A 46,849-nucleotide genomic window follows, 5' to 3' on the forward strand; every position below is an offset into this window, starting at 1 on the left:
GCGGCACCTGTACCTGCAAGCTCCACGGGCGCGCGCCGTCGATGGGCGTGAACGGTGTGGCGACCTGCGCCTGCGGCTGCACGTCGCTGCCCGGCACCTTGGCCACGGCCAGGCCCGTGGCCGAGGTCAGGCTGACCGTCGCCTGCCCGTCATACAATTGGCGTTGCAGCTCACCGGTCAGGGTCTGCAAGGTGCTCATGCGGATATCGACGCCGATCACGCCAATCACCTTGCCATTTTTCATCATGGGTACGGCAACGCTGCTCATCAGGGTGTTCTGACCCTCGACCTCGACGGCATAGGGTTCGATGACACAGGCCTTGCCGCTGCTGGCCGGGCACAGGTACCAGTTGTTTTCCGGTTCGGTGCCGGGCGGGGCGTTGTTGAGCAGGATGTTGTCTTCGGTCAGTGCCGTCTGTTGCGGCTGGCCGGCCTGGGCCTGGGACCAGTACAGGGCAAAACGTCCTGCACGGTTGCTGGCCAGAGGCGTCTGCTCGATGAAGGCGTCGTCCTGGCCGTCCAGCGCGTTGCGCTCGAACACCACGTACAGCCCCAGCACCTGCGGACGGCGGGCGAGGGCGGCGGCCGTGGTGGCGACCAGTTGCCGGCGCAGCGCCTCGGCCCCCAGCAGGCCGCTGTCATGCTGGGCCTGCAGTTGCAGGAGCTGTTCGGCAACGCCTTCGACATACAGGCGGCTGTCATCGAACAGCCGTTGCATGCGTCCGGCCTGGGCACGCGCGCTGTCGTCCAGGCGGGCGGTGGCGAGCTGACTGAACTGTTGCGTGCTCTGCTGTTTCAGCGCCTCGGAAATACGTTGGCTCTGCCACAACGTGGCGCACAGGATCGACACGACCACCGCCAGCAGGCACAGCCCGCTGAGCAAGGTGATGCGCCATTTCAGGCTCAGGGCGGGTATGGGCATGGGCGGCTCCTGGATCGACGCGGGCGCAAGCCTCGGCGGGGTGCGACGGGCTGCACATTATTGTTGTGTGGTCGGGCCAGCCTGCGTTGGCCGAGGGCCCGGTACCTGATCATGGGCGGCCTTGCACCGCAGCCGATATCCCGAATCGGCAGCACCTGCACGATCGGTGAGCCGAGACGGTGCGTCATCGGTTGCCGAATCGGGATACCGGCCTGGCCCGACAGCACCCTATCCTGCGCCTCGTGGCTGGGCAGCGCGGTACGGGGTCATCGCACTTGCCTGGCTGCTCCACACTCACCTGCCTCACGACGCCTGTCTTGGTCGGCCGGCCGCACCAATGGTGCGGCCGGGTTTTCTTCACCGATCGTGCAGCGCTGCGGGTGGGCTGGTGATCAGGCAAGGGCCTGCACACGCAGCCAGTCCGCCATCGTGGCCGCACATGCCTGAAGCGGAGCGGCGCTGGCGTACGGCGCGCGCTTGCACAGGGCAGGGTCCGCTGCGCCGGCCGACCACGACCACCGATCTGCCTGCTGCCCGCCAGGCGCCTCAGGACATCCCGATGAACACACCGCCTCCCTCCCGCACGATCTGGCTGTTGGCCGCCCTGGCCGCCAGCGTGCCCCTGGCCGTCGATACCTACCTGCCAAGCCTGCCGCAGATCGCTGCGGACCTGCAGGCCGATCCTGCCAGCGTGCAGCGCACCGTGGGCGTGTTTCTGCTCGGGCTGTGCAGCGGCATGCTGATCTACGGGCCGTTGTCCGATCGCTATGGCCGGCGCGGGTTGCTGTTGTCGAGCCTGTCGCTGTACATCGCCGCAAGCCTGGGCTGTGTCTGGGTCAGCGACGTGCAGCAGTTGCAGGTCCTGCGTTTCGTCCAGGCGCTCGGCGGCGCCGGTGCCATGGTGCTGGCGCGCACCACCGCGCGCGACCTGTTCCCGCTCAGCGAAGCGGCGCGGGTGCTGTCGCTGATGCACCTGATGGCCATGCTCGCCACGCTGGTGGCGCCGCTGCTGGGCACCTGGCTGGTACTGCTCGGGGGCTGGCGTGCGATCTTCGTGGCCTTGGCCGGGATCGGCCTGGTGTGCCTGCTGCTGACTGCGCTGCGCCTGCCGGAAAGCCTGCCGCGCGTGGCGCGCATCGCCTCGCTGGGCGAAGCCTTCGGCCATTACCTGAGCGTGGCCCGGCATCCGCTGGGGCTGTGCTACATCCTGGCCATGGGCCTGTCGGTGGGGGGAATGTTCTGCTTCATCACGGCATCGGCGTTCGTGTTCATCGAGCACTTCGGGCTTTCGCCGCGCGGCTACAGCCTGATCTTCGCCGTCAACCTGCTGGCCATCGTCATCGCCACACTGCTCAACGCCCGCTGGTTGCCCAGGCACGGGCCGCAGGTATTGCTGGGGTGGGGCAGCGCCGTGTGTGCAGGGGCCGGCGTGATCCTGCTGCTGTTGGGCTGGGGCAACTGGCCGGTGCCCGGTGTGCTGATCGTCACGGTGGCCGTCTTCATGGGGTGCAGTGGCATGATCGGGGCCAATTGCATCGCGCAACTGATGGCGCTGTTCGAGCGCAATGCCGGCGCGGCGGTGGGCCTGGCGGTGTCCTTGCAGTTTGCCTGCGGCGCCCTGGTCAGCGCGCTGGTGAGCCTGTTGCTGGACGGCTCGCCGCGCATGATGTGCTGGTTGATGGGCGCCTGCGGCATTGGCGGATGGCTGTGCTACCGCCTGATCGCCCGGCTGGAACAGGCGCGGCGCGCCGCAGCGATGCTGACGAACTAACGGCTGACTGGTGGGTCAGGTTATTCACTGCCCACGCACTCTGGAGTGACCCCGATGCCTGTCTATACCCTCAGCTATCACCTCAACGGCCACCCGCAAAGCCACCAACTGCAACTGCAGCAACCCGAGCTTGCCCAGCATGATGCGGCGATGCACTTGATCCTGCTGCACTTTGGCGACAGCGAAAACAGCCTGCTGCTGCCCGACGCCCAGGCCACGCCCGAGGTGATCGTGCAACAGGCCGAACTGCTCGGTTTGAGCCACATCAAGGTCGACTCGGCACCTGACTGAGCCACCCCTTGGCCGCCTTCAGGCAGATGCCGCCCCGCGCCGCATGGCCCAGGCCGTCCGCATCCTGACAGGCCGGGTCGAGCGCCTCAGGTCGAGCCGAGGCGAAACCGATCAAACTTTACCGACCTGCTGCAGGTCAGCCTTAAGTAGCCATTGCTCACCAAGGGCTGGCAGCTTGAAACAGGGAGAATGACATGAGCTTGTTCCGTTCCATTCTGGAAAAACTCGGCATGGGTTCGCACGCTGCACCTTCTGCAGACGCAGCGCCTGCACCCACGCCTTCATCCCCACCCACCAGCGCCGATGCTGCGCCGAATTCACCGCAGGGCAGCGCGCCTACGTCGATGAATCAGGTGGATGTCGCTCAGCACCTGGAAACATTGGCCAAGCAGCATTCCGAGCAGCTGAACTGGCGTAGCTCGATCGTCGACCTGCTCAAGGTGCTCGGTCTGGACAGCAGCCTTGCTTCACGTAAAGAGCTGGCCCATGACCTGGGTTATACCGGTTCTACCGATGATTCGGCCGCGATGAACACCTGGCTGCATAGCCAAGTCATGAAAAAAGTGGCCGAGAACGGCGGCAAGGTGCCGGCTGATCTGTTGCACTGATTGAATCGCTGTACGCACGGCGAAGCGTTCCGACACTGGAACCTCGCCGGGCGTGATCAACCTCGACCTCCAGCACTGCTCCCTCTCTTGCCCGCATGGGCACCCCGCATCAGCCTGGCTATCGCCGCCGTGTAGATTGGCGTGCTAGCAGAGCACTAATCCGTCATTGCGAAGTCACTGACACGTCAATCGCGTGTCGTACGCGACTGTGCCCGTTTACTGGAGGGGCAGGTTTTTCATTCGATCAAGGACGTCGACATGCGAATCATCAAGGAGACAACCCTCGCGCTGGCTTTGACACTGTCAGGCTGTGCGAGCTTCACCCAAGACCAGGTGGCTCCGGTCGACCTGTCAGCGCTGGCCGCTCACGTGCAGCAAAAGAATGTCTATGTGCGTTTCGAGTTCGGGGTTGGCCCCCTTGCATTGATCCCCAAGCGGGTCCCGCAGGGCAATGATCGATTCCAGGCGCAGATCAAGCGAACGCTGGAGGCCTCTGGGCTGTTCGGGCGGGTCAGCTTCGATCAGGCCGATTACAAACCGGGCGATTACTTCTTGGCGATTACCGCCACCATGCTCTCACCTGAAAGCAGCAGCGAGATATGGATGACCCTGCTCAGTGCGCTGACCTACACGCTTATTCCTGCCAAGACAACCGACCGCTACCGCATGGAGCTGGTTGTTGTGGACCCACGCGGGGAGAACCTGAGCTCGCGCAGTAACGAGGACGGCGTTGATACCTGGATGGGCATCTGGTTTCTGCCAATGGTCGGTAACACTGACAACAAGGCTGTCCAAGACACCTTCGACCGTCAACTTCAGGACCTGCTCAGGCAGTCAGTCTCTGTATTGCCGGCGAAGTAAGCGAGGGTCGACGGGGAGTTTCGGTTGCCGGCCCACCGGGGTAACAGGCGACATCTCACTGCCGACCACGGGCCTCTACGCCAGGCGCTGCAAAGACCTCAGCCGAGCGTAGCGAACTGGCTACTGTCACGCGCCCACATACCGTTCGACCCCACAGACCCTGAAACTCCCTTGTACACAGAACTTTTCCTGTACAAGTCGCGTCCGAGCACTGATGTCAATTGAACATCGAACCGCCATTACTCCTCGCCGTGTCTAGCGCCGGTGGAGGCGATCAGCCTGTGCTCCGGGAGCCGTACCCCATGTTTTCCAATCTCAGCCTCGCGAAGAAGCTCTATGCCAGCTTCGGCCTTATCCTGTTGATCATCGTGCTGTTGGTGTTGGGCGCCTTGCGCGGCTTCGATCAGGTCAGTTCGTCGGTCAAGCGCAATATTCACACCTATGAAGTGCTGAACCAGTCTGGCGGCGTGCTGCGCAGCCTGATCGACATCGAAACCGGGATGCGCGGGTATGCATTGACCGGGCGCGAAAGCTTCCTGGCGCCGATGCAGGCGGGTGAAAAGACCTTCAGCGATGACTTGCAGCGGATCAAGACCGCCACCAGCGACAACCCGCAGCAGCAGGCACGTCTGGCTCAGTTGCAGGAGCTCTACCAGCAGTGGCTGCGTGACGACATCCAGGCCAACGTGGCCCTGCGCGAGCAGGTCAATGGCGGTACGCAACCCTTCTCCGTGCTCAGCGAGCAGATCAGTGCGGGGCGCGACAAGGTCAAGATGGATGCCATGCGCGTGCTCATCGGCCAGATACGCGACAGCGAAACCTCATTGCTCGATGAGCGCAGCACCCTGATGAACGAGGCCAAGAGCAACGCCGTGATCATCCTGGTGGTCGGTGGCCTGGCTGCAGCCGTGCTGGCGATGCTGATCGCCTGGTCGCTGTCGAAGAACCTGGTGGGCCGCTTGCAGCAGGCCCTGGAGGTGGCGCAGCGGATTGCCGAAGGGCGTCTGGATAGCCGTATCGATACCCATGGCCGTGATGAAGTGGGCATCCTGTTGCAGGCCTTTGCCGCCATGCAGGCACGCTTGCGCAGCATGATCGGCGAGATCAAGCAGGGCGCCGAGCAACTGGTCAGCGCTTCGGAGAGCATCTCCAGTGCCTCGCTGCAGCTCTCGGCTTCGGCCCAGGAGCAGTCGCACTCGGCCTCATCCATGGCCGCCACCGTCGAAGAGCTGACCGTGAGCATCAATCACGTGGCCGACAACGCGGGTGACGCGCATGCGCTGTCCAGCGAATCGGGTCGCCAGTCCACCGAGGGTGGCAGCGTGATTCAGGAAACCCTTGAGCGCATGCGCCTGATCGCCGATACGGTGCAGGCCTCGGCCGGGCAGATCAGCGAGCTGGATCAGCATGCCGAACAGATCTCCAGCATTGTCGGGGTCATCAGGGGCATTGCCGAGCAGACCAACCTGCTGGCCCTGAACGCCGCCATCGAAGCGGCGCGCGCCGGCGAGCAAGGCCGCGGTTTTGCCGTGGTGGCGGATGAAGTGCGGCTGCTGGCCCAGCGCACCGCCAACTCGACCCAGGAGATCACCGACATGGTCAAGAAGATCCAGCTCGGCACCCGCGACGCCGTCACGCAGATGGACGTTGGCGTGGAGCAGGTCAAGGGCGGCGTCGAGCTGGCGCAACAGGCCGGTGAGGCCATCGTGCACATCCGCCAGTCGTCTGGCGACGTGGTACGGGTGGTCGACCAGATTTCCCTGGCCCTGCGCGAGCAGACCGCCGCCAGCCAGGACGTGGCGCGCAATGTGGAACGCATCGCACAGATGTCGCAGCAGAACAGCCAGGCGGTGGAACAGACCAGCCACACCGCGGGCGAGCTGCAGCAGCTGGCCCAAGGGCTGGAGCGGCAAGTGAACGTGTTCGTGGTGTAACGGGTATTGCCCGCGCCGCTTGAAGCGCCGCGGCCAGTACCCGGATCAGCAGCAAGTCAGTGCAAACGTCGATTACCGACGGCAAGTGGAAACGGAGAGTTCACGCATGAACAAGCTTTACGATGCCCTGCGCGGGCTGCTCGGCCAACAGCCGGAGGCCACGGCCGAGCCAGCCTCGACGCTCGCCGACCCCAACGCGATGCTCTTTTCCTTGCCGACCCTGGCCCACGACGCGCCCCCGATCGAGCCACTGACCGACGCGCCGCCGTGCCACGGGCTGGTGCTGCACGAGGATGACTGGCGCCAGCTCGAATTCCTGCCTCACGGGCAGTTGGCCGACGTGCAGCGGCTGCTGACCGAGTTCAAACCCTTCGAGGCCGCCCAGCGCGAGGCCTCGGGCTGGCAACAGACCTACCTGCGCGTCCTGGCAGCGAGCACCGTCATCGCTGGCCCCGGTGCCGAGGCTGAGCTGGCCGAGGCCCTGGGCGCCACCCTGCAACCGGCGCCGCTGATCTGCACCAGCCAGACCGTGCTGGGGTGCGTCACTGCGGGGTTCGGTGTGGCCTTGGGCGAGCAAGTGACGCTGTACGGCCACACCGATGCCGACGGCATCAGCGTGCTGGGCGTTTCGCTCGGCGAGCAGGCCGACCACCAGCGCCTGGTGCAAGCGTTCCACACGCTCAATACCCGCTACGGGCTGGTGCTGGTGGATTGGTGTCAGCAGCGGGTGGTGACCGGACAGAGTGAGGAGGGCGGGCTGGAACTGTGGCAGGCGTGAAGCCTGGTGACGGCCGGTACTGGCGCCGCCAGATGGTATGCGCAAGGGCTGGCCGGCTGCCGACCCTGGGTCATGCTGTTCAGTTGAGCCTAGCTATCACCGGCCAGGGCCGCCTTGCAGCCCATCGCGGCTGACCGGAGCGCCGCACCGGCCGCTGTAACGGGGTCACGCATACCGCCAGGGTTGCAGTGCTGCTCAGCGAAGCCTGGCTGTCACGGATCAGGGCTGCCTTGCAGCTCATTGCGGGTAACCGGAGCGCCGGACCGGCCGCTGCAACGGGTTGACGCATATCCCGTGGCAGCGGCGGGTGCCGGGCCGCGATCAGCGGCGGATCATCCAGGCATCACCCGCCGCGGCAGTGCCGTGGTCATAGGGTCTGGCAATCCACATGTAGAGCAGGCCCATGCCGATGACGACCGCGGTACTCAGGACCATGGCGTAGTTGATATACCAGGGTGCATCCGGCGTGCGCGGCCAGGCCATGTTGACGATGGCACTTACCCCATAGACCAAAGCACCCAGGTTCACCGGTAAGCCCCAGGCGCCCAGGGTAAACCTGCCGCTGGGTTTCCAGCCGCGGGCGCGGGCATAGAGCGCGGCGAGCACGATCATCTGGAACGCCAGGTAAATGCCGATGGCCGCGAAGCTGACGATGGTCGCCACGGCGTCCTGCAGGAAGAACCCCAACGCAATGATCAACACCGAAGATCAAGCACACCAGCAGCTGGCCGCAGCCGACCAGCAGGTAGGCCCAGAACATCGGCGGGCCGCCGGCGGCCAGGCACAGCCCGAACAGGGTATAGACGCCCACCACGGGTGACAGGTAAGTGAAGCCCAGGGCAAAGTTCTCCCAGAGGCTCATGCTGCGATTGAAGCTTGAGGTATAGCCCAGTTGGCGCAACTGCTCGGCATCGCTGTCGGCAAGCACTGGACGGCCATCGGGTGAGGTGCTCATGGGGTATCAACTCCGGACAATCGGCAGATTTCGGATGCCCGACGCCCGCGCCGCGCCCTGATGGCCCGGCGGGTGTCGGTGTTGTTGTGGGTGTGTTTCGACTAACGCTGCGCGCCACGCGCCTAGTGCTTGAACATCACATGGCGCACGGTGGTGTAGTCCTCCAGCCCGTACATGGACATGTCCTTGCCATAGCCCGACAGCCGCTGTCCGCCATGGGGCATTTCGCTCACCAGCATGAAGTGCGTGTTCACCCAGGTGCAGCCGTACTGCAGGCGCGCGGCGAGGCGGCTGGCGCGCCCCACATCGGCCGTCCACACCGAGGACGCCAGGCCGTATTCCGACTCGTTGGCCCAGGCCAGCACCTGCGCTTCGTCGCTGAAGCGGGTCACTGAGACCACCGGCCCGAACACCTCGCGCCGCACGATCTCGTCATCCTGTTGCGCATCGGCCAGTACGGTCGGCTCGAAGAAGAAGCCATCGCCTGGCACCGCCTTGCCGCCGGTGACCAGGCGGATGTGTGGCTGGGCCACGGCGCGCTCGACGAACCCGGCCACGGCATCGCGATGGTGGGCCGTGATCAGCGGCCCGAGTTCGGTGGTCGGGTCGTCCTGGAGACCGTGCTTGATGCTGGCGACGGCGGCACCGAGCTTCTCGACGAACGCCTCGTAGATGTCAGCCTGGGCGTAGATGCGGCAGGCGGCGGTGCAGTCTTGGCCGGCGTTGTAGAAACCGAAGGTACGGATGCCCTCGACGGCGGCGTCGATGTCCGCGTCATCGAAGATGATCACCGGCGCCTTGCCGCCCAGCTCCATGTGCATGCGCTTCACGCTGTCGGCCGTGCTGGCGATGATGTTGGCGCCGGTGGCAATCGAGCCGGTGAGCGAGACCATGCGCACCTTCGGATGGTTGACCAGTGGGCTGCCCACGGTTTTCCCGCGGCCGAACACCAGGTTGAGCACGCCAGCCGGGAAAATCGCCGCCGCCAGCTCGGCCAGGCGCAATGCGGTCAGCGGGGTCTGTTCCGACGGCTTGAGCACCACGGTGTTACCGGCGGCCAGGGCCGGGGCGATTTTCCAGGCGACCATCATCAGTGGGTAGTTCCACGGCGCAATGGACGCCACCACGCCTACCGGATCGCGGCGGATCATCGAGGTGTGGCCCGGCAGGTATTCACCCGCCGCCGAGCCGCTCATGCAGCGGTTGGCGCCGGCAAAGAAGCGGAACACATCGGCGATCGCCGGAATCTCGTCGTTCAATGCGGCACTGTAGGGCTTGCCGCAGTTGTCCGACTCCAGCCGGGCCAGGGCCTGGCCGTGCGCCTCGATGGCATCTGCCAGTTTCAGCAGCAGCAGCGAACGCTCCTTCGGCGCCGTTTGCGACCAGTCCGTGAATGCCGCATCGGCGGCGCGCACGGCGGCGTCGACCTGGGCTTCGCTGGCTTCGTTGATGGCCACCAGTACCTGGCCTGACGCAGGGTTGAAAACGTCCAGGGCCGGGCCCTGGCCATCGACCAGCTGGCCATTGATCAGCAGTTTGGTTTGCATGTCCGTGTCCTCATCGCGCAGTTATTTACCGCCACTACCGGCCACGCTTTCACCGCCGCGTGTCAGGTAGTAGGCACCAAGAATCGGCAACATCGTGACCAGCATCACCAGCATGGCGACCACGTTGGTCACCGGCACATCGCGTGGTCGGCTGAGCTGATTGAGCAGCCACAGCGGCAAGGTGCGCTCGTGGCCAGCGGTGAAGGTGGTGACGATGATTTCGTCGAACGACAGCGCAAAGGCGAGCATGCCGCCGGCCAGTAGCGCAGAGCCCAGGTTGGGCAGGATGATGTAGCGAAAGGTCTGCCAGCCGTCGGCGCCCAGGTCCATCGACGCCTCGATCAGGGTGTGGGAGGTACGCCGCAAACGGGCAATGACGTTGTTGTAGACGATCACCACGCAGAACGTGGCATGCCCGACCACGATGGTGAGCAGCCCGGGCTCGATGCCCAGTGACTTGAACGTCGCCAGCAGCGCGATACCGGTGATGATCCCTGGCAGCGCGATGGGCAGAATGAGAATCAACGACACGCCTTGCTTGCCGAAGAACGCCCGGCGGTACAGCGCCGCCGACGCGAGGGTACCCAGCAGCATCGCGATTAGCGTGGCGATGGCGGCTATTTTCAGCGACAGGGCAATGGCGTCCAGCACATCCGGCCGGGCGAAGGCCACGCTGAACCACTTCAGGGTAAAGCCCTGGGGCGGAAAGCTGAACGCAGCGGTCTCGGTGTTGAAGGCGTACAGGAAGATGATCAGGATCGGGAAGTGCAGAAACACCAACCCGCCCCAGGCGGCGAGCTTGAGCGCCAGTGGCGCTCGAGCATGAGATGAAGGGTCAGAGCGCATCGAAGGCCCCCAGGCGTTTGACGATGGACAGGTACACCGCGATCAGCACGATGGGCACCAGGGTGAACGCCGCCGCCATGGGCATATTGCCGATGGCCCCTTGCTGGGCGTACACCATGCTGCCAATGAAGTACCCCGGCGGGCCGACCAGTTGCGGCACGATGAAATCGCCCAGGGTCAACGAAAAGGTGAAGATCGAGCCGGCGGCAATCCCCGGCACCGACAGCGGCAGCACCACCTGCAGGAAGGTCTGGCGCGGTGTGGCGCCCAGGTCGGCCGAGGCGTGCAGCAACGACGGCGGCAGGCGCTCCAGCGAAGCCTGGATGGGCAGGATCATGAAGGGCAGCCAGATGTAGACGAACACCAGGAACCGACCCAGGTGCGACGTGCTCAGGGTGCTACCGCCCACACCCGGCAGGCCCAGCAGCCATTGCAGGGCGGGCTCCAGCCCCAGGTGCTGGATGAACCACTGCGCCACGCCGCCCTTGGCCAGCAGCAGGGTCCAGGCGTACGCCTTGACGATGTAGCTCGCCCACATCGGCGTCATCACGGCAATGTAGAAAAAGGCCTTGGTCTTGCCCGTGGTGTAGCGCGCCATGTAATAGGCAATCGGGAAGGCCAGGATGGCGCTGGCGGCCGACACCACGATGGCCATGCTCAAGGTGCGCAGGATGATGTCGAGGTTCGAGGCTTGCATCAGCGCGGCAAGGTTGGCCAGGGTCAGGTCTGGCGTGACCGCCATGGTGAAGTCATCGAAGGTGTAGAACCCTTGCCAGAGCAGGGTCAGGAGCGAGCCGAGATAGACCACGCCGAACCACATCAGCGGCGGGATCAGCAACATCGCCAGGTACAGGTTGGGCTTGCGGTAGAGCAGGTTCGACAGCCTGCGCAGCGGTGGCTGGTCTGGGGTGCGTGGCATGTCACACCTCGCCCGCAGGGTGGGCCAGTGGGGTCATGGCTTCCCTGGCCCAGCACAGGGTCACGGGCTGCCCGATCTGATGGGCGCTGCCGACATCCAGCCATTGGCTGTTGGCCTGGCTGAGGTTCAGGGTCTGGCCGTTGTCCAGTTTCACTTCGAAACGCGTGGCGCTGCCCTGGTACTGGATGTCCTGCAGCAGGCCGCTCACCTGCACCTCACCACTGCCCAGCAGGCCCTGGGCAAAGCGCACATGTTCCGGGCGAATCGAGAACGACTGCGCAGTGCCGCCGAGGCGCTGCGCCAGCTCGCCGCGAATCACGTTGGAGGTGCCGACGAACTCGGCCACGAACTCGGTGGCCGGCTTCATGTACAGGTTGCGCGGGGTGTCGACCTGTTCGATGCGACCCTTGTTGAACACGGCCACACGGTCAGACATCGACAGCGCCTCGGTCTGGTCGTGGGTCACGAAGATGAACGTGATGCCCAGTTGGTGTTGCAGCTTTTTCAGCTCGCTCTGCATCTGCTCGCGCAGCTTCAGGTCCAGGGCGCCCAACGGCTCATCGAGCAGCAGCACGCGGGGGCGGTTGACCAGCGCGCGGGCCAGGGCCACGCGTTGGCGCTGACCGCCGGAGAGCTGCACCGGCTTACGTTCGCCAAAGCCGCTCAGGGCGACCATGGCCAGGGCTTCTTCGGCGCGGTTCATGCGTTCGGCCTTGGCCACGCCCTTGACCTTGAGCCCGTAGGCCACGTTGTCGCGCACGTTCATGTGGGGGAACAGGGCGTAGTCCTGAAACACGGTATTCACGTCGCGCTGGTACGGCGGCAAGCCTGCGGCTTCCTCGCCGTGAATGCGGATCGAACCCGCGCTCGGCTGCTCGAAGCCGGCGATCAGGCGCAGGCAGGTGGTCTTGCCCGAGCCGGAAGGGCCGAGCATGGAAAAGAATTCGCCGTCCTGAATGTCGATGGAAACCCGGTCCACCGCTTTCACCTCGCCGAACTGACGGGAAACGTGGGTGAATTGGACTGCAAGCGTCATGGTGCGGTGCTCCAGAAAAGGCACAGGGCGTCGCAGCGGCCCGGCGTGGGCGGCTGAACAATCAAGTCAATTGCGGATGAGGGCACGGTGGGCGTCGGGTAAGCCTCTCCACCGTGCTCCAGCGGTCGGGCAGGGGGTTACCTGCCGCCCATGATCGCGATGTAATCTTGGGTCCAGCGGCTGTAGGGCACGAATTTGCCGCCCTCGGCCTGCGGGGTTTTCCAGAACGAGATCTTCTCGAACAGATCGAAGCCGTTGGCCTTGCAGCCCTCGGCGCCCAGCAGGTCGCTTGCCGTACACGCCGCAGGCACCGCTGGCAGCGAGCCGAACCAGGCGGCGACGTCGCCCTGGACCTTGGGCTGCAACGACCAGTCCATCCACTTGTAGGCGCAGTTGGGGTGCTTGGCATCGCTTTGCAGCATCGTGGTGTCGGCCCAGCCGGTGGCGCCTTCCTTGGAAATGGTCGAGGCGATCGGCTGTTTCTCATTGATCAGGCCATTGACCTGATACGGCCAGGCACTCGAGGCCACCACGCCTTCGTTCTTGAAGTCGCTCATCTGCACGGTGGTGTCATGCCAGTAGCGGTGGATCAGTGGCTGCTGGGCGCGCAACAGGTCCAGCACCGCCTTGTACTGGGTTTCGGTCAGCTCATAGGGGTTCTGGATGTCCAGTTCCGGCTGCGCGGTCTTGAGGTACAGCGCGGCGTCGGCGATGTAGATCGGGCCGTCGTAGGCCTGCACGCGGCCTTTGTTCGGTTTGCCATCGGGCAGGTTCTGCGGCTTGAACAGCACATCCCAGCTGGTGGGGGCGGCCTTGAACACGCTGGTGTTGTACATCAGCACGTTCGGGCCCCATTGGTAGGGCGTGCCGTAGGTCTGCTCAGCCACCACGTACCACGGCGCATTCTTGAGGCGCGGGTCGAGGTTTTTCCAGTTGGGAATCAGCGCGGTATTGATCGGTTGCACACGCTTGCCGACGATCAGGCGCAGCGAGGCGTCGCCAGAGGCGGTGACCAGGTCATAGCCACCCTTGGCCATCAGGCTGACCATTTCATCGGACGTACCGGCGGTTTTCACATTGACCTTGCAGCCGGTTTCCTTCTCGAACCCGCTGACCCAGTCATAGGCCTTGTCACTTTCACCGCGTTCGATGTAACCGGGCCAGGCAACGATATCCAGCTGGCCTTCACCGGCGCCGAGTGCCTGCAGCGGTTCGGCGGCCTGCAGGCTGGCGCTGGCCAGCAACGCCGTGGTCAGGGCACTGAGCAAAGCGATCTTGTGGGCGGACATGGCGGTTCCCTCTTCTTTAATTATGGTCGGGGCAGTGTGTGCAATCGGTGAAGCCTGCGTCTGAGTGCTGTTTTTGTCGCTGTCATGCCGGTGCTTCAAAGGTGCTGACCGTGACGCGCCATGATGTGCCGCACCACGCTGTAGTCCTGCAGCGAGTCACTGGACAGGTCCTTGCCATACCCCGAGCGTTTCAAACCGCCATGGGGCATTTCGCTGACCAGCACGAAATGGCTGTTGATCCAGGTACAGCCGTATTGCAGCCGCGCCGCCACCTGCATGGCTTTGTCCAGGTTCTGGGTCCAGATCGACGAGGCCAGGCCATATTCGGTGTCGTTGGCCCAGTCCACGGCCTGCTCGAGCTCGTTGAAGCGGGTCACGGTGACGACCGGGCCGAACACTTCGCGCTGGACGATTTCATCGCTCTGCCGGCAGCCCGCCAGCACGGTCGGCTGGTAATAGAAGCCTGGCCCGGAATGCACGGCGGCGCCCGTGATGCGTTCGATATGGGGCTGGCCGAGGGCACGTTCGACAAAGCTGGCTACCCGGTCGCGCTGGCGTGTGCTGATCAACGGGCCGAGTTCATTGTCGGCATCGCGCTTGCCGGCGAAGCGCAAGCTGCTGACCGCTGCGCCGAGGTCGGCAACCAGTTTGTCGTGGATGCCCGCCTGAGCGTAGATGCGGCACGCGGCAGTGCAGTCTTGCCCGGCGTTGTAGTAACCGTAGGCGCGCACGCCCTCGACCACCGCTTGCAGGTCCGCGTCATTGCAGACGATGACCGGTGCTTTGCCGCCCAGCTCCAGGTGCGTGCGCTTGAGGGTCCTGGCCGCTGCCTGGAGGATCTTCTGCCCGGTGACGATATCCCCGGTCAGTGACACCATGCGCACCTTCGGGTGGCTGACCAGGTGGCCGCCTACACCCTCACCGCCGCCACAGACAATGTTGATCACGCCCCGTGGCACGATCTCCCTGAGCATCGGTGCCAGGGCCAGGATCGACAGCGGGGTATGTTCCGAGGGCTTGAACACCAGGGTATTGCCCGCCGCCAGCGCCGGTGCAATCTTCCATGCCGCCATCATCAGCGGGTAGTTCCAGGGTGCGATGGAGGCCACCACCCCGAGCGGGTCGCGCCGCACCATGCTGGTGTAGCCGGGCAGGTATTCACCGCTCAGCTGCCCCGTCTGGCAGCGCACGGCACCGGCAAAGAAACGGAACACGTCGACACTGGCGCTGAGGTCATCCTGCAGCGCCAGATGCAAGGGTTTCCCGCAGTTCAGCGATTCCAGGCGGGCCAGGGGCTCAGCGTGCTTCTCGATGGCGTTGGCGATGTCCAGCAGAACCCGCGAGCGTTGCTGCGGGGTGGTCCGCGACCAGTCGGCAAAGGCGCGGTGAGCGGCGAGCAGGGCAGCTTCGACTTGCTCGGTGCTGGCCTCGGCAATCTGGGTCAGCACCTCACCGGTGGCAGGATTGAGAATCGGCTCGGCAAACCCCTGGCCCTCGACCAGTTCACCGTCTATCAGCAACGCAGCGCGCAGCGAGGTGGGCACACCGGACATTCTTCGCGATCTCTTTTCTTGTGTGGTCATGGCGTTCTCTGGAAGAGGCCTGACCGTCTCTGATGGATAGGCAGAGACTAGAACTCAGGCGTGCAGGCGACAAATACCAAATACTGAATGCGGCATTCGATTAAATAGATGGCTTGCGTGAGTGCGGCTGTTCGCGTGCCACCGTCAGGAACGGGTCGACCAGCGCAGGTCGCGCGGTGCCCCGGCGCCACGCCAGGCCGACATCGAGGGTCTGGGTGAGGTCGGCCAGCGGCCGGGCTTCGATGATGTCGCCTTCCAGCGACCACGGGCGGTAGGTCATGTCGGGCTGGATCGACACGCCCAGGCCCGCCGCCACCAGGCTGCGCACGGCTTCGGTCGAGGCGGTGCGCAAGGTGATTCGCGGTTGCAGACCGACGCTGGTCCACAGGCGCTGGGCGTTGTGGCCCATTTCATCGACGTTGAGCTGGATCAGCGGCTCACGGGCGACATCCGCCAGGCTGATGCTGTCGTGTTCCAGCAGCGGGTGCTGCGCCGGCAGCCACAACCGGTGGGGCGAGTGAGTCAGCACTTCGGTCTGCAGGGCATGACGGTCTTCCAGGTTGGACAGGATCAACACGCCCACGTCGATCTCGCCGCTGACCAGCAAGTGTTCGATGTAGGGGCGCTCGTCTTCCATCACGCGGATCTCGACGTTGGGATAAGCGCGTTGAAAGCGGGTGAGCAGGTCTGCCAGGTAATAGCCCGCTACCAGGCTGGTCACGCCAATGATCAACTGGCCTGCGACCGTGTCGGTGCTTTGCTGCAAGCTGCGTTTGGCGTTGTCGACGGTGGCGAGAATCAGGTGCGCCTGGCGCAGGAACTGATGGCCCTGATGGGTCAGGGTCATCCCCTTGGCGTGGCGGTTGAACAGGTTGACGCCGATTTCCTGTTCCAGTTGCTGGATCGCCAGGGTCAGGGTCGACTGGGAAATGAAGGCGGTCTGGGCGGCTGCGGAGATCGAGCCGGTTTCTGCCACTGCAATGAAGTGCCGGATTTGCCGCAAGGTCATCATGCTGGAGTGCTCAGTCTGCGCAGTGCTCAAGCATAGGCCGCAATCCCCCTGTTTTTGGAAGGCGCGGTAGAATTTGCCCACACGGGGTACCTGGCACCTCGGCTGAACACTGGCGTGGCAGCCTCGGATCCGCCTCAGACCTGCTGCAAACCGAGCGGCTACAGCTACCTTTGCGCCCACGCGTGGGCCTACCCACTGCCTTGTGAGACCCATGACCCACACGCTGTTCATCGCCCTCGACGGCCCCAAGGGAGTCGGCAAAACCACTTTGCTCGAGGCTGTCGCCCACGCGCTGCGGCGCAACGGCCACACCGTGGTGCGCTTGAGCGAGCGCAACAATGACCCCGACCGGGCGCAGACCATGGCGCTGGTCAATGCGTACGCCAGGCATCCCCAGGTGGAGCTGGAACGGCGCATCTGCGCGCGCCTGGCCGACAGCCGCGCGTGGATCACCATGCAGGTGTTGCCCAGGCAGCCTGCCGGCAGCCTGATCCTGATGGACCGCTGGTACGCCTCGGACGCCGCGTTTCGCCGTGGCGTGCCGTTCGAGGAGGTGCTGCGCCTGAACCGTGAGCGCGAGGTGCGCATGCCCGACCTGCAGGTCGGCGTGGTGACCGCGCCGGAGGTGTCCTGGGCGCGGGCGGCGGCCCGACGCAGTGGCCTGCGCAGCACGGTGCTGCAGACGTTCGACGACCATGTGGCGTGCACCGAGGCCTTCGAGCGGGCGATGATCGATCAGGGTTGGGTGGTCTGCCGCAACGACGGCACGTTGGCCGATGCCACGACCCAGGTGGTCGCAGCGATCGAGCAGGTGGTGCATTGCCGCCGGCGCCCAGCCGATGGCCGATGTGGTGTTTCTTGAGCAACGCTCATGGTTCTCGGTCGAGCGTCGTGGCTGCACGGCCAACGCTTGCAAACGTGGCCACATGGCGTGGATGCCCAAGCCACGGGCTAAGCCCGCTTGCGCCTAGGGCGTCATCAGAGGACGCGCCAGCGTATGCAGGCGCGCTTTTTCTTCCTCCAGGGTCAGCGCCTTGTCAGCCCGCTTGAGCAACAACGCCGCATGCCACCGGCACTGTTCGGCAAACAGCCCGGGGTCGATCTCGGCCAGGCTGATCAGTGCCTTGAGCATACGAATGTCGATCTCCAGCAACCCCGCGCCATCGCGGGCGATCAGGGTGAAGAAGTCATCGAACAGGTCGTGCACCTCGATGCAGCGAATGTGCACGCGCAGGCAGTCGGGATCGAGGTCATCGGTTTCAGGCAGCTCGGTCGACCATGTAGTGAAGCAGCGTACGCCGCGGCCAATCACATCGATCACCGTTCCGGAATCGTTGGTGGCCGGGGACAGCGCGCGCGAGGCGATCTCGGCCAGCACCGACAGGCCGAAGCGCGGGTCCTGATCGAAGGTGCGGCGCACGCCCAGGGTTATTGCGTCGAGCACCTGGCTTTCCAGGCGCGTGTCCAGCTCATCCTCCACCGCCTGGGCGCCGTCGGCGCGAACCAGTCGGGCGATGGGCGCGCCGAGGTGCACGAAGCTGCCCGGTAGCACCTCGAGGTAGATCTCGAGGGCATGCTGCCTGGCCAGCGCCGCCAGCGCGCTGACGTCGATGTGCTGGATATAGCCGGTGCCGGTGCTGACCACGGTGCTGGCTTCAAGCGGCGGCGTGTAACCCGACGGGTAGGGCGCGCCGCCCAGAAACGGCCAGCGGGCGCGGCGCTCGAGGGCGGTGAGGGTGGCGCTCTCGACCCGATCGATGGTCTCGCCAACCCGGCCGAGCTTGGACAGGTGGTCGATCCAGCGCAGCAGGGTGTAGACGATCAGCAGGATCATCAGCAGCGTGACCGCAAACAGCACCACACGGCCTTGCGCGCCGTACGCACCGGTACTCAGCGCAATGATGCCGACCAGGCTGAAGAGGAACGAGCCGATGAAGGTAGCCAGCGCGTTCTGCGTGGTCGAGTCTTCCATGACCAGGCTGGTGGCGCGCGGGGTCACGCCACTGCTGGCGGCGCTGTAGGCCGAGACCATGGTGCTCAGCGAGAACGTGGTGACCGCGAGCATGCTGGACGCGATGATGCCGAGAATCTTGTCGACCGAGTCGGCACCGATCTTGGCTGGCAGCGACGGCGGCACGAAGTCTCGGAAGACGATGGCGAGCAGGGCGGTGATCACCCCGATCAGCGAAAACAGCGTGGCGCGAAACCACAGCCGTTTGGTCATTTGGCCCAAGGCCCAGCGCCAGCGAGCGATCATCGGAATTACCTGCAGTGAACGGAGGGGGACGCTCGGCACATTCGCCCGAGCAGTGCCCGATTGAGTGGCATTGCGGTCGGAAAGTTTAATCGGCCAAGCGGCCGGGGACCGTGGAGGCTGCAGCGGAGTCGCGGTGTGCTTAGGGGTTGCCTGATTCGGGGCGTTGCAGACGCCGTCACGGCCTTCGCCATCGCGCCCAGCCAAGCAGTTGCGTCACGCCTGAGCTCTGTCGCGCGCATTGAGCTCAACGGAACCTGCTGATTTGCCGGGCGCTGCGCAGGCGACTTCAGTCTTGAGAGGCTGCCATGGCGTCTCACAGGGTAGGCGCTTGAACCAGTGCGGCTTGGCCGCCCATCGCGTTTGACGCCGCGCCTACTCAGGTCGATGCATCAGCAGTCGCGCAGCAGGCGCGTCAGCGCTGTCGACCCGCTGGCTCATGAGCGCTTGGAGGGGGAGCGCGGTGGGCGTTTGCTGCGCACCCACGCGCCCAGGTGACAGACCACGCCGAACGCAATGATCGCCGCACAGATGAGGTAGCCGGTGAGGGGCTTGTCCATGTGCGGGCCTCAGTGCGCCGCCAGGGAAAAATGCCCCGGCAGATCACGCAGGCTCAGCGCAGTCAGCAGGCAGACCACCAGTGCGCTCACGGCCAGCATCGCGGTCCAGGCCACCGGGCCGTACTGCAACGCCAGGGCTGCCAGCGGCGAGGCGCTGGAAGACACCGACAACTGGATAGCGCCGAGCAGGGCGGCGGTCGAGCCCAGGGACTTTGCCTGCGACGACATCACCAGCGACATCAGCGTCGACTCGGCAATCCCCAGCCCGAACAGGGCAAACGCCATGCCCCCGGCCACGCCGGGCAAGCCCAGGCCTGCACTGGCGCTGGCCAGAGTGATGAGGCCACCGACTGCCATGCACAGCACGCCAAGCCGGCTCAGTGTGCTCAGCCCCAGGCGGCTGACCAGGCGGCTGGCCAGCAAGGCGCCGACCATGACCGAGACCCCGGTGGCGCCAAACAGCAGGCCGAACGCCTGCGCGCTCAGGCCGTAGTGCTGCTGGTACACCAGCGTTGCACCGCCGATGTAGGCGAACAGAAAGAAGAACACTGCCGCCACGGCCAGCGTCGGGCGCAGGAAGCGCGGGTCGGCGAGGATCGTCCGGTAGGTGCGCAGGGCGCGACCCAGGCGCAGCGGTTCACGCTGCTCGGCGGGCAAGGTTTCCGGCAGGTTGACCAAGCTGTTGAGCAGCACCAGCAGGCCCATGCCGCCCAGCGCCAGCATCACCGCGCGCCAGCCGAAGTGCGCGTCGATCACCCCGCCCAGTGCCGGTGCCAGGATCGGCGCGACCCCTTCGATGGTCATCAACAAGGCAAACAGCTTGGTTGCAGCCACGCCCTGGCTGACGTCGCGCACCATGCTCATGATAACCACCAGGGTCAGCGCGCTGCCCAGGCCCTGGAAGAAGCGCAGGACGATCAGGGCGTCAAGGCTGGGTGCCATGGCCGCGCCGAACGAACACAGGATGAACAGCAGCAGGCCGGCCATCAACGGCTTGCGTCGACCGTAGGCATCGACGATGGGGCCGAAGATCAATTGCCCGGCGCCCATGGCCAGGAGGAAGAAGGTCAAGGTCAGTTGCACGCGGGTGAAGCTGGCCTGGTAGTGGTTGGCGATGTGCGGAAGGCTCGACAGGTACATGTCGACCGCTGAAGGGCCAAGCGCGCCGATCAGGCCAAGGCCCAGGGCGAGCTTGAAGGGCACGGAAGAAGGTGTGTTGTCTTGCATGGTCGTCTCTGTACGATGGATTACCTACCGGTCGGTAGGTTGGTGAATCGTATGCGGGTTGCTCGAGAAGGTCAAACGCTGCAGTGCGCTCAATCAACGGGGTGCAGTCCGGAACAAAGGGGATGGCAGGCTCAGGCAAGCTGACCGGGTAGCCCGCTGCGGCGGTGCTGTTGGCTGCCTAGTCAGGTTGGTTTGCCCAGGGGACGTTGCTCAGGGCCCTGGCCGGGCCGGTTCAGCCCTGGCTCAGCAACGCTGCGACCTGTGCGGCGGCAGCCTTGGCACACAACGTGTCGATGGCCTCGCTGGCCCCCGACACGCCCACGGCGCCGATCACCTGCCCGGCATGCTGCAGCGGCTCGCCGCCGCCAAACAGGGCCATGTCCGGTTGCAGCGGCAAGCCGGTGCGCACCGCGTCGGAGCACTGCGCCAGGCGTTCGCTCCAGTCGCCGGTGGGCATGCCGAAGCCGGCCGCGGTCAAGGCTTTGCGCAGCGCGATGGCCTGTGCAGGCCGCGGTGCGCCGTCCATGTGCGCAGTGTGCAGTGGCAGGCCGCTGGCATCGACGACCACCAGGCTGACCTTGACCTGTTGCTGCGCGGCGGCGTCCAGTGCCGCCTGCAGTGCGCGCATGGCCAAGGGCAGGCTGAGCGTGAGCTGCTCGCGCAGCCAGTGGCTCATGGGGCGATCCTCAGTAGCGAATCATCACGGATTTGAGCTCGGTGAAGTCATCGATGAACGCCGAGCCGAACTCGCGGCCGATGCCTGAGGCCTTGATCCCGCCAAATGGCACGGCGGGGTCCAGCAAGGTGTGCATGTTGACCCACAGCGTGCCTGCCTGGATCTCGGGAATCATGCGCAAGGCCTTGCCCAGGTCGTTGGTCCACAGGCTGGCGCTCAGGCCATAGGGCGAGGCGTTCATCAGGTGCAGCAGCTCGTCTTCGCTGTCATAGGGCAGGAAGGTGGCGACCGGGCCGAAGGTTTCCTGATTGAGCAGGGTGTCATCGACCGAGTTGGCCAGGATGACCGTGGGTTCGACGAAACAGCCCGGGCCGTCGCCCAGGTGGCCGCCGTGAATGATCTGGCTGCCTTCAGCCCGCGCGGTGGCGAACAGTTCACCCAGTTTCTGCTGGTGCACCTTGTTGGCGACCGGGCCGAACTGCGTGGTCTCGTCCATGGGCGAGCCGAATTTCAGCTGCCCCAGGCGCTGTGACAGGGCCTCGAGCAAGGGGTCGATACGCGAGCGGTGCACGTAGAAACGCTCGCCGGCAGCGCAGATCTGCCCCGAGTGCAGGAAACCCGCTTCGATGATGCCGGCAACCGCTTTGTCGACAGCGACATCCGGGAGGAACGCCACGGCATTCTTGCCGCCCAGTTCCAGCGTTGCGCGTGTCAGCTTGGCGCCCATGGCCGCCTGGCCAACGGCAATGCCGGTGGGCACGGAGCCGGTGAACGATACCTTGTCGGTGCCGGGGTGCTCGATCAGTGCCTTGCCCACCGCGCCAGCGCCGGTCAGCACGTTCAGTGCGCCGGCCGGCAAGCCTGCCTCAGCGGCCAGTTCGGCGATGCGCAGCAGGGTCAGCGGGGTGAATTCGCTAGGTTTGATGATGATGCTGCAGCCGGTGGTCAGCGCCGAGGCCAGCTTCCAGATGGCGATCATGGTGGCGAAGTTCCACGGCACGATGCCCACCACCACGCCGATCGGCTCGCGCAGGGTGTAGGCGGTGTAACGTTCGCCAGCGAACGAGGGCAGCGACGGGGTGATGGTCTGCCCGGTGATCTTGGTGGCCCAGCCGGCGTAATAGCGCAGGAAATGCGCCGCCTGACCGACCTCGAAGGCCCGCGATATCCCGATCAACTTGCCTGACTGCAGGGTTTCCAGCTGGGCCAGCTCCTCGCCATGGGCCTCGATCAGGTCGGCCAGCTTGAACAGCACCGCGGCGCGCCCGGCCGGGCTGGTCCGCGACCATGTCACGAATCCTTGGCGAGCCGAAGCCACGGCTTGGTCGACATCGGCCTGATTGGCGTCGGCGATGTGCGCGAGGGTTTCGCCATTGGCCGGGTTGGCCACGGCGATCTTGGCGCTGCTCTGGCTGGCCACCGCCTGGCCATGAATGAACAGGCCATGCTCGCGGTTCAGGAAGGCGCTGACGGACGGAAGAAGGGCAATCTCGCTCATGGCAACTCCAAGGCTGGTAAGCACCGGCCACTGGCCGATAAAGCCTTGGAGCATAAGACGCCAGGCAGCGCCGATCTTGTGCGCGCGTGACAGCTGCATGATTCTCCCTGCCAATCCGTACCGATCGCGGACGTTGCGCTGGCAGGCAGCAACAAGGCCGGCGGCAGCCATGGGCAAGACGCCAGCAAGGCGTCAGCGCAGAGTCGCAGTGCAGGCAGGCGACTCGCCGTGCGTGAACGATCACTTGCCGCGTTCAATGCCATAACAACAAGCCAGGGCATAACGATGTCACTCAATCTGAAACTCACTCAGCACCTCAACCAGGGTCGCGTCGGCTTCCCGACCGCGCTGGCCAGTACCGTGGGCCTGATCATGGCCAGCCCGGTGATCCTCACGGCGACCATGGGCTTTGGCATCGGCGGGGGAGCGTTCGCCATCGCCATGGTCCTGGCTGCGCTGATGATGCTGGCGCAGTCGACCACCTTTGCCGAAGCCGCGTCGATCCTGCCGACCACGGGCTCGGTGTACGACTACATCAACTGTGGCATGGGCCGTTTTTTCGCCATTACCGGCACGCTATCGGCGTACCTGATCGTCCACGTGTTCGCCGGCACCGCTGAAACGATCCTGTCCGGGGTCATGGCACTGGTGAACTTCGAACACCTCAACACCTTGGCTGAATCTGCCGGCGGCTCGTGGTTGCTGGGGGTGTGCTTCGTGCTCGGCTTTGCCGTGCTCAACGCGTTTGGCGTCAGCGCCTTCAGCCGCGCCGAGGTGATACTGACCTTCGGCATGTGGACCACGCTGATGATCTTCGGCGTGCTGGGGCTGATCGCCGCGCCTGCGGTAGAGCTGGAAGGGCCGTTCGGCGTGTCGTTGGTGGGCACCGACCTGATGACCATCCTCTCGCTGATCGGCATGGCCATGTTCATGTTCGTTGGCTGCGAGTTCGTCACGCCGCTGGCCCCTGAGCTGCGCCGTTGCCACTGGGTGCTGCCGCGGGCCATGGCGCTGGGGCTGTTTGGCGTAGCCAGTTGCATGTTCATCTATGGCGCGGCCATGAAACGCCAGGTCGAGAACGTGTTGATCGATGCCGCCAGCGGCGTCCACCTGCTTGACACACCGATGGCCATCCCGCGCTTCGCTGAACAGGTGATGGGCGACATTGGCCCGATCTGGCTGGGCATCGGCTTTCTGTTCGCGGGCGCTGCGACCATCAACACGCTGATGGCCGGGGTGCCGCGCATCCTCTACGGCATGGCCGTGGACGGCGCGCTGCCCAAGGTGTTCGCCTACCTGCACCCGCGCTTCAAGACGCCGCTGGTGTGCATCGTCGTCGTGGCGCTGATCCCATGCCTGCACGCCTGGTACCTGGGCGGCAACCCGGACAACATCCTGCACCTGGTGCTGGCCGCAGTGTGCGCCTGGAGCACGGCCTACCTGCTGGTCACGCTCTCGGTGGTCATTCTGCGTATCCGCCGGCCCGACCTGCCGCGCGCCTACCGCTCGCCGTGGTTCCCGCTGCCGCAGATCGTCTCCAGTGCCGGCATCATCATCGGTATGGCATTCATTACCCCGCCCGGCATGAACCCGGCCGATATCTACGTGCCGTTCGCGATCATGCTGGGGGGTACGGCCAGCTACGCGCTGTTCTGGACGCTGTGCGTGCAGAAGGTCAATCCGTTCAAGCCGGCACGGGTCGAGGAGGTACTCGAGAAAGAATTCGCCAACGAGCCGGGTCACAGCCTGGAGCATACGCAGCATGCTCAACGTCTTGCGTGAACGCTGGCTGGCGCCGCGTGCGCCGGCAGGCTACCGGCCGGGGGTGACTCTCGGCCACCTGCTGCGCAACCTTGGGCCATTGCAGGTCCAGGCGCTGGGGGCGTCTGCTGCCGCCCTGCACGATCCGGTAGGCGGTTGGCACGCCGAGCTGCGCGAATGCGTGCAGGCGCACCTGTTGATGCACCTGGTGAGCTGTGAATGGCAGATGAGCGTACCGGCGCTGCAAGCCTGCGACCTGCGCCTGGAACTGCGCCATACCGGTGCAGTACGCCGCACTGGTGTCACCGTGGTGTACCGAGGTGGCGACAAGGCGCGCTTCGTCCAGGTGCGTGATCAACTGCTGGGCAACGCGGCCCTGCTGGCCACGTTGATGCCACTGGACTTCAAGCGCCTGACCCTGGCCTGCCTGGACGGTCAGTGGCGGCTGGTGCTGGAGCACACGGGGGGGAGCGAGGTGGTCAACCGCATGCCCGCGTTCCGGCGCTACATCCAGGTCAGCCCGCCGCAACGTGCGCATCTGCTTGCGTGCCTGGGCTGCTTCAACGAGGCGCTGCGCACGCTCTGACCATGCGCTGAGTGCGCCTTGACGCCAGCGCTGGCACATCCTTTGCCTGTGTCTTCGATACGCTGTGACCGTTGTACGGCCATTGTTAACATGTTATCAATGTCGCAAAACAACAATCCAGATGTCGAGGGCGGCCATGCATACCCATCTCTCCAATCATCAGGCGCTGCAACGCTGGACCTTGGCCATGCAGCAGTCGTGTGGCCGCTTCGAGACAGCGCTCGCCGCCAGCCCCGCACTGTTCATCGGCGAAGTGTCTGCCGGTTCGCGCGCGGGTCTGCCGCTGGCCAACCTGCGTACCAATGCCGGGCGCATCTGCCGCCTGGGCCAGAACCCGGCGCTGGATGACGACCAGCACTGCTTTCTGGTCAGCCAGCGCGCAGGGCATTCGACCGTGATGCAAGGGGGTGAGCACGTGACCCTGGCCCCAGGCGACCTGCTGCTGATGGACTCGGTGGGCGAGTGCGAAATCACCCCCAAAGGCCTGATCGAACATGTGTCTCTGGCGCTGCCGCGTGAGCAGGTGCGCAGCCAGGTGCAGGGCCACGGCCCTTTGTTTGGCAAGATTTCCGCGTCCAACGCCTGTGGGCGCATGCTCCACGTGCTGATGGATCAGCTGTGCAGAGAAGCTCAGGATCCCCAGGACGACGCCCAGGGCGAGGCGTTGCGTAGCGCCTTCATCGCCTTGCTCGATCCCGGGCTCGAGCGCAGTAGTGCGGGCGGGTGCAACGCCAGCGTGCTGAGCGGCACCCAACTGCGCGGGTATGTGCAGCAGGTGATCGACGAATCGCTGCCTCAGCCTGGATTGACCCCAGCCAACCTGGCAAGCCGGCTGAAGATCTCGGTGCGCCACCTGTACCGGCTGTTCGAGGAGGAGGGAGACAGCGTGTGCCGATACATCCAGCGCGCACGCCTCACGCGCAGCGCCGAAGACCTGGCCAATCCGTTTCACCGCAGCGAGTCGATCACCTCGATTGCCTACAAGTGGGGGTTCACCGATTCGGCGCACTTCAGCCGCTCGTTCAAAAAGCAGTTCGAACGGTCGCCCAAGGACTATCGGGCGCAGGCGTTGGGCTGAAAGGCGTTCAGCGAGGCATCCGCGTCAGCGTTGACCGGTCATCGCGAGCACACCGGATCAGCCCATGGCACACTTGCGGCCCTGTGCTGGTGGCACGCCCCGCGCACTGGCGTCATTTGGCGCCAGCGTCCAAGCGTGCATCCCGCCGTCTGTTTCCTGACCTTCGAGTACCCTTCGCATGCCCAATGCCAATCCCAGACGCTGGTTGATCCTGATCGCCGTCATGCTGGCGTTCCTGCCGATCGTCATCGACATGACCATCCTCCACATCGCCGTGCCCTCGTTGACCCAGGCGTTGGCAGCCTCCAGCACCGAGGTGCTGTGGATCATCGACATCTACCCGTTATTGATGGCCGGGCTGCTGGTGCCGATGGGCACCTTGGCCGACCGCGTCGGCAACCGGCGTATTCTGCTCTGTGGCCTCGCGGTATTCGGTGTGGCCTCGATGCTGGCAGCCTTCGCCACCTCAGCGCCCTGGTTGATCGCTGCACGCATGGTCCTGGCGCTGGGCGGGGCGATGATCATGCCGTGCGTGCTGGGCATCATCCGCCGTACTTTCGATGACGAGCGCGAGCGCGCCCTGGCCCTGGGCATGTGGGGCACGGTCGGCGCGGCGGGCGCCGCTGTGGGGCCGTTGATCGGCGGCGCGTTGCTGGAGCACTTCTGGTGGGGCTCGGTGTTTCTGATCAACGTCCCGCTCATGGCGCTGGTGCTCCCGGTGGCGTGGCTGTTGCTGTCACGCACCGAAGCCACCACGCCCGGCCACTGGGCCATCGGCCAGGCGCTGACCTTGATCGCCGGCATCATTGCGCTGGTGTATGGCCTCAAGGCCGGCATGGCCGGCACTCAACCGCTGCCGCTGGCGCTGGGCGTGCTCGGCGCTGGGCTGGTATTGCTCGCCGTGTTCGCCCGCCAGCAATTGCGCACGGCCACGCCCATGCTGGACTTGTCGCTGTTCAGCCACCCGGTACTGGTGGCGGGGCTGGTCATGGCGTTGATGACCATCGGCGCGCTGGCAGGCGTCGAGTTGACCTTGGCGATGGAGCTGCAATACGTACTCGACAAAACGCCGCTGCAGGCCGGGGTGTTCATGATTCCGATCATGGCCGCCGCAGCGGTGGGCGGCCCGGTCGCGGGTTATCTGTCGAATCGCTTCGGCGTGCGCGCGGTGTCGAGCCTGTCGCTGGCCATTTCTGCGGCGGCGCTGGGCTACCTGGCGTTTGCTGACTTCGATGCGCCAGGGCTTGCGGTGCCCGCGGTGCTGGCAGTGCTGGGGCTGGCGCTGAGCATCGGCCTGACGGCATCGTCGATTGCCATCATGAGCGCCGTGGAGGCCAGCAAGGGCGGTGCGGCCGGGTCGCTGGAAGCCACTGCCTACGAGCTGGGCACCGGCCTGGGTATTACCTTTTTTGGCGTGTTCATGTCGCGGGTGTATGGGCACAGGCTCATAACCCCGGCAGACCTGCCTCCGCCGCTGGCGCAGCGCGCCGCGCAGTCGATAGGCGACAGCTATGTGGTGGCAGGCGAGTTGACGCAAGGCCAGGGCAGGGCGCTGATCGATGCCGGCAAGGCGGCGTTCTCGACCACCCACTCGGTGCTGCTCAGCACGTGTGCAGTCATGCTTGGCCTGCTGGCGCTGGTGATTTTCGTGTTGATGGGGCGCCAGGTGCCGGTCGGCAACAGCGCAAGGTCGGACTAGGCATTTCATACAGCGCCCAGGTCGCTGCCCTTGAGCCTTGAACCGCCAGGGCCAACGCTCAGCCGCACACTCTGCAGCTGAATGGGGCGGTAGCGCCGGCTCTATCGGGTGGGGTGCAACAGGGGTGTAACGAAGGTCTGGCGCCGTTTCGCTGCAGCGCCGAGGCCGTAGCGCTGTCCCGTCTTGAGCGATCCACGCGCTGCCAGGCGCCAAGAGCCTGCAAGACGGCGCAGGCTTCAGGCGCCGTCTTGCGTCAGGCCTCAGGCCACGGCCAGGTAATGCTTGACGAACGATTCGCTGAGCACTTCCCACAGCACTGGCGTGCCCTTGGTCACGAACCACGCATCGCCCGCCTTGAAGCGGCTGACCTGGCCGGTGGATTCGTCGGTCAGCTGGATTTCCCCGGTGACGATCACGGCCTGCTCATCGAACGGGTAGACCATGCGGAACTTGCCCTTGGTGGTGCCGAAATAGGCGCTGCTGACGGCATCGGTCGGGGCGCCATGGGTCATCTTGCCGAAGGCTTTGACATCGCCTTCGAGGATGTCCGAACCCATGTCGGCGACCGAGCCCCAGGCGTCGAGGTCGGACAGTTGAATGCCTTGTCTGGCGGCAGTAAGGGTCATTGCGGTGCTCCTGTGGGTATGAAAAGTGAGGCTCAACGACGGCCGTTGAAATAGCCCGACAGCTGGTGCGCGGCCTTGCCGCCAGTGAGCAGCAGCGGGCGCAGGTAATCCTTGCCGATGATGCGTGAGTGCTTGACCGAGCTGAGCAGGTCGTACCGCGCCGATCCTTCGCGCATGCCTTCAGCAAGAATCTTGCAGACGATGTGGCTGGGCGTGACCCCGAAGCCCGAGTAACCCTGCACGTAAAAGGCGTTGGGCCGGTGGCTCAAGGTGCCGATCTGCGGGAACAGGTTGGCACTGGTGGCCATTGGACCGCCCCAGGCCAGGTCGATGCGCACGTCCTTGAGGTAGGGGAAGATCTTCAGCATCAGCGCGCGGTTCCAGGCTTTGAGGTCCAGCGGAATCCGCTCTACCACCGACGTGGCAGCGCCGAACAGCAGGCGGTTTTCACGGGTGACACGGAAGTAGTCGATGACCGGGCGGATATCGCTGTAGGCCCCGCGGATCGGGCTGATGCGCTCGATCAGCTCATCCGGTAGCGGTTCGGTAACCAGTTGGAAGGCGTAAGTGTTCAGGGTGCGCGCGTGAAGCTCTGGCTCCAATTTGTCGAGGAAGCTGTCACAGGCCCACAGCAGCTTGCTGGCGCGCACAGAACCACGCCCGGTGCGTACGGTGATGCGCTCGCCGTAGGTGACCTGCAAGGCCGGGCTGTTTTCGAAAATCCGCGCACCATGGCCTGCCAGGGCCTGAGCCTCGCCCAGCAGCAGGTTCAAGGAATGCACGTGTCCCCCGCCCATGTGCAGCAATGCGCTGCTGTAGGCGTCGCTGCCAATGATCTGCTTGACCTCCGAGCCGCCGAGAAAACGGATCTCGTCACGATCGTTGATGGCTTGGAAGTCCTTTTCCCAGGCACGCAAGGTCTTTTCCTGGCGCTTGTTGAAGCCCATGTAGCCATAGCCGTGGCAGAAATCGGCATCGATGTCGTAGCGCGCAATACGCTGCTTGATGATGCCGGCACCCAGTTCGCTGAGCGCGAAGATCTCCCTGACGCCCTGGTCGCCCACACTGCTTTTGATCTTTTCCAGGTCATGGCCAATACCGGCCATGATCTGCCCGCCGTTGCGCCCGGTGCCGCCAAAACCCAAATGGCGGGCCTCGAGCACCACCACATTGGTGATACCGTTTTCTGCCAGCTCCAGGGCCGTGTTGATGCCGGAGAAGCCGCCGCCAATGACCACCACATCGGCATCGATGTCACTTTCCAGGGTCGGAAAGCTCAGGTTGTACTTGCGGGTCGCGGAATAATAGGTAGGGGTCTCGATGTTGATCATGACGCAGCCTGTTGAATTGGAATTGTGAGAGGGCCATCGCCTGGGCGCTTGCACGTGAGAGGATTAAGCACCTAACGGTCGGTAGGTGTCTTGCCTGAGGCTGCCATGCGTTTGGCTGAGCCTGCCACGCAAAGGCTGCAGTCTGCCCTGGAGAATTGGCGCCGGATTGCCCATCACGTGGTCCATGAATATGTTAAGAAATGACCTGCGTGATCGTTGCAACCTCGCCTTTCGATGAAGCGGTGATTGCTGCGTCCACTAGCGCTAGCGCCCCATCAACGGCGCTCGACGCTCCACTACTTGGTTAATGTATTAATGAGCGCGGGCTGGCATACTCGCCGGCCCGCTTTCATCCACACTGTTCCAGGACCGCATGACCACACCCAGACCCTCCCTGACGCTGACCTTGCTGCAAGCCCGCGAAGCGACCATGGCCTTCTTTCGTCCGGCGCTCAACGCCCACGACCTGACCGAGCAGCAATGGCGGGTGATCCGTATCCTGCGTCAGCAGGGCGAGCTTGAAAGTCATCGTCTGGCTGAGCTGGCGTGCATTCTCAAACCCAGCATGAGTGGCGTGCTCAAGCGTCTGGAGCGCGATGGCATCGTGGCGCGGCGCAAGTCTGCCGAGGATCAGCGCCGGGTATTCATCAACCTGACGGTCAAAGGCCAGCAGGTGTTCCTTGCCATGAGTGAGGAGATGGGGCGCAATTACGCGAACATCCAGCAGCAGTTCGGTGACGACAAACTGCAGCACCTGATGCAGTTGCTCGATGAGATGAAGAAGATCAGACCCTGACAGCGCTCGGGCGCTTTCCAAAAAGTCTTGAGACAGCGCCCACCAAGGTCGACACAGCCCCTAGCGATTCAGCGACAGCGAATCATCGAGAATCTTCAGTAACGAAGCCGCACGCCGCGCGTAGATGGCGGGGTCGGCGTACATCAGTTCGACATGCAGGCTGTCGATGATCCCCAGGTACGCATCGGCGTAGATCTCTACGCGGGTGCTGTCGCGCTGGGCCCAGTCGAAACGGCTGCGCAATGCCTGGCTGAAACCCTCGCGTATTTCTTCAAGATGGCGTTCGAAACTGGCGGTGACCGACGCTTTGACGTCAGTGGGCGGCAGGAACGCCGTGCGCAGGATCAGGCGCAGGTTGTCCGAGGTCTGGTAGCGCTCGGGCAGGTTCAGGACCAGCCAGTGGCCAGGCGCGACCTGAGCGGCGGCTTCTTCACGGTACGCGCTTTCGACGAACAGCGCTTCAGCCGCCAGCGCGCTTTCGAACGCCGCGACGAACAACGCATCCTTGTTGACAAAATGTGCATACAGCGACGCCTTGCGCATGCCCGCCAGCTGGGCGATCTCATTGAGTGAGGAGGCGTCGTAGCCGTAGGTGGCGAAATGGCCGATGGCCGCCTCGCAGACCCGTGCTGCGGAAGGGGAAAGCGCTTTCAATGCAGTGACTCCGTCAGGGGCGCGGGCAGGCCGCGCGCGGTTCGCCAGCGATTGTGGTGGGCGCTGGGGCAGGGGTCAATCATTAGCGGGTGGGCGGGGGCGGCAGGCCATGGAAAGTACAATGTTCCCGTCGTAACGTGCATTTCTCGACCTCTTTTGCCGCCACATACTGAGCGCGTCATCGAGACCCTGCGGCTGCCGGACGTTGTCGCCGGCCAGCTTGCGGGTCATCCAATAATAAAGAGACCGTTCATGAAAAAGCCCAATCCCTTGCTGGAAGACCTCAAGGCCATTCTGCCGGCCATCGCCGCCAATGCCGTCACGGCCGAGCACGCGCGCAGCGTGCCTGCAGACAATATCGCGCTGCTGAAAAGCATCGGTATGCACCGCGCGTTTCTGCCCAAGCTGTACGGCGGCCTGGAAATCTCGATGCCGCAGTTCGCCGAGTGCATCGCAGTGCTGGCCGGTGCCTGCGCCAGCACAGCCTGGGCGATGAGCTTGCTGTGTACGCACAGTCATCAGATGGCCATGTTCCCGGCCAAACTGCAGCAGGAGGTGTGGGGCGATGACCCGGATGCGACGGCCAGCAGCAGCATTGCGCCGTTTGGCCGTACTGTGGAAACCGAGGGCGGTGTGACGTTCAGCGGCGAAATGGGCTGGAGTTCGGGCTGTGACCACGCCGAATGGGCGATCCTCGGCTTCCGCCGGCCCAATGCCGAAGGCGCCCAGGACTACTGCTTCGCTGTGCTGCCGCGCAGCGACTACGAGATCCGTGACGACTGGTATGCCGTGGGCATGCGTGGCAGCGGCAGCAAGACCCTGATCGTGCGTGATGCGTTCGTACCTGAACACCGCATCCAGAAAGCCAAGGAGATGATGGAAGGCAAGTCGGCAGGTTTTGGCCTCTACCCCGACAGCAAGATTTTCTATTCGCCGTACCGGCCGTACTTCGCCAGCGGCTTCTCCACCGTGAGCCTGGGCATCGCCGAGCGTATGCTCGAGGTGTTCCGCGAGAAGACCCGCCACCGCGTACGCGCCTACACCGGCGCCGCCGTTGGCGCTGCCTCCCCGGCGCTGATGCGTCTGGCCGAGTCCACGCACCAGGTGGCCGCCGCCCGCGCTCTGCTGGAAAAGAGCTGGAACGAGATCGCCGAGTACAGCGAGCGCCACGAATATCCCTCGCGCGGCACGCTGGCGTTCTGGCGCACCAACCAGGGCTATGCGGTGAAAATGTGCATCCAGGCCGTCGACCGCCTGATGGCAGCTGCCGGCGGCGGCGCCTGGTTCGAGTCCAATGAACTGCAGCGGCTGCTGCGCGACTCGCACATGACCGGCGCACATGCCTACACCGACTACGACGTCTGCGCACAGATCCTTGGCCGTGAGCTGATGGGCCTGGAGCCGGACCCCTCGATGGTCTGAGCCGCGCGTCCTGTTTCCCGCACAAGCACAATAACGAATATGGCAGGCCGCTCGGCCTGCCTGGGAGTCTTGCATGTCCGATTCAAACCCAACCGCTGATTTCGACACCCGCGCGTTCCGTCGTGCGCTGGGCAACTTCGCCACCGGCGTGACGGTGGTCACCGCCGCTGGCCCGAGCGGGCGCAAGGTGGGCGTCACCGCCAACAGCTTCAACTCGGTGTCGCTGGACCCGGCGCTGATCCTCTGGAGCATCGACAAGCGTTCCAGCAGCCATGGGGTGTTCGAGGAAGCCTCGCACTTTGCCGTGAACATTCTTGCGGCTGACCAGATCGACCTGTCGAATACCTTTGCCCGGCCGAAGGAAGATCGCTTCGCCGACATCGACGTTGAACAAGGGGCAGGCGGTGCGCCGCTGTTGCTCGACTGTGCGGCGCGCTTTCAGTGCGAGAAATTCCAGCAAGTGGACGGTGGTGATCACTGGATTCTGATCGGCAAGGTGGTGGCCTTCGACGATTTCGGTCGCTCGCCACTGCTGTACCACCAAGGCGCCTATTCGATGGTCCTGCCGCACACCCGCATGACCCAGTCTGCCGAGGGTCAGGCGCCGAGCAGCCACTTCCAGGGCCGCCTGCAGCACAACCTCTATTACCTGATGACCCAGGCCCTGCGCGCCTACCAGGCCGACTATCAGCCACGCCAGCTGAGCACCGGCCTGCGCACCAGCGAAGCGCGCATGCTGATGGTGCTGGAGAACGACGCCGGATTGAGCCTGAACGAGCTGCAGCGCGAAGTGGCCATGCCCGTGCGTGAGATCGAGGAAGCCGTCGCCAACCTCAAGCGTAAAGGGCTGATCGCCGACGACGACGGTCGCGTGCGCCTGTCCGGTAAAGGCGTGGACGAAACCGAAGCGCTCTGGAGCATCGCCCGCGAGCAGCAAGACAAAGTGTTCGGGCAGTTCAGCAGTGAGCAACTGGACACGTTCAAGACCGTGCTCAAGGCATTGATCGAGGTCTGATCGTCAGCCACACCTGAAAACGGCGCCCTTGCGGCGCCGTTTTCATTTCCAATGGTGCAGCCGACTCAGTAGACGCTGCCGCTCGCTGTACTCACCGCCGACGTTCCTTTGAACGCGCCCGCCAGGTCGCTCAGCCCGCGCATCAGCACGCTGGTGTCCACGCCTACCGCCACGAAGGCAGCGCCCAGTTCGATGTAGCGCCGCGCCAGTTTCTGATCCGCGCTGAGAATCCCTGCCGCTTTGCCCGCCGCCACGATGCGCACGATGGCGTCCTCGATGGCGGCCTGGACTTCAGGGTGCCCAGGGTTGCCGCGGTGGCCCATGGCAGCGCTGAGGTCAGCCGGGCCGATGAACACGCCATCGACGCCTTCGACCGCGAGGATCGCATCCAGATTGGCCAGGCCTTCCAGGTTCTCGATCTGCACCAGCAGGCACATCTGTGCGTCGGCGTGGTCAAGGTAGCCGGGGATGCTGTTCCAGCGCGAAGCGCGAGCCAGGGCGCTGCCCACGCCGCGCACACCGGTTGGCGGATAGTGCACGGCCTTGACCATCTGCCGCGCCTGCTCGGCGCTTTCGACCATCGGCACCAGCAAGGTCTGCGCGCCGATGTCGAGCACTTGCTTGATCAGCGCCGTGTCACCGATCACCGGGCGAATCACGGCCTGGCTGGCGTAGGGCGCCACCGCCTGGAGCTGCGCGAGCATGCCGCGCAGGTCGTTGGGTGCGTGTTCGCCGTCGATCAGCAGCCAGTCGAAGCCGGCATTGGCAGCCAGTTCCGCGCAGTAGGCGTCAGCCAGGCCCAGCCACAGGCCAATCTGCGCCTCACCGCTGCGCAGGCGCTGTTTGAAAGGGTTGATGGGCATGTCCATGGTCAGCTCCTCAAACGAAACGGCAGGCGATCGAACCGAGCATGTCGTAGTCGACATGGAACGTGTCGCCAGGGCGGGCGGCCACAGGGCGGGTGAACGAGCCGCCGAGAATGATCTGCCCCGGCTGCAGGGTTACATCATAGGCGGCCAGCTTGTTGGCCAGCCAGGCGACGCCCTTGGCCGGGTGGTTGAGCACCGCGGCGCTGACCCCGGACTCCTCGATCACGCCATTGCGGTACAGCACGGCCGGCACCTTGCGCAGGTCGATCTCGGTCGGGCGCACGGCACGCCCACCCATCACCACGCCTGCGTTGGCGGCGTTGTCGGAGATGGTGTCGAACACTTTGCGGGTCACCTGCGTTTGCGGATCGACCTGCTGGATACGCGCATCGATGATCTCCAGTGCCGGAATCACCCACTCGGTGGCGTCCAGTACGTCGAATACGGTCACGTCAGGGCCTTTGAGCGGTTTGCCCAGAATGAAGGCCAGCTCGACTTCGACCCGCGGGACGATGAAGCGCTCGAACGGGATGTCAGTGCCTTCGTCGAACAGCATGTCGTCGAGCAGGGCGCCGTAGTCAGGCTCGGCGATGTTCGACGACACCTGCATGGCGCGCGAGGTCAGGCCGATCTTGTGGCCGACCAGCTTGCGCCCGCTGGCGATTTTCTTCGCCACCCAGGCGCGCTGAATGGCGTAGGCGTCTTCGATGGTGATGGTCGGATGGTCGAGGGAGAACTGGCGCATTTGCTCACGCGAGCGTTCAGCGTTATCCAGGCGCTCGGCGGCCTGTTGGATCAGCGTGTTGTCAAGCATGGTCAAGGTCTCTGCGTTCAAGGATTGACGAGGGCGGCCCGGGTGCGCAGCACCAGCAGGCCACCGAGGGCGATGAAGACGGCGAGGGCGTACAGCGCCAGGCTGGCGCTGTGGGTGGTGTCGCGCACCCAGCCGATGAAATAGGGCGCCGCGAACGAGGCAATGCTGCCCAGTGAGCTGATCAGGGCGATGCCTGCTGCCTGGGTGCGCGTGTTGAGAAATGCTGGCGGCAGTTGCCAGAACATCGGCAGTGCAGCGCTGGCGCCCATGCCGGCGAGCACCAGCCCGGCCAGCACGGGCCACGGTTGTTCGGGGGCAATGCCGGTGATGGCAATTCCGCTGGCCGCCATCAGCAGCGGTACGCAGAGGTGCCAACGGCGTTCGCGCTGGCGGTCACTGGAGCGCCCGCAGGCCAGCATGAACACGCAGCCTGCCAGGTACGGCACGGCGCTGAGCAAGCCGACGCTGGCGTCACTGCCGATGCCAGCGGTGTGGATCAGGCTGGGCATCCAGAAAGCCAGTGTGTTCACCGCCAGCATCACCGCGCAGTACACCGCCACCAGCAGCCAGATCGCTGGGCTTGCAACGATGCCGCGCAGCGAGGTGACGGTCTTGCGCTGCTCCTCAGTACCGAACTGGGCGTGCAGGACCGCTTTCTGCTGATCACTCAGCCAGCGCACCTGCTCGAAACGCTCCGGCAGCACGGCCAGCACCACCAGGCCCAGCAGCACCACAGGCGCGCCCTCGAGCAGGAACATCCACTGCCAGCCGCGCAGCCCGCCCGCGTCGTGCAGGAAGGCCAGAATCGCCCCTGACACTGGCCCGCCGACCACGCCCGCCAGCGGCACGGCAATGGCGAACAGCGCGGTGACCTGGGCGCGGCGCCCGGCCGGGTACCAGCGGTTGAGGTAAACCAGAATGCCGGGGAAGAAGCCGGCCTCGGCAGCGCCCAGGGCAAAGCGCAGCAGGTAGAACGACTGGCTGGTTTCGATCAGCAGCATGCTGGTGGACAACAACCCCCACACCACCATCAGGCAGGCAATCCAGCGCCGCGGCCCGACGCGGTCGAGCATCAGATTGCTGGGCACACCGAACAGGGCATAGGCGATGAAGAACAGCCCGGCGCCCAGGCCATACACCGTGTCGGACAGGTGCAGGTCCTGGTTCATCTGCATCTTGGCAAAACCAATGTTGATGCGGTCGAGGTGGGCGAACAGGTAGCAGATCAGCAGCAGCGGCATCAGCCGCCAGGTCACCGTACGGTGGGTGCTGGCAGCGAGTTCGGCGTGGCTGCGGGGCAGCGAGGCAGCGTCGAGTGTGCTCATGATGTTTGTACTTATTGTTGTGTTGTAGGGTGGGGCGGGCGGTGTAGCGGCGCTTATACCGGGCGGTTGAACAGCGGGTGCAGCGTGCTGTGCTTGGCGTCATAGACCTGCTGGGCGCTTTCGTCGATCTGCAGGGTGATACCGATCGGGCGCTGTTGCAGCAACGGGTCGAGGCGCTGCTTGAGCAACTGCAGCAGGCTGTCGCCGACGGTTTTGTGCACGCTGGGGCTACGACCGCCGCCCATGCGCAGGTTGGCGTAGAGGAAGCCGTAGTCACCGTTGCCGTCAGCCACCGCGCAGTGCGCGGCCGGGTAGGCCAGTACGCGGGTGCCGCCGGTGGGGAACACCGCTTTGCCGGCCTCGTCGCGTTGTTCAAGCATGCAGTCGGCGAGGGCGCGGCACAGGCCGGGGACATCCGCCTCGGCTTCCAGGTCAGGGGTGTAGAGCAGAACCAGGTGTGGCATGGAAGACCTCCGTGGGGCGCGGGCGCCAGGCCGCCAGACGCGGCCCGGCCTGGATATCAGAGGCGGCTGGTGGACGCCACGCCGGCCAGGTTGGTCGCCTGAGCGGGCGGAATCGCGGAGCCGTCCTGCGGGGTGACCGGGAAGATCGCGTTGATCTGGCCGGTGCCGGAGGAGCCGAAGTAGGGCGTCACCACCTCAGCCTTGCCGTCGTACGCCGCCCAGCCCAGCGCGCCGAGCAGCATCGCGGTGTCATGCATGAAGCCTTCGCCATGACCCTTGGCGGCATATTCGGGCAGCATTCCGCAGAATTCGGCCCACTCGGCGTTTTCCCACATCTTCACCACGCGGTGGTCGAGGGTTTCCAGGAACGGGCTCCAGACCTTGGTGGCAAAATCCGGTGCCTGGCCGTTCTGGGCGAAACGGTGTGACAGCGAGCCGCTGGCCAGAAACGCCACGGTGCCGTCGTAGTGATCTTCCACGGCTTTGCGCATGGCCCAGCCGAGGCGGGCGCTGTCGGCCAGGTAGTGCGAGGTGCACAGCGCCGAGACCGAAATCACCTTGAAGTGCTGGTCTTCGTTCATGTAGCGCATCGGCACCAGGGTGCCGTATTCCGGACCGAGGGTGGTGGCGTGGTGGGCCATGGTGTCTACACCGAACTGATTGCAGGTTTCGGCCAGCAGCAGGCCAAGCGCGGTGTTGCCGGGGAAGGCGTACGGCATGTTGCTGATGAAGTGCGGCAGTTCGTTGCTGGTGTACACACCTTCGAAATGCGGGCCACACAGCACGTGGTAGTTGGCATTGACCAGCCAGTGGGTGTCGAACACCACGATGGTGTCCACGCCCAGGTCACGGCAGCGGCGGCTGATCTCGTAATGCCCGTCGATGGCCGCCTGGCGAAAGCCGTGGCGCGGGCCAGGCAGTTCGGACAGGTACATGGACGGTACATGGGTGATCTTGGCAGCCAGAGCGACGTTGCCCATGGGAATCTCCGGTTAGAGGATGTTGTTCTAAAAAGCTGACGAGGTGCTTGTGGGGGGCTGCGTTCCGGCATTTCGGCGCTCCGGTTCAGTCGCGAAGGGCGGCAAAGCCGTACTCACTCAAGCGCCGCCTGCCGCCCGATAAAGCGCGATTGCGGTGATTGCTCGGCAAAACGGCTTCACACCCCCCAGCGCGGGATGTGATGGCTGCCCATGGAAATGCACACGTTCTTGATCTCGGCGAACACTTCAAAGCTGTACTGACCGCCTTCACGGCCGGTGCCCGAACCTTTCACGCCGCCGAACGGCTGGCGCAGGTCACGGACGTTCTGGCTATTGATGAAGACCATCCCTGCCTCTATGCCACGCGCCAGGCGATGAGCCTTGCCTATGTCCTGGGTCCAGATGTAGGAGGCCAGGCCGTACTCGGTGTCGTTGGCCAGTTGCAGCGCCTCGGCCTCGTCCTTGAACGGGATCAGGCACACCACCGGCCCGAAGATCTCTTCCTGGGCGATGCGCATCTGGTTGTTCACATCGGCGAACACCGTCGGCTGGATGAACTGACCTTTGGCCAGGTGCGCCGGCAGGCCGGCAGGACGCTCCAGGCCACCTGCCACCAGGCGTGCACCTTCTTCCATGCCGATCTTGATGTAGCCGGTGACCTTGTCGTAGTGCGCCTGGGTAATCATCGAGCCGACCTGAGTCTTCGGGTCGGTCGGGTCACCGACGATCAGGCGCTTGGCCCGTGCCGCAAACTCGGCCACGAACTGCGGGTAAACGCTTTCCTGAATGAACACGCGGCTGCCAGCGGTGCAGCGCTCGCCGTTCAACGAGAAGATGGTGAACAGCGCCGCATCCAGGGCACGGTCGAGGTCGGCGTCTTCGAAGATCAACACCGGAGACTTGCCGCCCAGCTCCATCGAGTACTTCTTCAAACCAGCGGTCTGCATGATCTTACGACCGGTGGCGGTGCCGCCGGTGAAGGAGATCGCACGCACGTCCGGGTGGCGCACCAGCGCATCACCCGCGGTCGCGCCATAGCCCTGGATCACGTTCAGTACGCCGCTGGGAATCCCGGCCTCGACCGCCAGGCGGCCCAGCTCGTTGGCGGTCAGCGGCGACAGCTCGCTCATCTTCAGTACCGCCGTGTTGCCCAGCGCCAGGCAGGGCGCGGTCTTCCACGTGGCGGTCATGAACGGCACGTTCCACGGCGATACCAGCCCACACACGCCAACCGGCTGGTACAGGGTGTAGTTGAGCATCTGGTCATCGACCGGGTAGCTGTGGCCGTCCATGCGCGTGCAGACTTCGGCGAAGAAGTCGAAGTTGTGCGAGGCACGTGGGATCAGTACGTTCCGGGTCTGGTGGATCGGCAGGCCGGTGTCGAGGGTTTCCAGTTCGGCCAGGTTCGGCACATTCTGCTCGATCAGTTCACCGAGCTTGCGCATCAGGCGCGCGCGCTCCTTGGCTGGGGTGTTGGCCCACTTCGGGAACGCGTCCTTGGCGGCCGCTACAGCCTGGGCCACTTCGTCGGCACCGCCGCTGGCGACTTCACCGATGGCCTCGCCGGTGGCGGGGTTGTAATTGATGAAGGTGTCTTTGCTCTCGACCTCACGGCCGTTGATCCAGTGCTTGATCATGCTGCTTACGCCTTGTTGTTCTTGAAGAAGTCAGCTTCGCTGACGATGCGGTTGACCAGGCGGCCCACGCCCTCGACTTCCACCACCACTTCATCGCCGGGGACCACGTCGGCCAGGCCCTCCGGGGTGCCGGTGGCGATCATGTCGCCCGGTTGCAGGGTCATGAAGCTGGAGAAGTATTCGATCAGGTGCGGGATGTCGAAGATCATGTCCGCTGTGGTGCCTTCCTGTTTCAGCTCGCCGTTGATCCAGGTGCGCAGGGTCAGGTCGCTGACATCCGGTACGTCGCTGGCATCGACGATCCACGGGCCGACCGGGGTGGTGGCGTCGCGGTTCTTCACCCGCAGGTTGGGCCGGTAGTAGTTTTCCAGGTAGTCGCGGATGGCGTAGTCGTTGCACACGGTGTAGCCGGCCACGTAGTCCAGTGCATCTTCGCGCTTGACGTTCTTCGCCGGTTTGCCGATCACCGCCACCAGTTCGCACTCGTAGTGCATGTAGGCGATGCCGTCCGGGCGCCAGGTGGTTTGCTGGTGCCCGGTGTAGGTGCCTGGCGACTTGATGAATGCCAGTGGCTCGGTCGGCGGGGCGAAGGCCAGCTCGCGGGCGTGGTCGGCGTAGTTCAAGCCCAGGGCGAACATGCTGCCATTGGCCGGTGGCAGCCACTGGACCTGATCTTCGGCCAGCAGGTGGCCATCGGCCAGGCGTACGGCGTTGTCGGCTTCGACGGTGACGCTGTGGACAACGCCCTCGTGGCGGATGCGTGCGTGTCTCATGCCTGTTCCTCCGCTTCGGCGACGATGGTATTGGCCAGTCGGCCAAGCCCGCTGATCTCGACTTCCACCAGGTCACCCGGCTTGACGTCGACGCGGCCTTCAGGGGTGCCGGTGATCAGCACATCGCCGGCGTGCAGGGTCATGAACTCGCTGAGTTCAGCGATCAGTTGCGGGATGCTGCGCACCAGGTTGGCCGTGGTGTTTTCTTGCACGACGGCGCCGTTGACAGACAGCGTGAGGGTCAATTGGTGAGGGTCGGCAATCGCCGCCACCGGCACCAGATCAGGACCGATGGTGCAGAAGCCGTCACGGCACTTGGCCTTGACCGCCGGGCGGTAGTAGCTGTCTTCCGGCAGGCTGAATTCGTTGACGATGGTGTAGCCGGCCACGTGGGCCAGTGCCTGTTCAGCGCTGATACGGGTCGCATCCTTGCCGATCACCACACCCAATGCCGGGCCCGGTTGCAGGCGCTCGCCGCTTGGCTGAATGACCTTGCCGCCGTGGGCGTTGCGGGTGTTGGGGGTCTTGATGAACAGCACCGGCTTGATCGGCGCCTGCTTGTAGGGCGGCTGCTCGAATTCGGCCAGAAGCTGCTGCAGCAGACCGGTGTAGTTCAGCGCGACGCCGAACACGGTGCCGTGGGCAGCGTCATGCAACGCATGGCTCATGGTTTTCTCCTATTGGGCGGGCAAAGCGCAGTGAGTCCGCCGGATTCATTAATGTGTTAATGTTATAGTTAATATGTTAACGATGGTCAAGGCTTGTGGTGTGCTGCCCACGTTGTGGACGCTCCAGCGGCATGGCACATTGGCTCACGTACCCGATGGACACGCAGCAATGAGCAACCGGCATCCCATTCCGAACATCAACATCGGCCAGGTCTACGACCAGCGCTACAGCGACAGCGAGGTGCACTACGACCGACTCGGCAACCTGGCCGGTTTTTTCGGTCGCAACATGCCGGTGCATCGCCATGACCGCTTCTTTCAGGTGCACTACGTCAAATCCGGTACGGTGCGGGTGTACCTGGATGACCAGCAGTTCATTGAGTCGGGACCGATGTTTTTCCTCACGCCGCCCACCGTGACCCATTCGTTCGTGACCGAGCCGGAGAGCGACGGGCATGTGCTGACGGTGCGCCAGCAGCTGGTGTGGCAGTTGATCGAGTCGGACCCAAGCCTGGTACCGGCGGGCCTGCAGGTGCCGCCGGCCTGCGTGGTGCTGGCCAAGCTGCCAGCGGCCGATCAGGCCGAAGGGGCGCGGCTGGCGCGCTGGCTGGAGGCGCTCAGCGAGGAGTTCTCCAGCCCCTTTCCAGGGCGGGAGGCGGCGCTGCAGTCGCTGACCCGACTGATCATGATCAGCCTGCTGCGGCTGAGCCCGAACGCGCGCGAGGCGACCCCGGCGCGGCATGAAGACCTGAAGATCTTCCACCGCTTCAACGCCCTGATCGAGGATCACTACCTTGAGCACTGGCCGCTGGCGCATTACGCCGCGCAAATGGGCGTGACCGAGGCGCGGCTCAACGACATCTGCCGACGCATCGCCGATTTGCCGTCCAAGCGTCTGGTGCTGGAGCGGCTGATGCAGGAAGCCAAGCGCTTGCTGCTGTTCTCGGCCAGCTCTGTGAACGAGATCTGCTACCAGCTCGGGTTCAAGGACCCGGCCTATTTCAGTCGCTTCTTTCACCGCTATGCCGCGCTCACCCCGGGTGAGTATCGGCAGCGACAGACAGCATTGCAGTAAGAGGGCCACGTGGCGGTACCTGTGGGCATTGTCATTGTTTGTCGACGATGCTCGCAGCTTGCCGGCAGCCCTTGAAGGGGTTTTCCGTGGAACAGATTGTACTTTCCATGGGTTAAAACGGTTGTCGGCTGTGCCCCACGCCCCTAATCTTCGCTGTTCGGACTCAACGGCAGGCTTTTCCCATGACCCAGACCCATCCCTCGCTCACCCTGAGCCTGTTGCAGGCCCGTGAGGCGGCAATGGCCTTCTTCAGGCCGCTGCTCAATGAACACGGCCTGACCGAGCAACAGTGGCGGGTGATTCGTATCCTGCATCAGCAAGGAGAGCTGGAAAGCCATCAACTGGCGCACCTGGCCTGCATCCTCAAGCCGAGCATGACCGGCGTGCTGGGGCGGCTGGAACGTGATGGGCTGGTGAGCCGACGCAAGGGAGTCGAAGATCAGCGGCGGATGTTCGTCACCCTCACTGCGGCGGGCCAGGCCTGCTTCGAGGCCATGCGCGGTGACATGGAAGCCAACTACGCCAAGATCCAGGCGCAGTTCGGGGCCGACAAGCTTGAGCAACTGATGGCCCTGTTGAATGCGCTCAAGCGGGTCGAACCGTGAGCTACGATGCGCGCCAGGTGGGGTGCTGAAGGGCCGTGCAATCGGGCTGATGCGCTAGGCCCTAGGCATGACCTGCGAGGAACACGCCCTGGGCCGTTTGACCAAAACTGCCAGCGCCAGCGCCGCTGGGCCTGCATTCAACGCCCAAGGTCGCGGCCTGGCCGGGAACATCATCGCCTTCGGGCAGCAGGCGCGGTGCGCCCAGCGCATGGCTGCTCAAGCCATTGCCACCAGGTGCCCGGCCGATGCCCAGATCGATGCGCTCCGGAAACAGCCCGCCGAGCAGGGCAAAGGTTTCGGCCACCTTGTAGGGCTGGTCTGTAATAAGCACGCTTACTTCAACCATTTGCTGTTTCTCGAAACAGATCTCAGCCAACAGCTGACACTGAACGCCGGCGGCGCCATGCGAGCGCGTTGCGCCGGCCATCGTGGTGGGTGTGGATGTTCTGCAGACTCTCGAGGATGCGTGAAATGCCAGTGGCCCAGCGCTGGGGGTAAATCACTTCCAGCAGGTCAGGGCACGGGGGCCGAGCCCCTCAGCGCGGCCACCTGGGTCGCACCCTTCGAGTGCTGCGCTCGATGGAGCGTCGGATGATCTGGCTCGACGGCGCCTAGAACTGGTCTTCCGACAGCGCCTTGATCGTCGCGTTGCCGTTCACGACTTTGTAGAGGGTCACTGTGACCACACTGTACTCAGTCCCGCGCGAGGTGGTGGTCTGGTGCAGCTGAATAGGCCCCGCGCGCGACAGCTCGCCGCTATCGAGGGCTCGATAGCGGATGTCGTAGGCGCCTGGCGGCAGCTTCCTGACCACGAACTGGCGGTGGGCCGGCACGAACACCTGCCTGACGGGTGTGGCGGCAGCGCCTTGTAACGCCACCACTTTCAAGAACACGTCGGCGCTGTTCTTGGAGTTATCGATGGTGACTTCCGAGAGCCCGTTGTCGAGGCTCTGCGGCTCACCCAGCAGATACCCGGCAGTCGCCGGCCAGGGCTGCCCATTGGGTGCTGTTTCAGGCCTCACATATGCAGGCTGTGCAGGTGCGCTGGCCGCGAACCGCTGTTCGGCATGGGGCACCAGAATCTGCGGTGCGGCGTCACGCCAGAACGCTGTGTGGATCACTGCCACCGCAAGACCCGCCACCACAGCGGCAATGGCGGCCAGCTGCACGAAGAACCTGGGATGAACCAAGCCCCAGCTGTTTTTCAGTTGCTTGGGCCGGCTTTTAGGTCCCGACTCGCGCATGAACTGCTCAAGGTTACCGATCAGCGTGGCTTTCTCGATCCGCGTGGTGTCACGGCGGCTCAGCGGGCTGGGAATCTTGCGCGCGAACTCCAGCGCGCGCAGGGCCAGTGATTGCGCCAGGTCGGGGCGGCCGGAGACGTAGAAATACGACGACTGATGGGCCAGCATCCGCGCGTTTTCCAGGGGTGGCTGGGTGCCGCCGAACAGGTTGATCAGCAACGCTTGCAGGGTGTAGATCGGGCCCCAGGGCACGCTCCACCACCCCAGTAGCCAGGTGCTCATCGACGCCTGCAGCGCTTGCTTCTGCGCGCAGTCACTGCAATACACGCCCGTGATGGTGCGGCGATAGCTCACCAGCACCAGGCTTTTCACCGCGCGAAAAATCACTACCCTGGGCTGCGCCGACACTTTGCCGCAGAGCATGCACGTGACTGGCGCGGGGATCGAAGGGGGCGTGGCGTAGGGTGCTGGGTCTGGCGACGCCCTGCGCTGCGTGGTCTGGTCATAGCGAGCGCGCCGCGCCGGCGTCGAGAGCACCGAATAGGCTTCGTTCAAACGCTGGAACTCAGGCGTGGTGTCGCGTCCGGGATTTCGGTCGGGGTGCAGGTCCATGGCGCGGCGACGGTAAGCGGCCTTGATCTGCGCATCGGTGGCGGCCGGGTCCAGGCCGAGCGTGGCATACAGGTCGTGAACGTCGGCTTTGTCGCGGGGCATGAAACGGTCCTGGGCGCGCTGGCGGGGCACTATGAGCGGTTTGGAATATCGTGCAGACCCTGGCAGCGGCCGTGGCGGTCGCGCAGGTGTGGGCCGTAGGCGGCTCGAATGCAGGTACGTCTGCGGGAACAACTTCAGTAAAGCGGCCTGCGGCGTTGAACAAGGCAGTGACACCTGGCCGATGGCGCTCCCCTCGCAGTACTCCCGCACCTCAGTGGGGCCTGGCGGGCAACGGTTCTGCAGTTGGACGCCCCGCCTGTTTACACCTTGCCTGACCTTCGGATCAAGACGTTCGATACAGATTCTAGCCCTGTGCATCGGCCGTTATGCCGGAAACTTGAAAGCGTCAGGCTGTTTTTTGCGCATGCATCGAGGGTTGTCGCGGTGATGACGATAAGCGTTGCTGGGTCAGCGGTTTTCATATCCGGACGAGGGCCATGAGGGATTGAGACTGGGCACTCAGTGGAGCGCCACCAGCAGGCAGCCCCGTTCAGGGTGAGCATTGACCGTTCTGCAGGAAGCTTTTCAGCGCGGCCTGGTAGAGCACCAAAGGCTGATCGTTCGCAGCGAACAGCGCAAAGGGGATCAACGTGAGATGCGAGTACGACGTGGAACTGAGGGAGTAGGTTCTTTGCCGACAAACGCCGTGCGCGTTGCTCAATGCGAAATTGAACGTGTAGAGGCCTGAACGGGTACACCAGGTAGGAATCAGGCCAAGGCTCAGACCCGTCAGGTAATCTTGTCCGCAAGCGCCGCCCGACGATGCCTGCGTGATGTTTATCGCCAATGTGGGAAGCGGCAGGGTTGCCCGGTTGGAGCCGATCGCTTGCGCCTCGGGGATGATCTTCAATGTCGCGGCGTAGGCGTCACTTTCGAAACGACTGTTTTTCCAAGGCGAGTTCACCTCGTAGGTGAAGCTGGCGACGTGTTCCCTGTCTGCAGGCTCACCGGGCTTGCCGATGGGCGGTTCGGACGAGTAGGACGCGCAGCCGGAACACACTGTCGCAATCGCGACCCCAAGAAGCCCAGCGTTTATCCAGCGGTACATGCTCTGCCTTATTTGATGATCGATGAGTGGCCTGTCTGCCGATGGGTCACTGGGTCGAACTCACCGCACAGTGGTGTCGACCCGATAATTCCATCGGCTGCGTCAGAAGCATAGAGGGACGTGCTGGTGTTGTCCTCACAGGGCCGCAATCAACACAGGCGAAAGGTTCGGCGCGACATGGCAGGATCGCTGCTTGGCGTGCATGGAGGTTCGCGTCGCAGGGACGTTCATGCACGCCACTGCCGTCAACCTTGAACCCGACTACCCACCGTCAAACCACCGCAAACCCATGAGTGCCATCGCGCCCCAACTGCGCGACCAGCCCGAACTCCCAGTCCAGGTACCCCTGCATCGCCTCGCGCGGGTTGTCCGTGCCTTCGTACGGGCGCCGGTAGCGATCGCTGCGCGGGACGGCCAACTGCGCCTCGCCGTGCTCCAGCGGCAGGTCTGCGCCGACCCAGCGGGCGGTGCCACCTTCGAGTACGTACACCGGCGTACGGGTCAAGGCTTGCAGGTCGTGGGCGGCGAAGCGGGCCAGCAGGCTGCTGCCGCAGGTCAGGACATAACGCTCGGCTTGGGGCAAACGCTCCAGTGCGGCGGGCAGCTGGGCGCGAATGGCCCAATGTGCGCCAGGCACATGGCGCTTGACGTAATTGGCGCTGGTGGTGAAGTCCAGCACCACGGTGCCGTCTCCGCGCAGCCAGGTGGCCAGTTGTTCGACGTTTGTCTCGGTGACCGCAGGCACCTCAGGCAGGGGCGGCTGCCAGTCGCCATGCTCGGCAAAATCGGAGGCGACCAGCGCATCGACCACCGCCACCTGCCAGCCCATCTGCGCCAGCCACGAGGCGGTCATGTTGGCGCGCACGCCGTCGTTGTCCACCAGCGCCAGGCGGGCGCCGCGCACACTGGCGAAATGGTCGGTTTCCTGCACCAGTTGCCCGCCGGGCGTCGAGCGGCTGCCGGGCAGGTGACCGGCGCTGTACTCCTCGGGCGTGCGCACGTCGAACAGGTAGGTGGTGCGGGACGCGTCGGCTTGCCATTCAGCCAGCCCATGACGGGTGATGCGCTGCACCCCGGCGCGCGCGGCGACGGCACGGG

43 protein-coding genes and 2 pseudogenes are annotated in these 46,849 nt (G+C 64.5%); 16 read left to right on the top strand and 29 right to left on the bottom strand.

Annotated features, from left to right (window positions below):
* Positions 1-922: pseudogene (locus RT028_RS07435) on the bottom strand (cache domain-containing protein); the annotation flags it as partial.
* Positions 923-1,481: 559 nt separating this feature from the next.
* On the opposite strand from RT028_RS07435, the gene RT028_RS07440 reads away from it, so the two are divergent.
* The 6 genes from RT028_RS07440 (at position 1,482) to RT028_RS07465 (ending at position 7,165) form a co-directional block, all read left to right on the top strand.
* Positions 1,482-2,693, top strand: a complete 1,212-nt coding sequence (locus RT028_RS07440; RefSeq protein ID WP_312934059.1) for a multidrug effflux MFS transporter — start codon at positions 1,482-1,484, stop codon at positions 2,691-2,693.
* A gap of 54 nt (positions 2,694-2,747) precedes the next feature.
* The gene (locus RT028_RS07445; RefSeq protein ID WP_312934060.1) at positions 2,748-2,984 is read left to right on the top strand and encodes a hypothetical protein; all 237 of its coding nucleotides are present in this window, start codon (positions 2,748-2,750) and stop codon (positions 2,982-2,984) included.
* Positions 2,985-3,178: 194 nt separating this feature from the next.
* Positions 3,179-3,592 (top strand): DUF3597 domain-containing protein, encoded by a 414-nt coding sequence (locus tag RT028_RS07450; protein WP_312934061.1) that lies wholly within the window; start codon positions 3,179-3,181, stop codon positions 3,590-3,592.
* A 258-nt stretch (positions 3,593-3,850) separates the two neighbouring features.
* Positions 3,851-4,453: a hypothetical protein gene (locus RT028_RS07455; protein ID WP_312934062.1), complete on the top strand. Its 603-nt coding sequence runs from the start codon at positions 3,851-3,853 to the stop codon at positions 4,451-4,453.
* Positions 4,454-4,755: 302 nt separating this feature from the next.
* Positions 4,756-6,387 carry a methyl-accepting chemotaxis protein gene (locus tag RT028_RS07460; protein WP_312934063.1) on the top strand — a complete coding sequence of 544 codons (1,632 nt, stop codon included), beginning with the start codon at positions 4,756-4,758 and terminating at the stop codon, positions 6,385-6,387.
* Positions 6,388-6,493: 106 nt separating this feature from the next.
* Complete coding sequence (locus RT028_RS07465) at positions 6,494-7,165, top strand: hypothetical protein (RefSeq protein ID WP_312934064.1); 672 nt, start codon at positions 6,494-6,496, stop codon at positions 7,163-7,165.
* Between the two features lie 321 nt (positions 7,166-7,486).
* On the opposite strand, the pseudogene RT028_RS07470 reads toward RT028_RS07465, so the two are convergent.
* The 8 genes and pseudogenes from RT028_RS07470 to RT028_RS07505 form a co-directional block, all read right to left on the bottom strand.
* Positions 7,487-8,120: pseudogene (locus tag RT028_RS07470) on the bottom strand (hypothetical protein).
* A 122-nt stretch (positions 8,121-8,242) separates the two neighbouring features.
* Positions 8,243-9,667, bottom strand: a complete 1,425-nt coding sequence (locus tag RT028_RS07475) for a gamma-aminobutyraldehyde dehydrogenase (RefSeq protein WP_312934065.1) — start codon at positions 9,665-9,667, stop codon at positions 8,243-8,245.
* A gap of 21 nt (positions 9,668-9,688) precedes the next feature.
* Positions 9,689-10,513 carry an ABC transporter permease gene (locus RT028_RS07480; protein WP_312934066.1) on the bottom strand — a complete coding sequence of 275 codons (825 nt, stop codon included), beginning with the start codon at positions 10,511-10,513 and terminating at the stop codon, positions 9,689-9,691.
* The gene (locus tag RT028_RS07485; protein ID WP_312934067.1) at positions 10,503-11,432 is read right to left on the bottom strand and encodes an ABC transporter permease; all 930 of its coding nucleotides are present in this window, start codon (positions 11,430-11,432) and stop codon (positions 10,503-10,505) included. Before RT028_RS07485 ends, RT028_RS07480 begins: the two co-directional genes overlap by 11 nt.
* 1 nt (position 11,433) lies before the next feature.
* Positions 11,434-12,468, bottom strand: a complete 1,035-nt coding sequence (locus RT028_RS07490) for an ABC transporter ATP-binding protein (protein WP_312934068.1) — start codon at positions 12,466-12,468, stop codon at positions 11,434-11,436.
* A 137-nt stretch (positions 12,469-12,605) separates the two neighbouring features.
* Positions 12,606-13,757: a putative ABC transporter substrate-binding protein YdcS gene (gene ydcS / locus RT028_RS07495; protein ID WP_312934069.1), complete on the bottom strand. Its 1,152-nt coding sequence runs from the start codon at positions 13,755-13,757 to the stop codon at positions 12,606-12,608.
* A gap of 95 nt (positions 13,758-13,852) precedes the next feature.
* Positions 13,853-15,310, bottom strand: a complete 1,458-nt coding sequence (locus tag RT028_RS07500; protein WP_312934070.1) for a gamma-aminobutyraldehyde dehydrogenase — start codon at positions 15,308-15,310, stop codon at positions 13,853-13,855.
* Positions 15,311-15,440: 130 nt separating this feature from the next.
* On the bottom strand, positions 15,441-16,352 hold the full coding sequence (locus tag RT028_RS07505) for a LysR family transcriptional regulator (RefSeq protein ID WP_312934071.1): 912 nt from the start codon (positions 16,350-16,352) through the stop codon (positions 15,441-15,443).
* A gap of 211 nt (positions 16,353-16,563) precedes the next feature.
* Between RT028_RS07505 and RT028_RS07510 the strand changes: the two genes are divergently transcribed.
* On the top strand, positions 16,564-17,214 hold the full coding sequence (locus RT028_RS07510) for a dTMP kinase (RefSeq protein ID WP_312934072.1): 651 nt from the start codon (positions 16,564-16,566) through the stop codon (positions 17,212-17,214).
* A gap of 105 nt (positions 17,215-17,319) precedes the next feature.
* Here the strand turns inward: RT028_RS07510 and RT028_RS07515 are convergent, their stop codons facing one another.
* The 5 genes from RT028_RS07515 to RT028_RS07535 form a co-directional block, all read right to left on the bottom strand.
* Entirely contained in the window at positions 17,320-18,609 is a 1,290-nt protein-coding gene (locus RT028_RS07515; protein ID WP_312934073.1) for a DUF2254 domain-containing protein, read from the bottom strand.
* A 434-nt stretch (positions 18,610-19,043) separates the two neighbouring features.
* Positions 19,044-19,166: a hypothetical protein gene (locus RT028_RS07520; RefSeq protein WP_312934074.1), complete on the bottom strand. Its 123-nt coding sequence runs from the start codon at positions 19,164-19,166 to the stop codon at positions 19,044-19,046.
* A 9-nt stretch (positions 19,167-19,175) separates the two neighbouring features.
* Positions 19,176-20,393, bottom strand: coding sequence for a multidrug effflux MFS transporter (locus tag RT028_RS07525; RefSeq protein WP_312934075.1), 1,218 nt, complete (start codon positions 20,391-20,393; stop codon positions 19,176-19,178).
* Between the two features lie 232 nt (positions 20,394-20,625).
* Entirely contained in the window at positions 20,626-21,069 is a 444-nt protein-coding gene (locus tag RT028_RS07530; RefSeq protein WP_312934076.1) for a heme-binding protein, read from the bottom strand.
* Between the two features lie 10 nt (positions 21,070-21,079).
* The gene (locus RT028_RS07535) at positions 21,080-22,567 is read right to left on the bottom strand and encodes an aldehyde dehydrogenase family protein (protein WP_312934077.1); all 1,488 of its coding nucleotides are present in this window, start codon (positions 22,565-22,567) and stop codon (positions 21,080-21,082) included.
* A gap of 285 nt (positions 22,568-22,852) precedes the next feature.
* On the opposite strand from RT028_RS07535, the gene RT028_RS07540 reads away from it, so the two are divergent.
* The 4 genes from RT028_RS07540 to RT028_RS07555 all read left to right on the top strand — a co-directional run bounded on the left by RT028_RS07540 (position 22,853) and on the right by RT028_RS07555 (position 27,691).
* Positions 22,853-24,349, top strand: coding sequence for an APC family permease (locus RT028_RS07540; RefSeq protein ID WP_312934078.1), 1,497 nt, complete (start codon positions 22,853-22,855; stop codon positions 24,347-24,349).
* On the top strand, positions 24,330-24,914 hold the full coding sequence (locus RT028_RS07545) for a DUF3156 family protein (protein ID WP_312934079.1): 585 nt from the start codon (positions 24,330-24,332) through the stop codon (positions 24,912-24,914). Before RT028_RS07540 ends, RT028_RS07545 begins: the two co-directional genes overlap by 20 nt.
* A gap of 136 nt (positions 24,915-25,050) precedes the next feature.
* Positions 25,051-25,992, top strand: coding sequence for a transcriptional regulator FeaR (gene feaR, locus RT028_RS07550; RefSeq protein WP_312934080.1), 942 nt, complete (start codon positions 25,051-25,053; stop codon positions 25,990-25,992).
* A 178-nt stretch (positions 25,993-26,170) separates the two neighbouring features.
* Positions 26,171-27,691 carry an MFS transporter gene (locus RT028_RS07555; protein ID WP_312934081.1) on the top strand — a complete coding sequence of 507 codons (1,521 nt, stop codon included), beginning with the start codon at positions 26,171-26,173 and terminating at the stop codon, positions 27,689-27,691.
* 260 nt (positions 27,692-27,951) lie between these two features.
* On the opposite strand, the gene RT028_RS07560 is transcribed toward RT028_RS07555, so the two are convergent.
* Together RT028_RS07560 and RT028_RS07565 are read right to left on the bottom strand one after the other, a co-directional pair.
* A complete protein-coding gene (locus RT028_RS07560) occupies positions 27,952-28,317 on the bottom strand; it encodes a cupin domain-containing protein (protein WP_312934082.1) in 366 nt (121 codons plus the stop codon).
* 32 nt (positions 28,318-28,349) lie between these two features.
* Positions 28,350-29,648, bottom strand: coding sequence for an FAD-binding oxidoreductase (locus RT028_RS07565; protein WP_312934083.1), 1,299 nt, complete (start codon positions 29,646-29,648; stop codon positions 28,350-28,352).
* Between the two features lie 373 nt (positions 29,649-30,021).
* Here RT028_RS07565 and hpaR (RT028_RS07570) point away from each other — a divergent pair, with 373 nt between their 5' ends.
* The gene (gene hpaR, locus RT028_RS07570) at positions 30,022-30,444 is read left to right on the top strand and encodes a homoprotocatechuate degradation operon regulator HpaR (protein WP_312934084.1); all 423 of its coding nucleotides are present in this window, start codon (positions 30,022-30,024) and stop codon (positions 30,442-30,444) included.
* Positions 30,445-30,504: 60 nt separating this feature from the next.
* Here hpaR (RT028_RS07570) and RT028_RS07575 read toward each other — a convergent pair whose 3' ends face one another.
* The gene (locus RT028_RS07575; protein WP_312934085.1) at positions 30,505-31,098 is read right to left on the bottom strand and encodes a helix-turn-helix domain-containing protein; all 594 of its coding nucleotides are present in this window, start codon (positions 31,096-31,098) and stop codon (positions 30,505-30,507) included.
* A gap of 252 nt (positions 31,099-31,350) precedes the next feature.
* On the opposite strand from RT028_RS07575, the gene RT028_RS07580 reads away from it, so the two are divergent.
* Positions 31,351-32,520 carry a p-hydroxyphenylacetate 3-hydroxylase oxygenase component gene (locus RT028_RS07580; RefSeq protein ID WP_312934086.1) on the top strand — a complete coding sequence of 390 codons (1,170 nt, stop codon included), beginning with the start codon at positions 31,351-31,353 and terminating at the stop codon, positions 32,518-32,520.
* Positions 32,521-32,593: 73 nt separating this feature from the next.
* On the top strand, positions 32,594-33,535 hold the full coding sequence (locus RT028_RS07585; protein WP_312934087.1) for a p-hydroxyphenylacetate 3-hydroxylase reductase component: 942 nt from the start codon (positions 32,594-32,596) through the stop codon (positions 33,533-33,535).
* 65 nt (positions 33,536-33,600) lie between these two features.
* Here RT028_RS07585 and hpaI read toward each other — a convergent pair whose 3' ends face one another.
* The 8 genes from hpaI to RT028_RS07625 all read right to left on the bottom strand — a co-directional run bounded on the left by hpaI (position 33,601) and on the right by RT028_RS07625 (position 41,065).
* Entirely contained in the window at positions 33,601-34,404 is an 804-nt protein-coding gene (gene hpaI / locus RT028_RS07590) for a 4-hydroxy-2-oxoheptanedioate aldolase (protein WP_312934088.1), read from the bottom strand.
* 10 nt (positions 34,405-34,414) lie between these two features.
* The gene (gene hpaH, locus RT028_RS07595) at positions 34,415-35,218 is read right to left on the bottom strand and encodes a 2-oxo-hept-4-ene-1,7-dioate hydratase (RefSeq protein WP_312934089.1); all 804 of its coding nucleotides are present in this window, start codon (positions 35,216-35,218) and stop codon (positions 34,415-34,417) included.
* Between the two features lie 17 nt (positions 35,219-35,235).
* Positions 35,236-36,543 carry an MFS transporter gene (locus RT028_RS07600; RefSeq protein ID WP_312934090.1) on the bottom strand — a complete coding sequence of 436 codons (1,308 nt, stop codon included), beginning with the start codon at positions 36,541-36,543 and terminating at the stop codon, positions 35,236-35,238.
* Positions 36,544-36,596: 53 nt separating this feature from the next.
* Positions 36,597-37,007 carry a 5-carboxymethyl-2-hydroxymuconate isomerase gene (locus RT028_RS07605; RefSeq protein ID WP_312934091.1) on the bottom strand — a complete coding sequence of 137 codons (411 nt, stop codon included), beginning with the start codon at positions 37,005-37,007 and terminating at the stop codon, positions 36,597-36,599.
* Between the two features lie 56 nt (positions 37,008-37,063).
* A complete protein-coding gene (gene hpaD, locus RT028_RS07610) occupies positions 37,064-37,987 on the bottom strand; it encodes a 3,4-dihydroxyphenylacetate 2,3-dioxygenase (RefSeq protein ID WP_312934092.1) in 924 nt (307 codons plus the stop codon).
* Positions 37,988-38,163: 176 nt separating this feature from the next.
* A complete protein-coding gene (hpaE, locus tag RT028_RS07615; RefSeq protein WP_312934093.1) occupies positions 38,164-39,624 on the bottom strand; it encodes a 5-carboxymethyl-2-hydroxymuconate semialdehyde dehydrogenase in 1,461 nt (486 codons plus the stop codon).
* Positions 39,625-39,629: 5 nt separating this feature from the next.
* Entirely contained in the window at positions 39,630-40,397 is a 768-nt protein-coding gene (locus RT028_RS07620; RefSeq protein WP_312934094.1) for a fumarylacetoacetate hydrolase family protein, read from the bottom strand.
* Entirely contained in the window at positions 40,394-41,065 is a 672-nt protein-coding gene (locus RT028_RS07625; RefSeq protein ID WP_312934095.1) for a fumarylacetoacetate hydrolase family protein, read from the bottom strand. Before RT028_RS07625 ends, RT028_RS07620 begins: the two co-directional genes overlap by 4 nt.
* A gap of 169 nt (positions 41,066-41,234) precedes the next feature.
* Between RT028_RS07625 and hpaA the strand changes: the two genes are divergently transcribed.
* Both hpaA and hpaR (RT028_RS07635) read left to right on the top strand, forming a co-directional pair.
* Positions 41,235-42,140, top strand: a complete 906-nt coding sequence (gene hpaA, locus RT028_RS07630) for a 4-hydroxyphenylacetate catabolism regulatory protein HpaA (RefSeq protein ID WP_312934096.1) — start codon at positions 41,235-41,237, stop codon at positions 42,138-42,140.
* 182 nt (positions 42,141-42,322) lie between these two features.
* Positions 42,323-42,745 (top strand): homoprotocatechuate degradation operon regulator HpaR, encoded by a 423-nt coding sequence (gene hpaR, locus RT028_RS07635; RefSeq protein ID WP_312934097.1) that lies wholly within the window; start codon positions 42,323-42,325, stop codon positions 42,743-42,745.
* A 61-nt stretch (positions 42,746-42,806) separates the two neighbouring features.
* Here the strand turns inward: hpaR (RT028_RS07635) and RT028_RS07640 are convergent, their stop codons facing one another.
* From RT028_RS07640 to RT028_RS07655, 4 genes are all read right to left on the bottom strand, one after another.
* Positions 42,807-43,076, bottom strand: a complete 270-nt coding sequence (locus RT028_RS07640; protein ID WP_312934098.1) for a hypothetical protein — start codon at positions 43,074-43,076, stop codon at positions 42,807-42,809.
* A gap of 280 nt (positions 43,077-43,356) precedes the next feature.
* On the bottom strand, positions 43,357-44,703 hold the full coding sequence (locus RT028_RS07645; protein ID WP_312934099.1) for a J domain-containing protein: 1,347 nt from the start codon (positions 44,701-44,703) through the stop codon (positions 43,357-43,359).
* A gap of 490 nt (positions 44,704-45,193) precedes the next feature.
* Positions 45,194-45,751 carry a hypothetical protein gene (locus RT028_RS07650; protein WP_312934100.1) on the bottom strand — a complete coding sequence of 186 codons (558 nt, stop codon included), beginning with the start codon at positions 45,749-45,751 and terminating at the stop codon, positions 45,194-45,196.
* 271 nt (positions 45,752-46,022) lie between these two features.
* A partial coding sequence (locus RT028_RS07655; protein WP_312934101.1) for a rhodanese-like domain-containing protein occupies positions 46,023-46,849 on the bottom strand: 827 nt, incomplete at its 5' end.

This window comes from Pseudomonas sp., from assembly GCF_032058845.1.
Lineage (GTDB): Bacteria > Pseudomonadota > Gammaproteobacteria > Pseudomonadales > Pseudomonadaceae > Aquipseudomonas.

What these genes read in the sequence shown, in the direction of transcription:
- RT028_RS07625 (WP_312934095.1), bottom strand. Translation starts at nt 41,065, where the DNA reads ATGAGCCATGCGTTGCATGACGCTGCCCACGGCACCGTGTTCGGCGTC.
- RT028_RS07455 (WP_312934062.1), top strand. Translation starts at nt 3,851, where the DNA reads ATGCGAATCATCAAGGAGACAACCCTCGCGCTGGCTTTGACACTGTCA.
- RT028_RS07460 (WP_312934063.1), top strand. Translation starts at nt 4,756, where the DNA reads ATGTTTTCCAATCTCAGCCTCGCGAAGAAGCTCTATGCCAGCTTCGGC.
- RT028_RS07605 (WP_312934091.1), bottom strand. Translation starts at nt 37,007, where the DNA reads ATGCCACACCTGGTTCTGCTCTACACCCCTGACCTGGAAGCCGAGGCG.
- RT028_RS07520 (WP_312934074.1), bottom strand. Translation starts at nt 19,166, where the DNA reads ATGGACAAGCCCCTCACCGGCTACCTCATCTGTGCGGCGATCATTGCG.
- RT028_RS07600 (WP_312934090.1), bottom strand. Translation starts at nt 36,543, where the DNA reads ATGAGCACACTCGACGCTGCCTCGCTGCCCCGCAGCCACGCCGAACTC.
- RT028_RS07445 (WP_312934060.1), top strand. Translation starts at nt 2,748, where the DNA reads ATGCCTGTCTATACCCTCAGCTATCACCTCAACGGCCACCCGCAAAGC.
- RT028_RS07440 (WP_312934059.1), top strand. Translation starts at nt 1,482, where the DNA reads ATGAACACACCGCCTCCCTCCCGCACGATCTGGCTGTTGGCCGCCCTG.
- RT028_RS07555 (WP_312934081.1), top strand. Translation starts at nt 26,171, where the DNA reads ATGCCCAATGCCAATCCCAGACGCTGGTTGATCCTGATCGCCGTCATG.
- RT028_RS07620 (WP_312934094.1), bottom strand. Translation starts at nt 40,397, where the DNA reads ATGAGACACGCACGCATCCGCCACGAGGGCGTTGTCCACAGCGTCACC.
- RT028_RS07585 (WP_312934087.1), top strand. Translation starts at nt 32,594, where the DNA reads ATGTCCGATTCAAACCCAACCGCTGATTTCGACACCCGCGCGTTCCGT.
- RT028_RS07490 (WP_312934068.1), bottom strand. Translation starts at nt 12,468, where the DNA reads ATGACGCTTGCAGTCCAATTCACCCACGTTTCCCGTCAGTTCGGCGAG.
- RT028_RS07450 (WP_312934061.1), top strand. Translation starts at nt 3,179, where the DNA reads ATGAGCTTGTTCCGTTCCATTCTGGAAAAACTCGGCATGGGTTCGCAC.
- RT028_RS07475 (WP_312934065.1), bottom strand. Translation starts at nt 9,667, where the DNA reads ATGCAAACCAAACTGCTGATCAATGGCCAGCTGGTCGATGGCCAGGGC.
- RT028_RS07560 (WP_312934082.1), bottom strand. Translation starts at nt 28,317, where the DNA reads ATGACCCTTACTGCCGCCAGACAAGGCATTCAACTGTCCGACCTCGAC.
- RT028_RS07480 (WP_312934066.1), bottom strand. Translation starts at nt 10,513, where the DNA reads ATGCGCTCTGACCCTTCATCTCATGCTCGAGCGCCACTGGCGCTCAAG.
- RT028_RS07515 (WP_312934073.1), bottom strand. Translation starts at nt 18,609, where the DNA reads ATGATCGCTCGCTGGCGCTGGGCCTTGGGCCAAATGACCAAACGGCTG.
- hpaA (WP_312934096.1), top strand. Translation starts at nt 41,235, where the DNA reads ATGAGCAACCGGCATCCCATTCCGAACATCAACATCGGCCAGGTCTAC.
- RT028_RS07505 (WP_312934071.1), bottom strand. Translation starts at nt 16,352, where the DNA reads ATGATGACCTTGCGGCAAATCCGGCACTTCATTGCAGTGGCAGAAACC.
- RT028_RS07545 (WP_312934079.1), top strand. Translation starts at nt 24,330, where the DNA reads ATGCTCAACGTCTTGCGTGAACGCTGGCTGGCGCCGCGTGCGCCGGCA.
- hpaE (WP_312934093.1), bottom strand. Translation starts at nt 39,624, where the DNA reads ATGATCAAGCACTGGATCAACGGCCGTGAGGTCGAGAGCAAAGACACC.
- RT028_RS07580 (WP_312934086.1), top strand. Translation starts at nt 31,351, where the DNA reads ATGAAAAAGCCCAATCCCTTGCTGGAAGACCTCAAGGCCATTCTGCCG.
- RT028_RS07565 (WP_312934083.1), bottom strand. Translation starts at nt 29,648, where the DNA reads ATGATCAACATCGAGACCCCTACCTATTATTCCGCGACCCGCAAGTAC.
- hpaI (WP_312934088.1), bottom strand. Translation starts at nt 34,404, where the DNA reads ATGGACATGCCCATCAACCCTTTCAAACAGCGCCTGCGCAGCGGTGAG.
- RT028_RS07500 (WP_312934070.1), bottom strand. Translation starts at nt 15,310, where the DNA reads ATGTCCGGTGTGCCCACCTCGCTGCGCGCTGCGTTGCTGATAGACGGT.
- RT028_RS07465 (WP_312934064.1), top strand. Translation starts at nt 6,494, where the DNA reads ATGAACAAGCTTTACGATGCCCTGCGCGGGCTGCTCGGCCAACAGCCG.
- feaR (WP_312934080.1), top strand. Translation starts at nt 25,051, where the DNA reads ATGCATACCCATCTCTCCAATCATCAGGCGCTGCAACGCTGGACCTTG.
- RT028_RS07650 (WP_312934100.1), bottom strand. Translation starts at nt 45,751, where the DNA reads ATGTACCGCTGGATAAACGCTGGGCTTCTTGGGGTCGCGATTGCGACA.
- hpaH (WP_312934089.1), bottom strand. Translation starts at nt 35,218, where the DNA reads ATGCTTGACAACACGCTGATCCAACAGGCCGCCGAGCGCCTGGATAAC.
- RT028_RS07645 (WP_312934099.1), bottom strand. Translation starts at nt 44,703, where the DNA reads ATGCCCCGCGACAAAGCCGACGTTCACGACCTGTATGCCACGCTCGGC.
- hpaR (WP_312934097.1), top strand. Translation starts at nt 42,323, where the DNA reads ATGACCCAGACCCATCCCTCGCTCACCCTGAGCCTGTTGCAGGCCCGT.
- RT028_RS07530 (WP_312934076.1), bottom strand. Translation starts at nt 21,069, where the DNA reads ATGAGCCACTGGCTGCGCGAGCAGCTCACGCTCAGCCTGCCCTTGGCC.
- RT028_RS07540 (WP_312934078.1), top strand. Translation starts at nt 22,853, where the DNA reads ATGTCACTCAATCTGAAACTCACTCAGCACCTCAACCAGGGTCGCGTC.
- RT028_RS07485 (WP_312934067.1), bottom strand. Translation starts at nt 11,432, where the DNA reads ATGCCACGCACCCCAGACCAGCCACCGCTGCGCAGGCTGTCGAACCTG.
- RT028_RS07525 (WP_312934075.1), bottom strand. Translation starts at nt 20,393, where the DNA reads ATGCAAGACAACACACCTTCTTCCGTGCCCTTCAAGCTCGCCCTGGGC.
- hpaD (WP_312934092.1), bottom strand. Translation starts at nt 37,987, where the DNA reads ATGGGCAACGTCGCTCTGGCTGCCAAGATCACCCATGTACCGTCCATG.
- hpaR (WP_312934084.1), top strand. Translation starts at nt 30,022, where the DNA reads ATGACCACACCCAGACCCTCCCTGACGCTGACCTTGCTGCAAGCCCGC.
- RT028_RS07510 (WP_312934072.1), top strand. Translation starts at nt 16,564, where the DNA reads ATGACCCACACGCTGTTCATCGCCCTCGACGGCCCCAAGGGAGTCGGC.
- ydcS (WP_312934069.1), bottom strand. Translation starts at nt 13,757, where the DNA reads ATGTCCGCCCACAAGATCGCTTTGCTCAGTGCCCTGACCACGGCGTTG.
- RT028_RS07535 (WP_312934077.1), bottom strand. Translation starts at nt 22,567, where the DNA reads ATGAGCGAGATTGCCCTTCTTCCGTCCGTCAGCGCCTTCCTGAACCGC.